At 38.3% G+C, this 57671-nt stretch carries 57 protein-coding genes and 1 riboswitch (1 of these 58 running past the window's edge); of the genes, 16 read left to right on the plus strand and 41 right to left on the minus strand.

The annotated features are described in order from the left end of the window. Positions 1-228: 228 nt before the first annotated feature. Positions 229-1461 carry an ABC transporter permease gene (locus tag FEDK69T_RS12600; RefSeq protein ID WP_023574558.1) on the minus strand — a complete coding sequence of 411 codons (1233 nt, stop codon included), beginning with the start codon at positions 1459-1461 and terminating at the stop codon, positions 229-231. A gap of 5 nt (positions 1462-1466) precedes the next feature. Between FEDK69T_RS12600 and FEDK69T_RS12605 the strand changes: the two genes are divergently transcribed. Beyond that, the gene (locus tag FEDK69T_RS12605) at positions 1467-2696 is read left to right on the plus strand and encodes an exo-beta-N-acetylmuramidase NamZ family protein (protein ID WP_023574559.1); all 1230 of its coding nucleotides are present in this window, start codon (positions 1467-1469) and stop codon (positions 2694-2696) included. A gap of 31 nt (positions 2697-2727) precedes the next feature. Here FEDK69T_RS12605 and FEDK69T_RS12610 read toward each other — a convergent pair whose 3' ends face one another. From FEDK69T_RS12610 to FEDK69T_RS12620, 3 genes are read right to left on the minus strand one after another with little or no spacing between them, the layout of a single operon-like run. Next, positions 2728-3096, minus strand: a complete 369-nt coding sequence (locus FEDK69T_RS12610) for a VOC family protein (protein ID WP_023574560.1) — start codon at positions 3094-3096, stop codon at positions 2728-2730. Positions 3097-3099: 3 nt separating this feature from the next. After that, the gene (locus FEDK69T_RS12615; RefSeq protein WP_035630700.1) at positions 3100-3510 is read right to left on the minus strand and encodes a PH domain-containing protein; all 411 of its coding nucleotides are present in this window, start codon (positions 3508-3510) and stop codon (positions 3100-3102) included. Beyond that, positions 3507-4004, minus strand: a complete 498-nt coding sequence (locus tag FEDK69T_RS12620; RefSeq protein ID WP_023574561.1) for a YkgJ family cysteine cluster protein — start codon at positions 4002-4004, stop codon at positions 3507-3509. Before FEDK69T_RS12620 ends, FEDK69T_RS12615 begins: the two co-directional genes overlap by 4 nt. 68 nt (positions 4005-4072) lie before the next feature. Here FEDK69T_RS12620 and FEDK69T_RS12625 point away from each other — a divergent pair, with 68 nt between their 5' ends. Next, positions 4073-4783: a class I SAM-dependent methyltransferase gene (locus tag FEDK69T_RS12625; protein ID WP_023574562.1), complete on the plus strand. Its 711-nt coding sequence runs from the start codon at positions 4073-4075 to the stop codon at positions 4781-4783. Positions 4784-4847: 64 nt separating this feature from the next. Here FEDK69T_RS12625 and FEDK69T_RS12630 read toward each other — a convergent pair whose 3' ends face one another. The 9 genes from FEDK69T_RS12630 to FEDK69T_RS12670 all read right to left on the minus strand — a co-directional run bounded on the left by FEDK69T_RS12630 (position 4848) and on the right by FEDK69T_RS12670 (position 11973). Then, on the minus strand, positions 4848-5255 hold the full coding sequence (locus FEDK69T_RS12630; protein ID WP_023574563.1) for a DUF2059 domain-containing protein: 408 nt from the start codon (positions 5253-5255) through the stop codon (positions 4848-4850). 24 nt (positions 5256-5279) lie between these two features. Further along, a complete protein-coding gene (locus tag FEDK69T_RS12635) occupies positions 5280-5912 on the minus strand; it encodes a 7-carboxy-7-deazaguanine synthase QueE (RefSeq protein WP_023574564.1) in 633 nt (210 codons plus the stop codon). A 245-nt stretch (positions 5913-6157) separates the two neighbouring features. Continuing rightward, on the minus strand, positions 6158-7828 hold the full coding sequence (locus FEDK69T_RS12640) for a tetratricopeptide repeat protein (RefSeq protein ID WP_023574565.1): 1671 nt from the start codon (positions 7826-7828) through the stop codon (positions 6158-6160). A gap of 32 nt (positions 7829-7860) precedes the next feature. Continuing rightward, a complete protein-coding gene (locus FEDK69T_RS12645; protein ID WP_023574566.1) occupies positions 7861-8775 on the minus strand; it encodes a PstS family phosphate ABC transporter substrate-binding protein in 915 nt (304 codons plus the stop codon). After that, complete coding sequence (locus FEDK69T_RS12650; protein ID WP_023574567.1) at positions 8776-8997, minus strand: hypothetical protein; 222 nt, start codon at positions 8995-8997, stop codon at positions 8776-8778. It lies immediately after the preceding gene. 1 nt (position 8998) lies between these two features. Beyond that, a complete protein-coding gene (locus tag FEDK69T_RS12655; protein WP_023574568.1) occupies positions 8999-9817 on the minus strand; it encodes an energy transducer TonB in 819 nt (272 codons plus the stop codon). A 31-nt stretch (positions 9818-9848) separates the two neighbouring features. Continuing rightward, positions 9849-10412, minus strand: a complete 564-nt coding sequence (locus tag FEDK69T_RS12660) for an ExbD/TolR family protein (protein WP_023574569.1) — start codon at positions 10410-10412, stop codon at positions 9849-9851. 17 nt (positions 10413-10429) lie between these two features. Next, positions 10430-11044, minus strand: a complete 615-nt coding sequence (locus FEDK69T_RS12665; RefSeq protein ID WP_023574570.1) for an ExbD/TolR family protein — start codon at positions 11042-11044, stop codon at positions 10430-10432. 92 nt (positions 11045-11136) lie between these two features. Next, a complete protein-coding gene (locus tag FEDK69T_RS12670; RefSeq protein ID WP_023574571.1) occupies positions 11137-11973 on the minus strand; it encodes a MotA/TolQ/ExbB proton channel family protein in 837 nt (278 codons plus the stop codon). Positions 11974-12315: 342 nt separating this feature from the next. Here FEDK69T_RS12670 and FEDK69T_RS12675 point away from each other — a divergent pair, with 342 nt between their 5' ends. From FEDK69T_RS12675 to FEDK69T_RS12690, 4 genes are read left to right on the plus strand one after another with little or no spacing between them, the layout of a single operon-like run. Then, entirely contained in the window at positions 12316-13833 is a 1518-nt protein-coding gene (locus tag FEDK69T_RS12675; protein WP_023574572.1) for a helicase HerA-like domain-containing protein, read from the plus strand. Further along, on the plus strand, positions 13833-14201 hold the full coding sequence (locus FEDK69T_RS12680) for a DMT family protein (RefSeq protein WP_035630701.1): 369 nt from the start codon (positions 13833-13835) through the stop codon (positions 14199-14201). Before FEDK69T_RS12675 ends, FEDK69T_RS12680 begins: the two co-directional genes overlap by 1 nt. Before the next feature lie 16 nt (positions 14202-14217). Then, positions 14218-14655: a YybH family protein gene (locus FEDK69T_RS12685; protein WP_162147252.1), complete on the plus strand. Its 438-nt coding sequence runs from the start codon at positions 14218-14220 to the stop codon at positions 14653-14655. Positions 14656-14703: 48 nt separating this feature from the next. Next, positions 14704-15066: a cupin domain-containing protein gene (locus tag FEDK69T_RS12690; RefSeq protein ID WP_023574575.1), complete on the plus strand. Its 363-nt coding sequence runs from the start codon at positions 14704-14706 to the stop codon at positions 15064-15066. A 21-nt stretch (positions 15067-15087) separates the two neighbouring features. Here the strand turns inward: FEDK69T_RS12690 and FEDK69T_RS12695 are convergent, their stop codons facing one another. From FEDK69T_RS12695 to queA, 4 genes are all read right to left on the minus strand, one after another. Continuing rightward, complete coding sequence (locus FEDK69T_RS12695; RefSeq protein ID WP_023574576.1) at positions 15088-16431, minus strand: FAD-dependent oxidoreductase; 1344 nt, start codon at positions 16429-16431, stop codon at positions 15088-15090. A gap of 117 nt (positions 16432-16548) precedes the next feature. After that, the gene (locus FEDK69T_RS12700) at positions 16549-17625 is read right to left on the minus strand and encodes an agmatinase family protein (RefSeq protein WP_023574577.1); all 1077 of its coding nucleotides are present in this window, start codon (positions 17623-17625) and stop codon (positions 16549-16551) included. A 13-nt stretch (positions 17626-17638) separates the two neighbouring features. Continuing rightward, positions 17639-18934 carry a kynureninase gene (gene kynU / locus FEDK69T_RS12705; RefSeq protein WP_023574578.1) on the minus strand — a complete coding sequence of 432 codons (1296 nt, stop codon included), beginning with the start codon at positions 18932-18934 and terminating at the stop codon, positions 17639-17641. A 262-nt stretch (positions 18935-19196) separates the two neighbouring features. Continuing rightward, on the minus strand, positions 19197-20246 hold the full coding sequence (gene queA, locus FEDK69T_RS12710; protein ID WP_023574579.1) for a tRNA preQ1(34) S-adenosylmethionine ribosyltransferase-isomerase QueA: 1050 nt from the start codon (positions 20244-20246) through the stop codon (positions 19197-19199). A gap of 606 nt (positions 20247-20852) precedes the next feature. On the opposite strand from queA, the gene FEDK69T_RS15965 reads away from it, so the two are divergent. Further along, positions 20853-23738 carry a sensor histidine kinase gene (locus FEDK69T_RS15965; RefSeq protein WP_081711722.1) on the plus strand — a complete coding sequence of 962 codons (2886 nt, stop codon included), beginning with the start codon at positions 20853-20855 and terminating at the stop codon, positions 23736-23738. Positions 23739-23742: 4 nt separating this feature from the next. Next, a complete protein-coding gene (locus tag FEDK69T_RS12720) occupies positions 23743-24489 on the plus strand; it encodes a LytR/AlgR family response regulator transcription factor (protein ID WP_023574582.1) in 747 nt (248 codons plus the stop codon). A gap of 1 nt (position 24490) precedes the next feature. Here the strand turns inward: FEDK69T_RS12720 and aroA are convergent, their stop codons facing one another. From aroA to FEDK69T_RS12760, 8 genes are all read right to left on the minus strand, one after another. Continuing rightward, positions 24491-25714, minus strand: a complete 1224-nt coding sequence (gene aroA / locus FEDK69T_RS12725) for a 3-phosphoshikimate 1-carboxyvinyltransferase (RefSeq protein ID WP_023574583.1) — start codon at positions 25712-25714, stop codon at positions 24491-24493. Positions 25715-25716: 2 nt separating this feature from the next. Next, positions 25717-26043, minus strand: coding sequence for a nucleotide pyrophosphohydrolase (locus tag FEDK69T_RS12730; RefSeq protein ID WP_035630703.1), 327 nt, complete (start codon positions 26041-26043; stop codon positions 25717-25719). Beyond that, complete coding sequence (gene dtd / locus FEDK69T_RS12735) at positions 26043-26495, minus strand: D-aminoacyl-tRNA deacylase (RefSeq protein ID WP_023574585.1); 453 nt, start codon at positions 26493-26495, stop codon at positions 26043-26045. The genes FEDK69T_RS12730 and dtd overlap by 1 nt, the downstream gene beginning before the upstream one ends. 16 nt (positions 26496-26511) lie before the next feature. Next, positions 26512-27492, minus strand: coding sequence for a ribosome small subunit-dependent GTPase A (gene rsgA, locus FEDK69T_RS12740; protein ID WP_023574586.1), 981 nt, complete (start codon positions 27490-27492; stop codon positions 26512-26514). Between the two features lie 85 nt (positions 27493-27577). After that, complete coding sequence (locus tag FEDK69T_RS12745; protein ID WP_035630704.1) at positions 27578-28657, minus strand: bifunctional 3-deoxy-7-phosphoheptulonate synthase/chorismate mutase type II; 1080 nt, start codon at positions 28655-28657, stop codon at positions 27578-27580. Beyond that, positions 28647-29522 (minus strand): prephenate dehydrogenase, encoded by an 876-nt coding sequence (locus FEDK69T_RS12750; RefSeq protein WP_035630721.1) that lies wholly within the window; start codon positions 29520-29522, stop codon positions 28647-28649. The genes FEDK69T_RS12745 and FEDK69T_RS12750 overlap by 11 nt, the downstream gene beginning before the upstream one ends. Positions 29523-29539: 17 nt before the next feature. Continuing rightward, positions 29540-30685 carry a pyridoxal phosphate-dependent aminotransferase gene (locus FEDK69T_RS12755; RefSeq protein ID WP_035630705.1) on the minus strand — a complete coding sequence of 382 codons (1146 nt, stop codon included), beginning with the start codon at positions 30683-30685 and terminating at the stop codon, positions 29540-29542. Then, complete coding sequence (locus FEDK69T_RS12760) at positions 30682-31509, minus strand: prephenate dehydratase (RefSeq protein ID WP_035630722.1); 828 nt, start codon at positions 31507-31509, stop codon at positions 30682-30684. Before FEDK69T_RS12760 ends, FEDK69T_RS12755 begins: the two co-directional genes overlap by 4 nt. A 286-nt stretch (positions 31510-31795) precedes the next feature. On the opposite strand from FEDK69T_RS12760, the gene gldA reads away from it, so the two are divergent. Continuing rightward, entirely contained in the window at positions 31796-32698 is a 903-nt protein-coding gene (gldA, locus tag FEDK69T_RS12765) for a gliding motility-associated ABC transporter ATP-binding subunit GldA (protein ID WP_023574591.1), read from the plus strand. Between the two features lie 90 nt (positions 32699-32788). On the opposite strand, the gene FEDK69T_RS12770 is transcribed toward gldA, so the two are convergent. The 13 genes from FEDK69T_RS12770 to FEDK69T_RS12820 form a co-directional block, all read right to left on the minus strand. After that, positions 32789-33523: a head GIN domain-containing protein gene (locus FEDK69T_RS12770; RefSeq protein WP_023574592.1), complete on the minus strand. Its 735-nt coding sequence runs from the start codon at positions 33521-33523 to the stop codon at positions 32789-32791. A gap of 2 nt (positions 33524-33525) precedes the next feature. Further along, positions 33526-34554 (minus strand): acyloxyacyl hydrolase, encoded by a 1029-nt coding sequence (locus FEDK69T_RS12775; protein ID WP_240473175.1) that lies wholly within the window; start codon positions 34552-34554, stop codon positions 33526-33528. Between the two features lie 226 nt (positions 34555-34780). After that, positions 34781-35737 carry a methylenetetrahydrofolate reductase [NAD(P)H] gene (metF, locus tag FEDK69T_RS12780; RefSeq protein ID WP_023574594.1) on the minus strand — a complete coding sequence of 319 codons (957 nt, stop codon included), beginning with the start codon at positions 35735-35737 and terminating at the stop codon, positions 34781-34783. A 48-nt stretch (positions 35738-35785) separates the two neighbouring features. After that, positions 35786-38464, minus strand: coding sequence for a methionine synthase (gene metH, locus FEDK69T_RS12785; protein WP_035630706.1), 2679 nt, complete (start codon positions 38462-38464; stop codon positions 35786-35788). Beyond that, positions 38464-39450, minus strand: coding sequence for a homocysteine S-methyltransferase family protein (locus tag FEDK69T_RS15880; protein WP_023574596.1), 987 nt, complete (start codon positions 39448-39450; stop codon positions 38464-38466). The genes metH and FEDK69T_RS15880 overlap by 1 nt, the downstream gene beginning before the upstream one ends. Positions 39451-39727: 277 nt before the next feature. Beyond that, positions 39728-39829, minus strand: a riboswitch (SAM riboswitch). A gap of 137 nt (positions 39830-39966) precedes the next feature. Then, positions 39967-41139, minus strand: coding sequence for a trans-sulfuration enzyme family protein (locus FEDK69T_RS12795; protein ID WP_023574597.1), 1173 nt, complete (start codon positions 41137-41139; stop codon positions 39967-39969). A 23-nt stretch (positions 41140-41162) separates the two neighbouring features. Further along, positions 41163-43580, minus strand: coding sequence for a bifunctional aspartate kinase/homoserine dehydrogenase I (thrA, locus tag FEDK69T_RS12800; protein WP_035630707.1), 2418 nt, complete (start codon positions 43578-43580; stop codon positions 41163-41165). Further along, complete coding sequence (locus FEDK69T_RS12805) at positions 43577-44578, minus strand: alpha/beta fold hydrolase (protein WP_023574599.1); 1002 nt, start codon at positions 44576-44578, stop codon at positions 43577-43579. Before FEDK69T_RS12805 ends, thrA begins: the two co-directional genes overlap by 4 nt. A 449-nt stretch (positions 44579-45027) precedes the next feature. Then, positions 45028-45486: an OsmC family protein gene (locus FEDK69T_RS12810; RefSeq protein ID WP_023574600.1), complete on the minus strand. Its 459-nt coding sequence runs from the start codon at positions 45484-45486 to the stop codon at positions 45028-45030. A gap of 24 nt (positions 45487-45510) precedes the next feature. Next, on the minus strand, positions 45511-45696 hold the full coding sequence (locus tag FEDK69T_RS12815) for a hypothetical protein (protein ID WP_023574601.1): 186 nt from the start codon (positions 45694-45696) through the stop codon (positions 45511-45513). Between the two features lie 29 nt (positions 45697-45725). Continuing rightward, positions 45726-45902, minus strand: a complete 177-nt coding sequence (locus tag FEDK69T_RS15885; protein WP_023574602.1) for a hypothetical protein — start codon at positions 45900-45902, stop codon at positions 45726-45728. 29 nt (positions 45903-45931) lie between these two features. Beyond that, positions 45932-46108 (minus strand): hypothetical protein, encoded by a 177-nt coding sequence (locus FEDK69T_RS15890; RefSeq protein WP_023574603.1) that lies wholly within the window; start codon positions 46106-46108, stop codon positions 45932-45934. A gap of 482 nt (positions 46109-46590) precedes the next feature. After that, the gene (locus FEDK69T_RS12820; protein WP_023574604.1) at positions 46591-47487 is read right to left on the minus strand and encodes a T9SS-dependent choice-of-anchor J family protein; all 897 of its coding nucleotides are present in this window, start codon (positions 47485-47487) and stop codon (positions 46591-46593) included. 310 nt (positions 47488-47797) lie between these two features. Here FEDK69T_RS12820 and metK point away from each other — a divergent pair, with 310 nt between their 5' ends. Then, a complete protein-coding gene (gene metK, locus FEDK69T_RS12830; protein WP_023574606.1) occupies positions 47798-49048 on the plus strand; it encodes a methionine adenosyltransferase in 1251 nt (416 codons plus the stop codon). A 343-nt stretch (positions 49049-49391) separates the two neighbouring features. Here metK and FEDK69T_RS12835 read toward each other — a convergent pair whose 3' ends face one another. Next, positions 49392-52166, minus strand: a complete 2775-nt coding sequence (locus FEDK69T_RS12835; protein WP_023574608.1) for a TonB-dependent receptor — start codon at positions 52164-52166, stop codon at positions 49392-49394. Between the two features lie 44 nt (positions 52167-52210). Continuing rightward, a complete protein-coding gene (locus FEDK69T_RS12840; protein ID WP_023574609.1) occupies positions 52211-53140 on the minus strand; it encodes a GLPGLI family protein in 930 nt (309 codons plus the stop codon). A 186-nt stretch (positions 53141-53326) separates the two neighbouring features. Between FEDK69T_RS12840 and FEDK69T_RS12845 the strand changes: the two genes are divergently transcribed. The 6 genes from FEDK69T_RS12845 to FEDK69T_RS12870 all read left to right on the plus strand — a co-directional run bounded on the left by FEDK69T_RS12845 (position 53327) and on the right by FEDK69T_RS12870 (position 56783). Next, entirely contained in the window at positions 53327-54097 is a 771-nt protein-coding gene (locus FEDK69T_RS12845; protein WP_051385143.1) for a hypothetical protein, read from the plus strand. Beyond that, the gene (locus FEDK69T_RS12850) at positions 54097-54711 is read left to right on the plus strand and encodes a deoxynucleoside kinase (protein WP_023574610.1); all 615 of its coding nucleotides are present in this window, start codon (positions 54097-54099) and stop codon (positions 54709-54711) included. The genes FEDK69T_RS12845 and FEDK69T_RS12850 overlap by 1 nt, the downstream gene beginning before the upstream one ends. Before the next feature lie 102 nt (positions 54712-54813). Beyond that, the gene (locus FEDK69T_RS12855; RefSeq protein ID WP_023574611.1) at positions 54814-55182 is read left to right on the plus strand and encodes a hypothetical protein; all 369 of its coding nucleotides are present in this window, start codon (positions 54814-54816) and stop codon (positions 55180-55182) included. Positions 55183-55332: 150 nt separating this feature from the next. Then, entirely contained in the window at positions 55333-55755 is a 423-nt protein-coding gene (locus FEDK69T_RS12860; RefSeq protein ID WP_023574612.1) for a hypothetical protein, read from the plus strand. A gap of 138 nt (positions 55756-55893) precedes the next feature. Further along, positions 55894-56292 (plus strand): hypothetical protein, encoded by a 399-nt coding sequence (locus FEDK69T_RS12865; protein ID WP_155959280.1) that lies wholly within the window; start codon positions 55894-55896, stop codon positions 56290-56292. 92 nt (positions 56293-56384) lie between these two features. Then, positions 56385-56783, plus strand: coding sequence for a hypothetical protein (locus tag FEDK69T_RS12870; RefSeq protein WP_023574614.1), 399 nt, complete (start codon positions 56385-56387; stop codon positions 56781-56783). A 64-nt stretch (positions 56784-56847) separates the two neighbouring features. Here FEDK69T_RS12870 and FEDK69T_RS12875 read toward each other — a convergent pair whose 3' ends face one another. Next, a protein-coding gene (locus FEDK69T_RS12875) for a beta-mannosidase (protein WP_035630712.1) crosses the window boundary here: on the minus strand, positions 56848-57671 show its 3' portion. The gene runs 1651 nt beyond the window's last position; 824 of the gene's 2475 nt are visible here — the last part of the coding sequence; the start codon falls outside the window, past its right edge; the stop codon is at positions 56848-56850.

Below are 57671 nucleotides of genomic sequence, written 5' to 3' on the forward strand. Positions count from 1 at the left end.
TTCGAAAATCTTAAAGAAGCATAACAGCGGAGTTGCCATGTGTGTTTCTACTATACTATAAATAGGTAGCAGTCCCAAAAAAGTTTACCGGCAAATCCACAAAGTCCATCCCCTAGCCCTGATTGCAGTGGAAATCCCGGCATTGGGAGATTGCCTCGCAAGCTCACAATGACGGATTGCAACGGAAAGCGGGAACATGGAAACCAAAAAAGCCCGAACGTTTCGCTTCTAATCGAATCGGATTGCTTTTACAGGAGAAATTTTAGTAATAATATAGGAAGGAATCAGTAAAACGAACAGACAAACCAAAATTGTACCCACATTTAAAGCTACTATATAAGGTATGGAAATTGAAACCGGAGCTTCAGTCACATAGTAATTTTCGGGATTGAGCTTGATGACACCGAAATACTTTTGAATAAACAACACACCAAGACCGACAAGATTACCCCAAAACAATCCGCGAAGAATCAAATGGCCGGCATTGTACAAAAATATTTTTCGTATTGTCCAGTTGTTAGCTCCAATCGCTTTCAGTATCCCGATCATTTGGGTGCGCTCCAAAATAAGCACCAACAAAGCCACCACCATATTAATAGTAGCCACCACAATCATAATAATAAGAATCACTACTATATTAAAGTCGAACAATTTTAACCATTCAAAAATATTGAAATACTTTTCCTCGATGGTGATACTATTATAGGTAGGCGGAATTTCAGCATAGATTTCTTCTCCTTTTTCTTTTATCATGGAAAAGTCATCCAAAAAAACCTCGAAAGCCCCTACTTCGTCTTTTTGCCATTTATTGATTCGCTGCAAGTGGCGAATATCACCTATTATATAGGTAGCATCAAATTCCTGGAAGCCGGAATTGTAAATCCCGACAATTTTAAAATTACGAAGGTTAGGCAGTTTGCCTTCTTCTTTCATAAAAAAGGTATTGAACTTATCGCCCAGTTTCAACTGAAGACGATTTGCCAGGTATTCCGATATGACAACTTCAGGATTCAAATTGCTATTCAGGTCAGGAATTCTTCCGGCAACTATGTATTCCTGCAAATTTTGCCACTGGTAATCTTTCCCGACTCCTTTAAAAACAATTCCTTCGAAAGCATTTTCGGTTCGGATGATCCCTGCCTTAGTGGCCACTGCCTGAATATGACTGATTCCTTCGACACTTTTGAAGGTCGGATAAAAATCCTGATGTATCGAAATCGGCTCCACACTGACTTCCGACTGATTATCGTCGTAGTTGGAAATAATCACATGGCCGTTAAAGGCCGAAACTTTCTGGCGTATTTTTTGCTGCAGCCCCATACCGGTAGCCACGGAAACTATCATCATAACCATTCCAATAGAAATAGCGGCAATCGCAATTTTTATAATTGGAGCAGAAATACTACTTTTATAATTTTTAGCAGTAACGAGTCTTTTGGCTATAAAATATTCTAATTTCAAGATATATGATTTCAAATTCAGTCCTCAAAAATACAGTTTTATTCTTGGTTTTGTCGATAGTTTCCTGCGGAAATTCTGTTAAGCCACAAGAAGCAAGCCACAAGAAGCAAGAGACTCCGAATACACCAAAGAAAACAGTTGCTTCCGACATCAGGACCGGTGCTCAAAACACAGACGCTTATTTACCTTTATTAAAAGATAAAAAAGTCGGCATTGTAACCAATCAGACCGGAATTCTTTCCGACAAGACCCATTTGGTTGATTTTCTTTTGGAAAAGAAAATCGGTGTACAAAAAATTTATGCTCCCGAGCATGGTTTTAGAGGTACTGCCGATGCCGGCGAATTAATCAAAGACGGAAAAGACACCAAAACAGGCTTACCTATTATTTCACTTTACGGCAATAACAAAAAGCCAAAACCTGAACAACTCGCCGGAATCGACATCATGGTTTTTGATTTACAGGATGTGGGTGCGCGTTTCTATACCTATATTTCTTCATTGCATTATGTAATGGAAGCCTGCGCGGAAAACAATATTCCGCTTATTGTTCTGGACCGACCGAATCCGAACGGAGGCATTATTGACGGCCCCCTTTTGGAAAAAGAATACGCGAGTTTTGTCGGCATGCATCCGATTCCGGTTTTACACGGGATGACAATTGGAGAATATGCTAAAATGATCAACGGTGAAAAATGGCTAAAAAATGGAGTTCATTGTGCGTTAACAGTGATTCCGTGTTTGAACTACAAACACACTATGCCATACAGCCTTCCTATAAAACCATCGCCGAATTTGCCGAATGACCAAGCCATTAACCTGTATGCAAGTTTATGCTTATTTGAAGGAACGAATGTAAGTGTGGGACGAGGAACTGATAAACAGTTTCAAATTTACGGGTCGCCTTTTTTACCTAAAAGCGATTTCAACTTCACTCCGGGTCCCAATTTAGGTGCAAAAGACCCGATGCATAATGGAAAACTTTGCAATGGTGAAGATTTATCAAAAATTAAAAAAGTGAATCGTTTGGAATTGACATGGCTAATCAAAGCCTACCAGACCACTTCGGATAAATCTAATTTCTTTAATGACTTTTTCACCAAGTTGGCAGGAACCAAAAAACTCCAACAGCAAATTGAGACCGGAGTCCCGGAAAATGAAATCCGAAAAGGTTGGGAAAAGGGAATTGCCGATTTTAAGCTGATTCGAAAATCCTACCTTATATATAGCGAATAAAAAAAGACTGTCCTTTGAGACAGCCTTTTTTTTATATGGTAACTTCTTGTCCGAATTGCAGTAAATAGCCGTTGTTGTCGTAAACAGCAAACTCGCGCATGCCCCATTCGAAAGTTTCAATCTCGTAACATAAGCTGCATTTGTCTTTCAGTTGCTCCCAAATTTCTTCCACATTGTCCACATTAATATAAAATGAACCTGTAAAAGTCGGTTTATCAAACGGAGTATGTTCATTGGGTTTTGCCAACATAATTTCGGCATTGTCCTTATACAAGGAAGCCCATCCCCACTCTTCGTTATATTCTCCACAAGTAAATCCGAGGATATTAACGTAGAATGCAATTGTTTCTTTTAATTCATTCGTCCACATCATTGGACGGATTGGTTGGAATTTTGCCATAAGTTAGACGTTTACTACAATATTGGGATTCAGCTTAAGTAATTCTTTTATAAAATCTTCTCTCCCTTTTGGAGAAATGACAATAGTATCGGACTGATTATACACTATTTCGATACGATCTGTAAGGGAAGCTGCAGGAGCATTCCAAATACTGTCAGTCTTTTCAATTGATTTAATCGCCTCTATGGAAATATTTTTATTGACTAAAAAGCCAGAACGCACTTTAAGGTTTTTCCCTGTAATCGTGTAATCGGTAGTAAGAAAAAGATAGGCTGAAAAAACTAATGTAGAAATCAGTATTCCTAAAAACACCCAATCTTGTTCCCTTAGTGACAACACAAAACCAGGTATCATTCCTGAAAGAATCAAAATAGGCAAAGCGATATCAATCTTTGATTTGAATATCTTTTTCATAATGGCAATTTCTTTTTCATCTCTTCCACAATATTGTAAGCTGCTGGGCAAATAGCTACATTTTTAAGTGTAAGATTTGAAATCTGTTGGAATTTCTTTCTGTCGGTATGCGGAAATTCACGGCAGGCTTTCGGACGTACATCATAAATCATACAATAATTTTCGGCATCCAGAAAAGTACATGGTACACTTTGCAGTACATAATCGTTGTCTTCATCGATGCGAAGGTATTGATCTATGAACTGCTGCGGTTTCTGTTTAAGATGTTTTGAAATGCGCTCAATATCGGCCGATGTAAAAAGCGGGCCTGTCGTTTTACAGCAATTGGCGCATTCTAAACAGTCGGTTCTTTTAAATTCGGCGTCATGCAGATCCTGCATAACGTAATCCAAATTCTTGGGCGTTTTCTTTTTCAGCTTATCGAAATACTTTTTGTTTTCGTTATGCTTATCTTTGGCTAACTTTGGAAGCTCCGATAAAGTTGGTTTTAACATGTCAAAACATTTATTATGCAAAAGTACCAACTTTCAGGTTTAGACTTTCAAAATTTAAACTTAAAAAAATGAAAGACCTTTTTGGAAAAGCCATACTCGATTATCAGACCAACAATTCCCCGGTAGACTTAATCACAGAAACTTCGATATCAGAAGCGGATGAAATGAGTGTCGCTTATTTGTTTCGCAATTACAAAGAAATGCCAAAAATAGAGCGAAAGGCACTGGATTTGGCCAAAGGAAAAATTCTGGATGTAGGTTGTGGCGCCGGAAGTCACGCCTTATATCTGCAGAACGAAAAAAATCTGGATGTAACTGCTATTGACATTTCTGCCAATGGAATTAAAGCCTGCGAATTGCGCGGAATAAAAAAGGCGCGGGTTCAAAATGTAATGGAGCTGGAAAATGAAACCTTCGACACTATTTTGCTGATGATGAACGGAGCAGGCATGTGTGGAAAACTTAAAAAAATTGCCGGCTTTCTTCAAAAATTAAAATCCCTGTTGAATGAAAACGGTCAGATTTTATTAGACAGTTCGGACATCATTTATATGTTTGATGAGGATGAAGACGGAGGAAAATGGATCCCGAGTAACACCGATTACTACGGGGAAGTTATTTTTAATGTTTCGTATAAAGGTGAAAAAGAAGAACCATTTGACTGGATGTACATCGATTACAATACCTTGCAGAATGCCGCTTATGCCAATGGATTACAATGCGAATTGATTTTGGAAGGCGAACATTATGATTATCTGGCAAGACTGACGCATCTCTAAATCTTATATAAATAAAAAATCCCAAACTCTTACAGCTTGGGATTTTTTATTCTTTTAAGATCGATTATTGCATGTATTTCATCATCATACCCTGTAAGCCCATTGCCCATTCCTGACCTAACGTCATGCTTTTCTCGGCAATAACCCCAGATTTCTGAGACATTTTCTTTCCGATTGGACTTTCATAAAATTTCAAGATGGCTTTAACGTCTTCTTGAGTGTATTCCTGCATAAACAACTCAGCCATTTTATCATATAATGCCGGAAGGGTCGCATCGAATTCCACCAAAAAGGCAGCTTGTTTTTCTTTTGGGACCATTTTCAGAATTTGATCTTTCGCAACTTTCATCTGGTTTGCAGAACCTGTAACTTCAATCATTTTCATCACGTCTTTTTTAAAGGTATCATTAGCTTGAGCCATACCCATATTTGCTACTAAAACAAGTGCAAACGTTAAAATTAATTTTCTCATTGTTTTTGGTGTTAGTTATAAAAATTAAGGAATATTCAGATATTTATGAGTCTGTAAAGATACACGCCATTTTGGATTATTCATAACATAATCCACGATTAAAGGTGTCATTTCCTCTTTTTTACTCCACTCGGGCTGCAAAAACAGGATTGCGTTTTCATTTACTTTAGCTGCTTGTTCTTCTGCAAAGATAAAATCGTGCTTATTGTGAATAATTACCTTTAATTCGTGTGCGATCTCATAGGCATCATCCACCGGAAGTTTAGTCTTTTTTGGAGAAAGGCAGAACCAATCCCAAGTTCCCGTAACCGGATAAGCGCCTGAGCTTTCAATATGTACGCGTAAATTTTGCTCTTTTAATTTTGAAGTCAGAGCAGTCATGTCCCAGGTTAGAGGCTCTCCACCAGTAACCACAACAGTTTCCGCATATTTTTTAGCATTGGCCACAATGACTTCTGTGGTCGTTGGCGGGTGCAATTCAGCGTTCCAGCTTTCTTTTACGTCGCACCAATGACAACCAACGTCGCAACCGCCGATTCGGATAAAATAAGCAGCCGTACCGGTATGATACCCTTCACCCTGAATTGTATAAAACTCCTCCATTAAAGGCAACATTTCGCCTTTTTCCACCGCAATTTGTATTTCTTTCTTAAGCATTTTATATAAAAATAGTCTGCAAAGGTAAGCAATTTGAAAATTAGATTGTTAGCTTTTTAACTTACCCTTTGCAAGTAGGCAAAAACTTCTCTTTCTAGCCCTGATGGGAGTGGCATCCCGTCTCGTTTTTTCAACGAGGCGGATAAAGCGGACAGCAGGAACAGGGTTTACAAAAAATCTCTGACCATTCGCTCCAAAAAAAAACCGACAACTTAAGTCATCGGCTTTTTATTTATTTTAAGCTTTTACGCTTTAAGTGCTTTTAACGTTTTGGTAGCGTAAGCATTAGTTGGATCGATTGCCAATAATTTTTCAAGGTTTTCGATTGCTTTTGCTTTATCAGCGCTGTTAGCATAATGAGCACCCACAAAAGTATAGGCTTCGATTAGGTTTTTCTTAACCGCCGGTTTTGCTTTTTCAGCATCTCCTTTGGCGTTTACCAATTTCACATATTCCTCATAACCCGCCAATGCAACTTTTGCTGATTCTGGTGTTCCCATTGCTTCATTTGCTCTTGCTTTGAACAGGTGCGCATCCTGAGTTGCCGCGTTCAATTCGATAACTTTAGAGAAGGCCGCATCCGCCTTAACCAACTGGTCTTTTGGAGAGGTTTTCGGATCGTAATCGAAATACAAAGCATATCCTAAATAGAAATTATCCGCAAAGTAATTTTTCGATTTTGGGTTTTTTACAGCCACTTCGAATAATTTAGTAGCGTTTTTGTATAATTTCTCTTTGAACATTTTTTGTCCAAGCGGATTTAATTCAGCTGCAATTACCGGATCTTTTTCTACTGCTTTGTTCAATTCAACAACACCTTCGTTGAAGATTTTCTCGTCGTAAGTACCATCTGCTTTTTTAGCTTCGGCCATTTTTGTCAAACCTAGGTACAAATAATCTCTTGCAATGATTCTTTTTGGCTCAACTTTAGCAAAAAACTCGCTCATTGCTTTTGAACTTTCAGCATAGTTACCGTTTTCGTAGGCAGCATAACCCAAATAACGTAGAATACGCGGATTTACTTTATCCAGTTTTTTCATTTCATTAGCCTCGATTTCCAATGCTTTGTAATCTTTATTCACGATTAAGAAATCAGCGTGACGCATACGAGATTCAACCGAATAACCCGTTAAACTCATGTATTTTTCATAATACTGCAATGCTTTTTTAACATACTCATCGTATTTTGCCGGTTCATTGCTCCCCCATAAATAATACGTTTCTGCCAATTCGCGGTATGCCGGACCAAAGTTCGCATCTTTAGCTATAACTTCGTTCAGCAATTTAGCAGCGTCGGTAAAATTTTTAGCTCCTTTTTGGATTGCAGCATATTTTACACGGGCAATCAATAATGATTTATCATATTCATAGGCCGATTCATAGGCACGGAAAGCTTCACCTGCATTTTTATTGCCATATTGTGCATCTCCCATCGCTAGATAGGCACCAGGATTTTTATCATCAATCAACATCGCTTTGTTGATGATTTCGATTGCTTTTTTATAGTCTGGGTTTTCAGAATTGATGTAGGCCTTGGCGATTAACAACATTTCTTCAACATCCTTTTTCTTGATATTGGCAGAAGCTTTATCAAAATTAGCCTGAGCCGATTTATTATTATCCAGTTCGATTTGCCCTAAACCGATATAATTTAACGTCCCTTTGTCTTTAGCGGCCAATCCTTTGTTAAAAATCATAGACGCAGAATCAACCTTTGCTTCTCTTAGGTACACATCACCTAAATAGAAGAAATTCTTTCCGTTGTCTGGACTGGACTTTACTAATCCTTTTAATATTTTTTTTGCTTTGTCGTATTGTTCAGCATCAATAGCTTTTTTTGCCTGTTCCAAATCCTGAGCAAAAACTGCTGTTGAAAGTACAGACAACATTAAACTTAAAACTTTAGCATTTTTCATTTCTAAATACTTTTTTTATGGTTATTTCTTTACTATTCAACCTTATCCCTTACCGCTATCTGACGGGTTGGAAAATGTGTAGGAACTAATCCGGATTTTAAAATAATCCGCTGTCCCTGTTGACCTGCAAGATACGAAGCAAATCCCATGCCCAATCCTGTTGTCCCCTGAAAATTTAACATATACAACTTACGGGTAACAGGATAACTGCCATCAGCAATATTACTCTGATTCGGTTTAACAAACTTGTCCTTTGCGTTAACTTTAACATTCTCAACTGCCAACACTTTAACTTGACTTGTATAAGCCTCCAAATCAGGAGTCGGCTGTAACAACCAGTTTATTCCTAATATCCCTATGGCACCTTCATTCTCACTAACGTACTTTACCACTTCTTTATTTGAATTCAAGGCAAATATATTTTGTTTTGGTAAATCGTTAATCCCTGCTAACGATTTTAGTGTCCTAACAGTACTGGAATTAGGGTTATCAAAAACCAATGATTTTATTTTTGAATTGGCATTTCCTTTCAAAAAACGCATTACATCATTTAACACCAAAGTAGAATCGGATCTTTTTTTGTTGCCGATAAAAGCTATGGCATCCACTCCGAACTCGGTAATTTTAGGATATACCTTTTTAGTCTTATTAAAATAACTGATTTCTGAAGAATCAAGACTCTTGGCCATTATAGCAATTTGACCCTTTTTATTGTTGATCATATTCAGTATCTCTGTTTCAGATTTACTGACTAAATTGATTTTCGTTCTTGTGTACTGGTCTTCAAAAAGAATGGCGACATCCTCGATTATAGGGAAGATAGTCTCATCGACCAATATAGTTGCCGACCCGGCAACTGCTGTTTCTTTTACTGTTGCTTTATCTTTGTTTTTTTGACAAGCTGAAAAAAGTAATATAAGCAGAACGATTGAAATATATTTTTTCATTTACTCTTGAGATTGTTGCAGACGGACAAAACGGATTGCTGCATAAACAATTAATATCACCCCTAAAATCACTCTTCGTGAATAGGAAATCTCTACTGGCACACTTTTCCAGACAAACAAAGTTACGCCTAAAAACACATACAATCCTAAAAAGACCAGGCCTAAAACAAACAGAAATCGCTGTTGTGGCGATTTCTGTTTAAAATTTTGAAATATTTTCATATTACTGTGCAACCTGAATAGTAATAGGTAATGTAAATTGTGATCTTACCGGACGACCATTTTGAATAGCCGGTTTCCAGTTAGGCATACTTTTCAATACGCGGATCGCTTCTTTTCCAGCACCGTAACCAGGATCTCTCAATACTTTCACATCTGTAAAACTTCCGTCTTTCTCGACAACGAAGCTTAACATTACACGAATTTGAGAAACTCCTTCGTCAACTTCCGGAGCACTAAAAGAACTTGCGAATTTTTTGTAGAAACCAGGCATACCTCCATTAGGTCCCGCTTGCACTTCTACCGCAACATATACCTTGTTATCATCTTCGACAACCGCTGCAGCTTTATCTCCTTCACCAGTAGGTTGGTCAATAACGATTTCAGCATTTTTGTCTCCTTTAACATCCTTTTGGCCAGGATCTGCTTCTTTCAAATCTTCCACTGTAGGTGGATCCTCATCACGCACCAATTCCTTTTTCACCACTTCAGGCGGCGGGAATTTCACCTGATCGTTCACCGATTTAGGTGGTTCTGGCGGTGGAGGCGGTGGTAAATCTTCTTTTGGTGGAGGCGGTGGCAGTAATGCTGTTTCAATTACCTTGTCCATATTCTCCTTTTCACCTTTAGCTAATCGTTGACTGATAATATTCTCAATTACCGGAGCAGCAATAGCCGAAGCGAACAACAAAGCACCAATAACAAGGGCTTTTGATGTAGTTTTAGGACTCTCTGAACGCAATTTATAAGCACCATACGCCTTATTACGACCTTCAAAGATTATATCAATCCACTCTGTCTTAAATAAGTTTAATTTTGACATGACTTTTTCTTTTTAAATGTTTGAAAAAAAATTACTCCGAAAGGATTTCCTCTTTCTTCAACATTGCGTTTTCTTCTGGTGTTATATCCACAATCGCATAGATTTTAACATCTGCGATAGCCATCTCGTCCAGAACATCTACTAAGTTTCTGTACGTAGACTTTTTACTGGCTTTAATCAAAACAATCAAATCCTGTTTCTTCGGCTCTGCCGCATATTTAGATTTAACCGTTTGTTTTTTCTCCAGTATCTCTTTACGAATACCATTTTTTCCGTATCCTGTTTTCTCAGGCCCTTCAATTGGAGCAGTCGGTAAACCGTAGTACCATACTAATTGGTTTTTCTCACCCAACAGCAACGTTAAGGTACGGTCTTCAGAAACATCCAATGTTTGGGGTTTCTCCTGTGTTTCGTCTTTATCCGGCATTGCCAAATTCATGGACTGAGGCTTAGACAATGACGTAGTAAGCATAAAGAAAGTAATCAAAAGGAATGCCAAATCCACCATCGCTGTCAAATCGACACCCGCATTTTGTTTCTTACTTCTAATATGACCTTTCTTGCCACCGCCGTCGCCGGTATTTAATTCTGCCATTTTACAGTATTTTTTAATTAAAAATCATCAGTTCGTAAACCAGTGACTAAGAAAAACTTATTAACTTTTTGTTTCTGAAGAATATCAATTACTTTCTTAACTGTAGGATACTCCTCTTTTCCATCTGCTTTGATAGCAACTTTCAACTCCGTATTATGCAATTCTTTTGTAGCATAACGCGCTGCCAAAACCCACTCTCTTAACTGATTGTCAACTGAATCGTAAGGAATACCAGGTTGCAACCCCTCTTTATTACGCTCTTCACCAGTCAAACTGATCAATTTATTCAAATTTCCAACCGGAACTCCAAATCCATCAATCAAAGAAAAACGTTTAGTTTCCTCTTCGGTGAACTGAATCTTATATTTTTCAGCTATCTTACCCAAAGCATCTCTTCGAATATCCTGGCCAATCATACCAAAGAACACCTTCTCTTTACCAACGGTAATGGTCACTAAATCTGCATCCGGCAATTTAGTTTGCACTGTGGACGCAGGTGTATCAACCGGAAGTGGCTCGGGTACTTTAGCTGTAGATGTCATTACGAAGAAAGATAACAATAAGAACGCTACGTCACACATAGCCGTCATATCAATCTTCGTGCTTTTTTTTGACATTTTTACTTTTGCCATTTTCTTTTGATTTTAGTCACAAGGGAACAAGGCAAAACCTCTTTTTACCTGCAACAAATTAATAATTAACTCTCTAAAACGGTATGCAGTAATTAAGCTGCATGACCACCTTTCAAACGTCTGTAAGCCTGCGTGATAGCAAAACCAGCCTCGTCGATAGAGTAAGTTAATTTATCAATTTTAGATGTAAACACGTTATACATGATGATTGACAACGTAGAAGTACCAATACCAGTAGCTGTATTAATAAGAGCCTCAGAGATACCTGTCGCTAACGCAGCCTGGTCAGGAGCACCAGCAGCAGCTAATCCAGAGAACGCTTTAATCATACCTGATACTGTTCCTAATAATCCCATTAACGTACCAATTGATACCAAAGTAGCAATGATAGTCATATTTTTCTCTAACATTGGCATTTCTAATGAAGTAGCTTCGTCAATTTCTTTTTGAATTGTTTCAGTTGCTTTTTCACTATCAAAACCTTCTCTTCTTACTTCTTGATATTTAGTCAAACCAGCTCTAACCACGTTAGCTACTGAACCTTGTTGAGCATCACACTCAGCGATAGCCTCATCGATTTTACCTTGACCGATTAAAACCTGTACATTTTTAACGAATTTCTCAACATTGTTTTTACCAGCTGCTTTACTGATAACGAAGAATCTCTCAAAAGAGAAAACAACTGCCATTAAGAACAATCCCATTAACGCAGGTACGATAAATCCTCCTTTATAAACCATTCCTAAATAGTTTCCTGGTAGCGGGTGACCTGTATTGTCTCCGTTTTCAAAGTTTGATGGGTGTCCCATAACGAATTTCCAGATTAGGAATCCAATCAATAAACAGATTACAATTGCAAAGGCAGCAAACATGCTTGTCCCTTTTGAGCTAGCTCCTTTTTCAACAGTTTCGTTAGATACTTTTGTCATTTTTTTAAATTTTAGTTTTTCAATTTTGTTATAACTATTGCCCCATAAGCCAAAATCTGTTTATGAGAGTCGCAAATTTATGTTTTTAGTGTAATAAAAAAAATAAAATCGTTTTTTTTTCAGGTCACATGACGAATTATTTAACATTGAGGACATGATTAGTTTGATTTTACTGTTCAATCGTTAAGCTAATGTAAGGATAATAACTTTTTATTACCAATATTATTCTTACTCTTTTGTTTTTTTTCGATCTTTATCTAACAAATACTATTATTTTTTTTAGTTTTACTACTCTTTGAATTTAGTTTAAATTCGTTCAATTCTTACAAATTTACGAAAAATATGTCCGCAGAAAAGTTTATAGAAGAAATCAACAACGGTTATAACTGTAAAGGAGAATCCATTGCATTGGGCGGTGCCATTTTAAATGGAGAAGCAATCCCAAACACCCAGATAAAAATTCCCTTAAAAACAATTAACCGCCACGGATTAATTGCCGGAGCTACCGGAACAGGTAAAACAAAAACAATACAGGTTTTATCCGAACAGCTGTCTTCAAACGGAATTCCGGTCCTGATGATGGACATCAAGGGCGATTTTTCAGGAATAGCAGCAGCCGGGGAAGAAAAACCATTCATAACCGAACGTCACGCCAAGATTGGTATCCCTTACCAACCCAAAGCCTGTCCTGTAGAATTAATGACCATATCCGAACAGAACGGAGTCCGGTTGCGGGCTACTGTTTCGGAATTCGGCCCCGTGTTATTTTCCCGAATCCTCGATCTGAACGACACCCAAGGCGGAGTTGTTTCTGTAATTTTCAAATATTGTGACGACAACAAGATTCCCCTTTTGGATCTGAAGGACTTTAAAAAAACGCTTCAGTTTGCAACCGAAGAAGGCAAAGACGAGTTTGAAGCAAATTATGGCCGAATCTCAACAGCCTCAACGGGTTCCATCCTTAGAAAAGTCATCGAGCTCGAACAACAGGGCGCTGATTTGTTCTTTGGCGAGCTTTCTTTTGATATTGACGATCTGATGCGCATTGACGAAAACGGAAACGGCTATGTGAACATCATCCGCCTGACGGACATTCAGGACAAACCTAAATTATTCTCAACATTCATGCTGAGTTTATTAGCAGAGGTTTATCAGCAAATGCCCGAAATCGGGGATGCCGAAAGACCTGAATTGGTTATTTTTATTGACGAAGCCCACCTGATTTTCGATGAAGCCAGTGAAGCCTTGCTTGATCAAATCGAAACCATCATAAAACTAATCCGTTCTAAAGGTATCGGGGTTTATTTCATTACACAAAATCCAACCGATGTTCCTGCTGGTGTATTGGCGCAATTGGGACTAAAAATCCAACATGCCCTGAGAGCTTTTACCGCAAACGACAGGAAAGCGATAAAAATGACGGCCGAAAACTATCCTTTATCCGACTATTACAAAACTGAAGATGTAATTACGCAACTGGGCATAGGGGAAGCTTTTGTTACAGCATTAAACGAAAAAGGAATTCCTACCCCGCTTGTAGCCTGCATGATGCGTGCTCCAATGAGCAGAATGGACATTTTATCCGATAATGAAATCAGCAACATCATCAACAATTCGAAGTTGGCAAAAAAATACAATCAGGTAATTGACAACGAAAGTGCCTACGAAATCCTGACAGCCAAAATAGATAAAGCAACACAACAGGCACAAGCAGAACAAACAGCCAAAGTCGAAGAAAAACAAAGAAAAAGCGAACCCAGCACTACCGAAGCTATTGGAAAATCAGTTGTTAAAGTGATTACCAGCGCTACGTTCATACGCGGTGCTTTCGGAATTTTAATGAAAATGTTCAAAAAATAATGAGGGCTTTTTTTACTATTGGTTTATTAATACTCTCTAACGTCTTCATGACTTTAGCCTGGTACGGCCATTTGAAGTTTAAAGAACTGAAATGGTTTGAAAATGCCGGACTGATAGCTATCATCCTAATCAGCTGGGGACTGGCCTTATTTGAATATTGCTTTCAGGTACCAGCCAATAAGATAGGCTTTAATGGAAATGGTGGCCCTTTTTCACTACTGCAGTTAAAAGTCATACAGGAAGTTATCACCTTAATTGTTTTTGTGATTTTCTCCTTATTGTTTTTCAAAGAAGAAGAATTCCGGTGGAACCATGTTATCGGCTTTTGTTTTTTAGTATTGGCCGTCTATTTCATGTTTAAAAAATAAACACCCCATGAAAATAATGCTCCTATTTTTTTCAGCCATTTCAATGTTGACGGGCTGCACCGTAAAAACTGAAATCAAACGTCTGGAAGAATACAAAAGTGAAATCGCAAAAGCCGAAAAAGAATTTGAGAAAATGGTTGCCAAAAAAGGTATTGCTGAAGGTTTTTATTACTTTGCTGATGGCAGTGCGACAATCAAAAGAGAGAATGACACCTTAATCTTCGGAAAAGAAAACATTCGAAACTATTATTCAAATCCGAAGTACAAAAAAGCCACCGTAACCTGGTCGCCTGATTTTATCAGCATATCCAATTCTGGAGATTTGGCCTATACTTACGGAAAATACAATTGGTCAGTTAAAGATTCCCTCGGAAACACAAAAACAGCATCAGGCGTTTTTCATACCGTTTGGAAAAGACAATCAGACGGAAACTGGAAATATGTCTGGGATTAGATCAATAAATTAACATTTAACAAGGTTGTATACCTCGCAAAAAACGACATGAAAAAATATTTTATTCAAAAAGCACCTTTTGTGGTTCCTACTTCCGATGGCAAAGTCATTGAAGAACACCACGGGCTGGCAACCACCAACAATAAAGAAATATCCATTGCTCACATGATAGCACCTCCGGGCTGGAGCGAACCGTTTCAATCACCCGAGTTCGACGAATACACCTATATAATAAAAGGAAAAAAGCAGTTCATTATTGATAATGAAACAGTAGTACTGCAAGCTGGCCAATCTATTAAAATTGAAAGAAACGTTAGGGTTCAGTACTCCAATCCTTTTGAAGAACCGTGCGAATACCTGGCGGTATGCACACCCGCCTTTAGCATGGATTCAGTACATCGTGAAGAATAAAAAAAGAGGCTCATGCCTCTTTTATTTTTTTAACAATTCCAGTATTCTGTTCTCTACAAGTTCGGTTTCCCAAATTTGCTCTATGTTTTCCATACTGAGAATCTCTTCCATAATTCTATTTTGCTTATCTCCTTCCGCCAAGGCTTCCGAGTAGGGATGATGACTGAAAGTTACACGGCTGTATAACGGAATCCATTTATCCGGATGCTTATCGGAGAACCATTTTTCTATTTTCTTCTGCAAATGAAATTTCGCATCGGCAGTCTTAGTACTCATTTCCATGAAATTGCGGAACGAAAGTTCAGCTATTGCATCTGTATTCGGTTTACGTGATTGCTGATATTCTTTAAAGATCGTCAACCAATCGTCTCCGTGTTTTTCCATCAACTGATTTAAAATCGTAATATCTTCAAAACCGGCATTCATTCCGTGACCGTAAAAAGGAACTATTGCATGGGCCGCATCTCCAATCAAAGCCACCTTATCTTCATAAGTCCAAGGATAACATTTCATGGTTACCAGATAACTAGTTGGATTTTTAAAGAAATCTTCCACTAAATCCGGAATCACTTCTTTCGTATCAGGAAAATACTTGGCGAAAAAGGCCTCCAATGTTTCTTTGTCTGTCAGCTTTTCAAATGAATTTTCCCCTTCATGTGGCATGAAAAGCGTACAGGTAAACGAACCATCCGGGTTAGCCAGTCCCATTAACATGAATTCTCCTCTTGGCCAGATATGTAACGAATTTTTATCTATTTTATGAGTCCCGTCCGCATTGGCAGGAATATGAAGTTCTTTATAACCTACTCGGATAAAGTCTTGTGAATAATTGAACATGCTCTGACGCTGCATACGGTGACGTACTCTTGAAAAGGCACCATCAGCCCCGAAAACAATATCATAATCCAACTCTTCCCACTCACCTCTTTCGGTTTCTCCTTCGTGCAAAGTCGCTGTTGCCAACGTTACATCCCAAACCTTTTTATCAAAGAAAAATTCCACACCGGCAGTTTCGGCTAAATCAACCATCTTGCGGTTCAGCACCCCGCGGGACAATGAAAAAATCGCCTCGCCGTCTTTACCGTAATACTGATAATTCAACTCGCTTCCTAGCATGTGAATGGCACGCTTGTCCACAGGAATACCGATTTTTTTTATTTCCTCATCCAATCCAATTTCCTGAAGCGTTCGCCATCCCCTGTCTGACATTACCAAATTAATGGAACGCCCGGAAAAATCAATTTTTCTGATATCCGGACTTCTGTCGTAAACATGAACGGTATGACCTGCTTTTTTAAGGTAAATTGCCAATAGTGTCCCAACCAATCCGGAACCCACTACAGCTATCTTCTTGGGAGTCTGCATCGAAATTTTCTTGAATAGAGCGTAAATTTACTCAATATTTATTTATGAAACTGATATTTATCGGAAAAGCATTTTTCTTAAAAAAAGAAAATCCTCGCTAAGGAGGATTCTCTGTTATTATCTATTGAATTGTATTTTCTTTCCAACAGCCATTTTTTGTGATTTAGCCAAAACACCACACATATGGAACAACATTCTTGCTCCGACATTTCCGTCCCAATCATCATCACCAGGTGCTACTTCCACTAAATCAAATCCGATAATTTCCTTATTGGTTTCTGCCAAACGGCTTAACAAATAAGCAGCCTGCTCAAATGAAAATCCGCCCGGAACCGGAGTACCTGTATTTGGACAATACCATGGATACATTCCGTCAATATCGAATGAAATCAACACTTTCTCAGGCAATGAGGCGATAATATGATCACATTGCTGCTGCCATGTCTTTCCTTCGAACGTTTCCTGTTTTAAATCCATGTCGGTATGAACCAAAACACGGTCTTTCAACGCCACTTCCACTTCCTGTTCGCAGAAATCGCGGATTCCTACCTGAACAATCTTTGAAATTTGCGGAATCTGCAACGCATTATACATGATAGAGGCGTGAGAATAGGTAAAGCCTTCATAAGCGATTCTCAAATCCATGTGGGCATCTAAATGAAGAATCCCGAAAGAATCATGTTTTGTCGCCATTGCCTGATAGTAACCAAGCGGCGTACTGTGATCTCCTCCTAAAAGAACCGCTTTTTTTCCTTGATTCAACCAATGAAGCGTGCGATTCTTCACTTCTTCATTCATGTCCTTGCATGCCTTGTTGATTTTATCAAGATCTGCTTGTAAGACCGGGAATGTCGAAACATCTTCACCCGCCTCCAAAGCTTCAATGATTGGTTGTGCCAACCCTTTATATTTTTCAGAATTTTTTGCCCAATGACCTGGCGCTTCGTCCATATAAATCCCTAATTTCCAAAGTTCCGGAAACTCTTGGTGATTTAAATCAACCTGAAAAGAAGCATCCATAATGGCTGCAGGTCCTTCAGAAGCTCCTGCCCCGTAACTTACAGTCACCTCCCATGGCACCGGGATTACAACAATCTCGCTTTGCTTTGCCGAAAAAGGGAGTCCAAAAACTGTCGCATCAGCTAAGCCTGGTTGAGACGGGTCAAAATTTTTTAATATTTGTTCCTTTGTCATTTTATAGAATCAATTAAACCAAAGATTTATCCTTTACTAAAATTCCTTTCTTAAGCACCTGTCCGAATTCATACATATCTTCAAACGAGCAATAGAATGGCGCAGGAGCCAAACGAATCACATTAGGTTCACGCCAGTCGGTGATTACTCCGTTTTTCATTAAGTATTCAAACAATGTTCTTCCTTGGCCATGAAGGAAAACAGAAAGCTGGCAAGCTCTCTCGTCTTGATTCGAAGGGGTAATAATCTCAAATTCTGCTCCTTCAATTTCTTTATCAACTTCATGAAGTATAAATTCCAGATAAGACGTAAGCAGGTTACGTTTTTCTATCAGCTTATCCATCCCTACTTCGGAAAACATTTCCACAGAAGCCAAATAAGGCGCTAATGACAATACTGGCAAATTACTGATTTGCCATCCATCTGCTCCGTTAACCGGATCAAATTGCGGTTCCATTTTGAATCGACGCACCTTATTATGACCGTACCATCCTGCGAACCTTGGCAAATCACTGTTTTGATGATGTTTTTCATGAACAAAGCAACCCGAAGCATTTCCTGGTCCTGAATTCATATATTTATAACTACACCATGCTGCGAAATCTACACCCCAATCGTGAAGTTCCAATTTTATATTTCCTGCGGCATGAGCTAAATCCCAACCCACAAAAGCTCCAGCTTTATGACCTGCAGCGGTAATGGTTTTCATATCAAAAACCTGTCCTGTGTAGTAATTTACTCCTCCGATTAAAACCAATGCCAACTCATCACCAACCTCTTCAATCTTGGCTAAAACGTCTTCCAGTCGGATATTGTGCTCTCCCTCGCGACGCTTGATTTCCACAATGGCATCCTTAGGATCATACCCATGAAACTTAACCTGGCTTTGAAACATATACTGATCACTTGGGAATGCTTTTTCTTCACAAATGATTTTATATCTCTTTGATGTAGGCTGATAGAAAGTAACCATCATCAAATGCAGGTTAACTGTTAACGTATTCATAACCGTTATCTCACTAGGCAATCCACCAACGATTTTACTTAGCGGCGCCGCGAAACGCTCATGATAATCCCACCATGGCTTTTCGGCATAAAAATGACCTTCAACGGCAAGATTTGCCCAATCATTCATGACTTCATCGACATACGTTTTTGTTCTCTTCGGTTGCAACCCAAGAGAATTACCGACAAAGTAAATCACCTGTTTCCCGTCAACTTTCGGGAAGATAAATTCATCTCTATAGCTTCTTAGCGCGTCCTTCGCGTCTAATCCTCGTGCAAATTCACGTGTATTTTCGAAATCCATCGACATTTGTTTTTTTAATAGGGGGGTAAAAATAAGAAAAAAAATATACTCACATCCATAAATTTCTATTGATATTCAACACTTATCAAACAAAAAATACAAAAAATACTATGAATGCATACAAAATGATCGTTCAACCATAGAACTAAGGGAGTCAGACGGTTTTATTTAACATAAACAAATACCCCTGTGAAAAAAAACTAAATGACAAAAAAATCCGACCTGTTAAGGCCGGATTCACATATTATTTATTCCTAGGATTTTATAAAATCAACATAGCATCTCCATAAGAGTAGAATTTATATTTCTCCTTAACTGCTTCATCATATGCTTTACGCATTAAATCATGACCGCAAAATGCAGAAATCATCATCAACAACGTTGATTTCGGCGTATGGAAATTGGTAATCATACAATCGGCAACGCTAAAATCATATGGAGGGAAGATGAATTTATTAGTCCACCCCTCATATGGGTTCAATGTTTTTGAAGAAGAAACCGAGCTTTCCATCGCACGCATTGTTGTAGTACCAACAGCACATACTCTTTTTTTTGCCAATTTCGCTTTATTGACAATATCACAGGCTTCCTGCGTTATTTTCAATTCTTCCGAATCCATTTTATGTTTTGACAAATCTTCAACTTCCACCGGATTGAAAGTTCCCAATCCAACGTGAAGCGTTATTTCAGCAAATTCAACTCCTTTAATTTCAAGGCGTTTCATCAGGTGCTTCGAGAAATGCAAACCTGCAGTAGGAGCCGCAACCGCACCTTCTTCCTTAGCATAAATCGTTTGATAACGCTCTGCATCTTCCGGAGTTACTTCACGGTTAATGTATTTAGGGATTGGTGTTTCGCCAAGTTCAAGCAATTTTGCACGGAATTCTTCATAAGAACCGTCATATAAAAAGCGTAAAGTTCTTCCTCGGGAAGTTGTATTATCAATAACCTCTGCTACCAATGAATCGTCATCGCCAAAATATAATTTATTACCGATACGGATTTTTCTGGCCGGATCAACCAAAACATCCCACAAACGCTGTTCAGCATTCAATTCACGCAATAAAAAAACCTCGATTCTGGCACCTGTTTTTTCCTTATTCCCGTAAAGACGGGCCGGAAAAACTTTTGTATTGTTCAAAACCATCACATCACCTTCCCCAAAATAGTCCAAAACATCTTTAAACAATTTGTGTTCGATGGTTTGTGTTTTTCTGTTTACGACCATAAGGCGTGCCTCGTCTCTGTTTTCTGCAGGGAATTCGGCCAAAAGTTCTGCCGGAAGGTTAAAATTAAAATTTGATAACTTCATGTTTTTTTTGTAAATTTTAAATTAGAAGTTAGAATTCAGAATTGTACCTGAATAATAAATAGGTTGCAAATATACTATCGTGAAAGAGGCCTTGTCAAGTGTTTTAGCTTTTATTTTTATAATCGTCCATCAGAAAGCCTTGCACAGCACTTCAAAACCTAAACACTTCATTACTAATTACACAAATTTTCGTGAAAGCAATTAATCAAATAAACTAAAAGGGAGCGGAATCGCAAAATACAGACTAAACAGTTGCTTTCAAAAAGAAGAAGATTAAAGTAAACATTCCTGTTTTGCCCCGGGGTTTTATTAATCGAAAACCTGAAACACTGATTCCCGCAATGGAAATCAATGCTTCATTGTTTTCATTTCCCCAAAAAAACTAACCCTACAATCCTAACGGAATTGCATTCTTAGAATCAGTATCAAATATACTCACTGTATTTATTCAAAACTAACTCAGTTTACCAAACAGCGTTTTCAGTTTATGAAATTCCTACATTTTTTCTCACAGATACAACTTTCATTGTTTAAGATGCGGATTTCACCACCACACAACTCAATTAAGTCTTGCAATTTCTTATATTTGTTTGAAATCAATAGCATTTGAAGCACTTTTTTTACATACTCTTTTTTTTAATTTCGGGATTAGCTGTAAGTCAAAATCCGTACTATCACAGCATCGACAAATCATCTGGCCTTCCCTCGAACAGTGTATATGATATTTTTCAGGACAGCAAAGGCTTTATGTGGTTTGCCACCGGAAACGGACTATGCCGCTATGACGGAAACACATTTAAAACTTTTTCAGCCGATTTTCAAACGTCTAAATCAGGATCCTGCATCAAAGAAGATTTGTACGGCAGAATATGGTATGAAAATTTTGACGGATATTTGTATTATGTTGAAAAAGGAAAACTAAAAACCCTGACACAAACCGCTTCTGCGGGCTACTTTCCTTATGGCATTATCAACAACAAACTGTTTGCAATAAAATCCGGCAATCTTTACATATACAATTTGAAAACCCTAAAGGCAGAGAAAAAGATCTCCTTAGAATACAGTGAACTAGGGACAACTTTTTGTGATGGGACTACATTTTTTATTTTAGGCAAAACACTTAATGAATTTAATGAACAAGGTCGGAAAACAACCACTTCTCTTCCTCAAAACACAAAAAATTTCGAAGCTCCTGTGTTACAAGGCTCTGCTGAAGGCCTGATTATAGCCTCCAAATACTCCAACATCTACCACCTGTATAAAAACGGAGTCTTTACTAAAAAAAAGCTACCGTTTTCGGCTAATTTTATTCAAAATATTGCCTCGATAGAAAACAAGCACTGGCTCTGCACTACTAAAGGAGTTTTTCGTTTAAATACCAAAACCAACGAGTACAAAGCTTTTTTTAAAAGAGACAACATATCATATGTGTTCATGGATAACCAAAAAAACTATTGGGTTTCCACTATAACCGAAGGCCTTTTTTTCATTGAAAATTTCGACACAAAACTTTACGAGTTAACACCTAGGCCAATAGTGTTTGCCGCATCCGGATCCAATTTATTTATAGGCTCCGAAAAAGATGAACTTTGGAAAATGGATTTATATACTGATGCAATCTCTCCTATTTATAAAGGAAACAGCAACCACAGCATCAACCAGCTAACATACGATTCCAAAAACAATCAGTTTTTCTTCACTTCTTCAAAGTTTAAAAATCTGAAAGGAAATTTACGTTACGAGCTTAAAGTTTCCATTAAGGATATTTCCCGTATTGATTCAAAATATTGCTCTTATGCCGCAACCGGAATCTCTGGCATTTTTGGAGTAAACAACAATGAGAAAAGCGAATGGGATGCTGTTTTCAACAAAAACAAAGCCCTTACGAAACCTAACTTCAATCAGGCGTACCTCCTAAAGAACCACAATGGCAAATCAACGGCTTACAACCCCGCAAACAAAACCATTTATTATGCGACCAATAACGGCTTAATAGCCTATTCCCTTAAAGGAAGCAAGGAAATAAAATACAACAACAAATCCATCTACCTCACTAAACTGAAATATTTCAATTCATTGCTGTATGCAGTGTCCAGCAATGAAAAAGTATATACGATTGATCGGTTTAACAACGTAAAACCATATGTCTTCCCAAAATCTATTCTGATACCTAAGATGCTTCAAAACGAAAAATTCGGAAGAATAGACCTGGAAAACAACTCTTTGTTTTTATTTAGCGATCAAGCCATTTATGAAGTAAACCTGGTCACAAACCGATTCCGAAAAATAATCAATCTAACGCAAGACATCGAAATAACCGACCTTGCCTTAATTAACAACATCATCTATCTTGCTTCTGCCAAGGGAATAATTGTAAAAGAAGTCAACCGTTATAAAGCACCAATACAACCTCAACTAAGCATTAACGGACTTCTGGCAGGTGAAAAAAGTTTCAGCCCTGACAGTATTCCGACGTTAAGTTACAACCAGAATGACATCAAGATAAATTTCTCGCTCTTGTCGTTTATACCAAACGAAAAATATGACGTTTATTACAAAATAAACGACTCAAAATGGAATCCGTTGGACCCAGACAACCGCAGCCTGATTTTATCATCTTTGTCTCCGGGCAAATATACTGTCTCCCTAAAAATAGGTCCTGAAAACAAAAAACTAACTGTTCAGGAAATCGAATTTATCATAAAAAAACCTTTTTGGTTAAACCCTATAGTTGTCATTTTAGCGTCTGCTCTATTTATTTTCCTGCTCTTTTCGTATTATAAAAAACAAATACAGAAAATTGAGAAAAGAAACCAGATGCAACTTGACAAAATTAATTTGGAAAAGAATCTGAACCAGTCAAAACTTAAGGCAGTAAAATCGCAAATGAACCCGCATTTCTTTTACAATGCCTTAAACACCATTCAGTCCTACATCCTGTCAAATGACAAGAAGCAGGCTGTAAATTACTTGTCCAAATTTTCGAATCTGACCCGAACAATTTTAGAGATGACGGAAAAAGAAGCTATAACTGTTTCAGAGGAAGTAAAAACTTTACGTTTGTATCTGGATATTGAAAAAGCGCGTTTTGAAGATGATTTCGAGTATGAAATAACCGTAAAAGACAATGTTGATTCCGAAAACATCAAAATACCGTCAATGCTTTTACAGCCCTATGTGGAAAATGCCGTAAAACATGGCTTACTACATAAAGAAGGCAAAAAGCTGCTCCAAATCTCATTTGAAAAAATAAATGATGACTTGAAAATCAGCATCGACGATAACGGTATCGGAAGAAAAAAAAGTGCCGAACTGAATGCGGTCAAGAATAAAAATCATCGTTCGTTTGCCACAAACGCCATTCAGAACAGAGTTGATTTATTGAACCAGTTTACACAAAAGAACATAACTTTTTCGTACATTGACAAAATATCAGCGGACGATCAACCTGAGGGAACAACGGTAATTTTCACCATTCCTATAACGCAATAAACCTATGAAAGCAATAATTATAGACGACGAAAAAAGAGCAAGAGTTAACCTCTCATTACTTCTGGCGGAATACTGTCCGACCATAGAGGTAATTGCTGAATGTGAAAATCTTTCATCGGGAGTAAAATCGATTAGAAAACTTCAGCCGGATCTGGTCTTCCTTGACATTGAAATGCCCGGACACAGCGGTCTTGAATTATTGGATTTTTTTGATGAAGAAGAAGTGAATTTCGGCATTATCTTCACCACAGCCTATAATGAGTATGCGATTCAGGCGTTTAAATTCTCAGCCATCGATTATTTGCTAAAACCTATAGCCCCGGAAGAATTAACCGAAGCAGTTAAACGCGCACAAAAACAAAAACAAAAAATTGAAAGCTTCAAAGTTTTAAAAGAAAACCTGCAACAGGAAACTTTAACTAAAATAGCTGTCCCTTCAGCCAACAGCCTGATATTCCTGGACAGCAATAAAATTCAGTATATAAAAGGCGAAGGCGCTTACTCAGAGGTATTCTTCACAGACAGCCCAAAGCGTTTGGTGAGCCGTAATTTAAAGAATTTCGAAGATATTTTATGCCCGGATAACCGTTTCATAAGAGTCCACAAATCGTATATTGTGAATTTTGACCATGTGATTGCCTTTAACAAATCAGAAGGCGGCTTTCTGGAAATGGGAAACAACATCCAAATTCCCGTTTCACCGGACAAAACACAAACAATCTTAGACAGGATTCAAATAGTAAAAAGGTAATTTATATAGGATTCACAATAATACCAATGCTTTTAAGATCCTCCCAAAAATTAGTGTAGGATTTGGAAACAACTTCAGCATCTTCAATCACGACAGGTACTTTTAGCGCTAACGGAGCAAAAGCCATTGCCATGCGATGATCCTGATACGTTTTAATGTGTGCGTTTTTATTAATTTCCGATGAAGGCGCTAAGGTTAGGCTATCGTTGGTCACGGAAACGCTTGCCCCCAATTTACCCAATTCATTTTTCAGAGCTTCCAGTCGATCGGTTTCTTTAATTTTCAGCGTATGCAATCCGGTCAAATGACATCCAACTCCCAACCCGAAACAAGTTACGGCTATAGTTTGCGCGATATCGGGTGACGCATTGAGATTGCGGTTTATCTCTTTTTTAGAAACGTTTTCTTTTTTAATAATAACGGAATCATCAACAAAGGTTGTAGACACTCCCAATTCCTCATAAATTTCAGCCAAAATACTGTCACCCTGCAAACTGCTTTGTTTATAGCTCGACAATTTAATTTCAGTTCCAATAGCCGACAAAGCTACAACCGAATAAAAATAAGAAGCCGAAGACCAATCGGATTCCACCGTAATAACTCTTGAGGCAATCTTTTCCGCATGAGAAACCTTAATAACATTCCCTTCAAAAGAAGCTCTTACCCCAATTTCATTGAGTAATTGTAATGTCATCTTAATGTAAGGAACCGAAGTGATGCTTCCTTCCAACGTCAGTTCCAGTCCGTTTTCCAGTTTTGGAGCAATTAAAAGCAATGCAGAAATGTACTGACTGCTTACATCTGCTTTTAGACTAACTTTATTCTTGATTATTTTTTTTCCGGTGATTCGCAACGGTGGATAACCTTCTTTTTCTTCGTACTCAACTAGAGCACCCAACTGTCGTAAGGCATCCACCAGAATTTGTATCGGACGTTCTTTCATACGGGAAGAACCCGTCAAAATCACTTCTTTCCCTTCCTGAACAGTACAAAAGGCCGTTAAGAAACGCATTGCGGTTCCGGCATGATGAATATCTTTCAATACCTCATCACTTTGCAATGCTTTGATCATTACTTTAGAATCATCAGAATCGGAACTATTTTCCAAAACGATGTTTGGATACAGCGCCTGTAACAACAATAAACGATTCGTCTCTGATTTTGAACCAGAGATACGGATAACGTTTTGCAAATTACAGACCGATGACTCTAAAAGTAAATCCACTATTATTTCAATTTCTCGTTATTATGATGACGGTCGTGGTCGCGTTTGGTTTTCAGATCCAGTTTTTTATCGAAAGCCGCCTGTAAATCCACTCCCGTTTGGTTGGCCAAACATAAAACCACAAAAACCACATCGGCTAATTCCTCGCCAAGATCTTTGTTTTTGTCGCTTTCTTTTTCTGATTGTTCGCCGTAGCGACGCGCAATGATTCGGGCTACTTCACCTACTTCTTCGGTAAGTTGCGCCATATTGGTCAATTCATTAAAATAGCGGACACCATGGTTTTTAATCCAGTTGTCAACTTCTAATTGAGCATTTTTTATATCCATTATTCTTTATTCTTAGTATCAATTATTATCGTAACTGGCCCATCATTAATCAGCGCCACTTTCATATCGGCACCAAATTCTCCGGTTTGTACTTTTTTACCTAAATCGCTCTCCATTTGAGCAACAAATTTTTCATAAACAGGAACAGCATAATCTGGTTTTGAAGCTTTGATGTATGATGGACGGTTTCCTTTTTTAGTAGAAGCATGCAGAGTAAATTGACTGACTACAATAACGTCACCATCCACATCTTTAACGGAAAGATTCATCACTCCATTGTCATCACCAAAAACACGCAGGTTGATAATCTTAGAGGATAGCCAAACTATATCTTCCTGATTGGAAGTGTCTTCCACCCCAACTAAAACTAACAATCCCTTTCCGATTTCCGCGACTTTTTTTCCTTCAATGGTAACCGAAGCTTCGGAAACCCTTTGTATTACAGCTTTCATTAAAATTCAGGATAACTTAAGATTGTCTTGTTCTGTCACTCGCCTCACGGTCATCTCCATAAATATCAGAACGGTAATTCTCATCATCCCCCTCCAGAATCTGAAGATAGCTTTTATAACGCGACCAGGCAATTTCATCTTTTTCAAGAGCTTCCTTGACAGCGCAATGCGGCTCATCTTTGTGCAGGCAATTGTTGAACTTACATTTATCTTTCAATGCAAAAAACTCCGGGAAGTAATCTCCTATCTCCTGTTTTTCCATATCAACAATTCCGAATCCGCGAATTCCCGGTGTATCTATAATTTGGGCACCGAAAGACAAATCGAACATTTCCGCAAAAGTCGTCGTATGTTGCCCTTGCTGATGTTGTTCCGAAATCTTTTTTGTTTTCAGATTTAGGGAAGGTTCCAGCGCATTAACTAAAGTAGATTTTCCAACGCCAGAATGCCCGGAGAACATGGAAACTTTCCCCTTCATCATCTCTTTCAGTTCCTCAGTCCCTTTACCTTCGGTGGAAGAAACCCTCAGGCATTTATAACCTATATTGGAATAAATATATTGCAGGTACAACTGTTCATCAAGCATGGCTTCGTCAAAAGTGTCAATTTTATTGAATACCAGAACCGCTTCGATCCCATAAGCTTCCGCAGTAACCAAAAAACGGTCAATAAAACTCGTCGTTGTAGGCGGATTATTTATCGTAACCAACAAAAAAACCAAATCGATATTAGATGCAATGATATGTGTCTGCTTCGATAAATTTACCGATTTACGAACGATGTAGTTTTTCCTGTCATGAATTTTTGTAATCAATCCGGTAGTTACGTCTGCAGTTTCTTCAAGATCGTAATCAACAACATCCCCCACGGCAATCGGATTGGTACTTTTTATTCCTTTCATTCGGAATTTACCTTTAATACGGCATTCTAAAAACGAATTGTTTTCTGTTTTTATGGTATACCAACTTCCTGTAGATTTATAAACGGTTCCTGTCATATTTAATTACGAATTATGAATTCCAAATTACGCATGGCAAAATTACAACTATTATAGCTGATAATTCGTAATTTGAAATTCGTAATTATCTCATCACTTTCTCTTGGTGCGAAATACTTTCCTGATGGATTGCCTTGAACAGTTTCAGCACAAACTCTTCGCTCAGTCCTTTTTCTTCCCCTTCCAAAACCATTTTGCCTAAAATTTCATGCCAACGGCTGCTTTGTAAAATCGCCACATTTTTCTCTTTTTTCAGCGTACCGATTTTCTCTGCGATTTTCATTCGCTTGCCTAAAATTTCCAACAGCTTCGCATCCAAATCGTCAATTTGAGTACGTAATTTATTCATTCGATTATTGAAATCATCCGCTTCATCTGTTTCCTTTCTCACGCGCAAATCCTTAAAAATCTGCTTCAAAGTATCCGGAGTAACCTGCTGTGCGGCATCGCTCCACGCATGATCCGGATCGATATGAGTTTCAATAATCAGTCCGTCAAAATTCAAATCCAACGCCTGTTGAGAAATCTCCTGAATCATATCTCGTTTTCCGGCAATATGAGAAGGGTCACAAATGATCGGTATGTCCGGGAAACGATTCTGCAAATCGATAGCAATCTGCCATTCGGGATTATTCCTGTATTTTGATTTTTCGTAGGTTGAAAATCCTCTGTGAATTACCCCCAATTTCTTTATTCCGGCATTGTACAGACGTTCCAATCCACCCAACCATAACGACAGATCAGGATTTACCGGATTTTTCAACAGCACAATTTTGTCAGTATCTTTCAAAGCATCTGCTATTTCCTGAATCGCAAACGGGTTCACGGCTGTTCGCGCGCCAATCCACAATACATCGATATCATGTTCCAACGCCATTTTAACGTGAGACACATTAGCTACCTCGACCGCCATTAAAAGCCCTGTTTCTGCCTTGGCTTTCTGTAGCCATTTCAACCCTGTTTCACCAATACCTTCAAACCCTCCCGGACGTGTTCTAGGTTTCCAGATTCCGGCACGGAAGATACTTACGTCTGAATTTTTTAATTCGTTTGCAATGGCCAAAACCTGATCTTCGGTTTCAGCGCTGCACGGACCTGCTATTACCAACGGATGTGACAATTTGAAATCATCCAGCCAGGCGCGCATATTTTTATTATTTTCCATTACTTCTTTCTTTTTTAAGGTTTATACCTTCTAATATTTCTTTTATTCTGTTGGTTTGCTCCATCTCCGCATATATTGCCTCAAAATCATCGTTTTCCAGCAATTCCTTAAACCGATTCAAATTATCGATATACTCGGATAATGGCTTTAACAACTCTTCCTTGTTTTGTTTGAAAATAGGCGTCCACATCGAAGGTGAACTTTTCGCCAAACGAACCGTACTCTCAAAACCACTTCCTGCCATGTCAAAAATATCTCGTTCGTTTTTCTCTTTTTCAATCACGGTTTTCCCCAACATAAAAGAACTAATATGCGACAAATGCGAGACATATGCAATATGTTTGTCATGAGATTTCGGATCCATATAACGAATGTGCATCCCGATGTCATTAAAAAACCGCAACGCTTTTTGCTGCAGACTGGAAGCTGTTTTTTCCACTTCGCAAATAATGTTTGTTTTTCCTATAAACAAACCTCTTTGTGCCGCCGAAGGTCCAGAAAATTCAGTTCCCGCGATTGGATGTGCCGCCATGAAATTTCGTCGTTTCGGATGATTTTCAACCGATTTGCAAATTTGTTCTTTCGTTGAACCTACATCTAAAACTATCGCTTCGTCTTTGATTCCGTTTAAAATCTGCGGCAAAACTTCCGTCATTTTATCGACAGGGATGGCTAAAATCACCCAATCGGCTTGAGACAAATCTTCAAAAGCCGCTTTCTCGTCTATTAGCCCCAATTCTAAAGCTTTTTCCAGATGTAGGTCATTTGTGTCGATACCAAAAATTGTGGCCCGACTGTTTATTGCCTTCAAATCCAAAGCCAGAGAACCACCTATCAATCCCAAACCGATAACAAATACGTTTATCTTCTCATTACTTTCCATCAGAATCGTTTTAATGCTTCTTTAATTAATGTTTCATCCACACACAATGAAAATCGGATGTATCCTTCTCCATTACTGCCAAAAATAGTTCCCGGAGCGAGAAACAGATTTTTATCATACAGCAGTTCATCCACATACTCGTTAGCCGAAGCAACCCCTTCCGGCAACTTGGCCCAAACAAACATACCTACCGCTTTTTCATCAAAGGAACATCCTAATCGTTTCGCCAGTTCAAAAACCAAGAGCCTTCTTTTACTATAAATATCGTTCTGATCCTTAAACCAATCGGCTCCCAATTGCAAAGCTTCGACCGCACCTTTCTGAATACCGTAGAACATTCCGCTGTCCATATTGCTTTTCACTTTCAATACGGCTTCAATCAGTTTTGAATCGCCCAATACCATCCCTACACGCCAACCGGAAAGATTAAACGTTTTGCTCAATGAATTCAGCTCCAACGCCACTTCTTTGGCTCCCTCTACCTGTAAAATAGAAATGGGATTATCGTTCAGGACAAAACTATAAGGGTTATCATTAACCAATACAATAGCATGCTTTTTGGCAAAAGCCACCAACTTCTCAAATAACTGCAAGCTTCCGGAAGCACCTGTTGGCATATTAGGGTAATTCACCCACATGATTTTCACATTGGACAAATCCTGTTTTTCCAGTGCCTCAAAATCAGGTTCCCAATTGTTTTCAGCTTTCAGATCGTAAAAAACCGATTGAGCTCCTACTAATTCCGTCACGGAAGCATACGTTGGATAACCCGGATTAGGAATCAAAACCGCATCGCCTTCATTCAGAAAAGCCAATGAAATATGCATGATCCCTTCTTTAGAACCCATCAGCGGCAATATTTCCGAATTGAAATCGACAGTAACATTAAAATTTTTGGCGTAAAAATCGGCCATCGCTTTTCGTAGTTCCGGCAATCCCTGATAGCTTTGATACTGGTGCGCTTTAGAATCACCCATCGATTTTTGAATCGCTTCGATGACTCTTGGTGCCGGTCTCAAATCAGGGCTTCCGATTCCCATATTGAGAATAGGTTTGCCTTCCGAAAGTAACTTTCCTACTTCACGCAGTTTTTGCGAAAAGTAGTACTCCTGTACTTGTTCCAATCGTTTTGCTGCTACTATCATATTCTTGCGTTTTTATATTCTCCCAAAACTTTAAAATGTGTTGTCATTAATTCCAATATCTTTTTTGCCTCTTCATAATGCTCATACTTTTCAAAAACCACATCCACGAAAAACGAATATTGGAACGGGGTTTCAATTACAGGCATCGACTGGATTTTGGTTAGGTTCAGCTTACAGTTATTCATCACATTTAACACAGTGGATAAATTTCCAGCCTTATCCTCTAACTCAAATTTTATGGACGCTTTATTTATTTCCTCTTTAGAAAGTTCATCTTTGCTGGTTTTCACAATTGCAAATCGGGTTTTGTTAGGTTTTACCGTGTGAATTCCCGAAGCGATTATTTCCAAATCATACATTTTTGCCGCTATCGGACCTGCGACCGCGCCAATCCCCAATAGATTCCCTTCTTTAATACGCTTGGCCGTTTCTGCAGTGTCTACACTTTCCACTAATCTGATGTGCGGATACTTTTTAAAGAAAACAGCGCATTGCAATAAGGCAATCGGATGTGAATGAACTTCTTTTATATCCTCAATTTTCTGCCCTTTAATAGCCATCAGATTCATGTGGATATCGAGATAATGTTCACCAACAATATGCAGATCGTTATTGTCAATCAGGGCATAATTCGGAATTATCGAACCGGCAATAGAATTCTCCAGCGCCATGACACCCTGCTGTGCTTTGTTTTCTATCAAACTGGTTACCAAGCTCTCAAACGACATGCACTCATCGAGAAAAGTATCTTCGTTAAAAAATTCTTTCGCTACCTGATGATGAAATGAGCCTCTGATTCCCTGAATTGCAATTCGTTTTTCCATGATTTTGTCCAAAAAAAAATCCCGATGAAGCATCGGGATTGTATTATGATAATTGTATTTACTTTTTCAGTTAAATAACCATACGACAATCCCTTTCCATTTTCCAATAGAAATAAAAGAAATTGTTGCTAAAAAATGTGTTATTTAAGTTCATTGCTTTTTTTGAGCGATTTTGAATTACAAACTTAGTAAAAATTTGTTTTGAATCTATATTTTTTGAAAATTTTAAGTTTTTTGCAAATCGTATACCTGCTTTTCTTCTTATTTTTGCTCCAAATCACGAGTTATGTCTATTGAAGTTCAGAATATTTCCAAGAATTACGGCGAACAAAAAGCGCTGGATAACGTTTCATTTTCGGTAAAAAAAGGTGAAATCGTTGGTTTTTTAGGTCCGAATGGTGCCGGAAAATCGACATTAATGAAAATTCTGACTACCTATCTTACTTCAGATGGAGGCAATGCTGCTGTTAACGGACATAACGTAGCTGTTGCTCCCAAAGAAGTCCAAAAATCCGTTGGTTACTTACCGGAACACAATCCGCTGTACCTGGATTTGTATGTTCGCGAATACCTTGCTTTTAATGCCGATGTCTATAAAGTTGCCAAATCACGCATTGATGATGTGATTGCTTTAACCGGACTTACACCGGAAAGTCACAAGAAAATTGGTGAACTGTCCAAAGGATACCGTCAGCGTGTGGGATTGGCTACTGCCTTACTTCATAATCCTGATGTTTTGATTTTGGATGAGCCAACAACAGGATTAGATCCGAACCAATTAGTAGAAATCCGTGATTTGATCCGCAACATCGGAAAAGACAAAACCGTTTTTCTTTCAACGCACATCATGCAGGAAGTGGAAGCCATCTGTGACCGCGTGATCATTATCAATAACGGAAAAATTGTTACCGACAAAAAGTTGGACAACTTAGTTTCGGATGTTACTGAACAGATTATTGAAGTGGAATTCGACAAAGAAATCTCATCTGAGTTACTGGCTACGATTCCGAATCTAAAATCTTCCAAGAACATTCAGGGCACAACGTGGGAGCTTACTTTTGAAACCAATGATGATATGCGCCCTAAAGTCTTCGATTTTGCACACAACAATGGTTACCGTACATTACAGCTTACATTAAAAAGCAAAAACCTGGAGCAGATATTCCGCGAAAAAACAAAGAAAAAATAATTTATTAAACGGAAAATTGGTGTACGCATTTTGGATTTTAATTTTGAAAACAATCTGCTAAAAAATCAACTTAATTGCGTCAATTTTATTTTATTGGTAGACAATATGCCCGGTATAATGCTGAACAACATTTACCACCGAAGGCCTGCTCAACAAGATAATATTTCCGTTACTATAGATGTCTCCCTCAATTTTATTGGCGGGTTTTAAAATCATGTCATTCGAACTGCGCTGGAAAACATACACGTCCTGAACCGCTAAATCAGCTCCTTCAAAACGGGAAACGCCGGAATAAAATACCACATTAAGTGAATTCGTTGTGCCTTTGATCCTGAAAATCGTCGTATTGTTATTTTCAACAACCAGATTCTGGCAATTCACATTCAGATCAAAAATATTGGAAGCGGTTTCCCCGAACAAACCCTGTTGCAGGTTGAGATACGGAAAATTCAAAACGCCTTCCGACTCCACACTATATTGCGACGATGAGTAAATTTTGGTAATATCAGGTGCGGTCACGGTAACTCGTGCAGGAATCGTTGTTCCTAAATCGCATTCCAGTTTGTTTTTCACATATAAAATTCCGTTTGTTACTTTGGTGGTAACTTCTGCAATTATATTTTCTCCGGTTTCAATTTTCACCTCAGCAACATCTCCTTGCTTTACCACCAGATTGATTCCTCCCGCAATATTAATCTCATGGAACGCTTCAACGTCATCAAAACGCGAAATGGTCTTGCCCGGCTCCCTGTAACATCCTGGAACAACCTCGGAACTACAAGAAATCAGCAGAAAAACAACCGCTAGAAATGATACTATTTTCATCCTCATAATCTGATTCCTAAATTAAACTCCATTGCTTCCGCTCTTGAAATATGAGTTTTCAAACTCACCCCTGCCGAAACATTTTTGGTAATATAATATTTCATCCCTAAGCGTTGATACAACGGTCCGAATTTATCAGAAGGATCATATATATAGTATCCGAATTGGGTATCAATTGCTAATTTATTAATAAATAGTTCATGACCAACAAAAACACCTATTCTTCGGTAATCAGCATCCCCGTTATAATTGCTTTCAAAATAAGCGATCGATTGATAACGGATAAATTCTTCTAAATACAGCATCCAGAAAAAATCAGCTCCCGCCTGAATGGCACTTTTATGATTGATTCGTTTATCTGCATATAAAGAAGCCACATAAAAAGGATATTGGCCACTGTCTACAACATCACTTTCGTTAACGCCACTCCTGAAAACAGCGTTATAGCGAATCGGTTCCGTAAATTTCTCTTTCGGATGCTTTATATAAGCGATTGAATCTTTTGTAGGAATGGTGTAGTTCAATCCAACATTGAAAGCTATTGTATTTGTACTCGTGTTAGGCGCTTCAATATTTGCATTGGAATGATGCACAAAATTTACGCCCGTTTGAAAACCCAAACCTCTCCAAATATCAGGCTTGTGATAATTCAACATAAAGTAAGTTGAAGGCATATACCTGGCACCATACGCGAGATTTCGATAATTGGTTTCCCGGTCATACGGATTGGTGCAATACGCTACCCCCTGACCGACCCTAAATTGCAGGTTCCTCTTGAAAAAGTAAAAATTGAAATGAGCATACAAACCGTATAAATCACCCAATTCGGAATTTTTATTATCCTGATACTGAAATGAAAGTCCATAATCCGGATAATTGTACCAGGCTTCCCATTTTTGCGACCCGAAGGTTTTTCGGTTAAAACTGATAACGGTTCCATCCGGATGCCCTTTTATCAAATGAAGGATATTGGTGTCATGCGGCAAAATACTTCCGTAAAAGTAATTCGCCTCAACAGTATATTGTTTCATTTCTTTTTCCTGTGCAAAAAGGGGAATCGAAAGAAAAAATAAAATATAGGTTAGTAATCGCATTTCGGATTTTGAAAATCAGACAAATATAGCAGAATATTTAATTGAAGAGAATAAGGAGTTTTTTTTGGAAGCCTTTTTGTTTTCTTTGAATAAAAAAACCTGCAAGATTTAATAAATCCTGCAGGCCGTACCTGTTTTTGTGTTGTATTTAGGTATGCTTATTTTAAAAAACTTCGCTGGCAATCTGTCGGATATTGTCCGATTTACCCATCGAATAGTAATGCAGCACCGGAATCCCGGCTTTTGCCAACTCCTTACTCTGTGCTGTACACCACTCAATCCCGATTTGGGAAACAGCCTCATTATCTTTTGCTTTCACCACCTCCATAATCAAATCATCAGGTAAATCCACTTTAAAGCGATGCGGAATCAGATTCAGCTGTTTTTTGGTCGAAATCGGCTTCAGTCCCGGAATAATTGGAACCGTAATTCCTGCAGCACGGCATTTATCCACAAAATCAAAAAACTTTTGATTATCGAAGAACATCTGTGTAATGATGTAATCTGCTCCGTTTTTGATTTTCTGTTTCAGGAAATAAATGTCGCTGTCCAGACTTGGGGCTTCCATGTGTTTTTCCGGATAACCGGCCACACCAATACAGAAATCCGTTTTGTTGGTATTCTGTAAATCCGAATCCAAATAAATTCCGTTGTTCAGGTTGCTGATTTGGGTCACCAATTCCGAAGCATAAGTATTCCCCTCTTTTTCCGGTTTGAAATAAATTTCGCTTTTTACGGCATCACCACGCAAAGCAACAACATTGTCAATACCAAGGAAATCCATATCAATCAGGAAGTTTTCGGTATCTTCCTTGGTAAAACCACCGCACAAAATATGCGGGATGGCATCGACCTGATACTTGTTCTGAATTGCTGAACAGATTCCCACCGTTCCCGGACGTTTCTTCACAACTTTCTTTTCCAGTAAACCATTCGGAAGTTCCTTGTATTCGTATTCCTCACGATGATAAGTTACGTCAATAAAAGGCGGCTTAAACTCCATCAAAGGTTCAATATTATCAAAAATGCATTGAATGTTCTGTCCTTTCAACGGAGGAAGGATTTCGAAAGAAAACAAAGGCTTTCCGTTAGCTTTCTCTATATGTTGTGTTACTTTCATTTCTGGTTATGAGTTATAAATTATGAGTTATGATTGTTTCCGAAATCCCTAATCGGCGATGTTCGGATTCAGCCATTTCTCTGCATATTCGTATGTACAATTTCTTCGTTTGGCGTAATCGCGAACCTGATCTTCTTTTATCTTTCCGAGCCCGAAATACTTACTTTCCGGATGTGCAAAATAATATCCCGAAACGGAAGACGCTGGCCACATGGCCATACTCTCCGTTAATGTTACCCCGATGTTTTCTTCCACATTTAAGAGTTTCCAGATTGTCGGCTTTTCCAAATGATCAGGACAGGCTGGATATCCGGGAGCCGGACGTATTCCTTTATATTCTTCTTTAATCAAATCTTCGTTGGTAAGTTTCTCTTCCGAAGCATACCCCCAGATTTCCTTACGTATTTTCTCGTGTAGGAATTCTGCAAAAGCTTCTGCAAAACGATCGCCCAAAGCCTTTACCATAATGGAACTGTAATCGTCGTTGTTTTCTTCGAATGCTTTTGCTTTTTCATCCACACCAAATCCTGTTGTGACACAAAAGGCGCCCATGTAATCTTCTTTTCCAAGTTCTTTTGGGGAAATGAAATCAGACAAAGCGATGTTGGGCGCGCCTTTGGTCTTTTGAGATTGTTGACGTAAGGTTAGGAAAGTCTCCAAATGCTTCCCGCTTTTGTCATATAATTCTATATCGTCATCATTCACCTGATTCGCAGGGAAGATTCCGTAGATTCCTTTTGCCGTTAACCAGTTTTCCTCCAATAATTGATTTAACATTTTTTGCGCGTCATTGAACAGTATCGTTGCCTGTTCGCCCACAACATTATCCGTCAATATCGCCGGGTATTTTCCGAATAATTGCCACGAACCGAAAAACGGCGTCCAATCGATGTACGGAACCAATTCTTCCAATTTCACTTCGATGGTTTTTGTTCCAATGAAATTAGGTTTCACAGGTTGGTAGTTTTCCCAATCCAACTGTAATTTATTGGCTCTTGCCTGCTCTATTTTCAGATAGCTTTTATCACGCTGGCGGTTTAAAAATGTTTCACGAAACGCTTCGTATTCCGCCCGGATCGTACTCGCGTATATTTTTTTATCCTTATTCAGCAAATTTCCTGCTACGGTTACCGCACGGGATGCGTCGTTTACGTGAACCACGGTTTCCCTGTATTCGGGAGCAATCTTAACGGCTGTGTGTGCACGTGAAGTGGTTGCCCCACCAATCATAATCGGAATTTTGATATTTCGCTTATCCATCTCTTTGGCCAAATACACCATTTCATCCAGCGAAGGCGTAATCAATCCGCTCAAACCGATGATATCCACATTCTCGTTAATCGCAGTTTCAATAATTTTTTCCGGCGGTACCATCACTCCCAAATCGATAATTTCGAAATTGTTACAGGCTAAAACCACCGAAACGATATTTTTACCGATATCGTGAACATCGCCTTTTACGGTTGCCATCAATACTTTTCCGGCTGATGATGTAGCTCCGTCTTTTTCAGCTTCTATATAAGGAAGAAGATAAGCTACTGCTTTTTTCATCACACGGGCCGATTTTACCACCTGAGGCAAAAACATTTTTCCGCTTCCGAACAAATCCCCCACGACGTTCATACCAGCCATCAGATTGATTTCGATAACTTCGATAGGCCTTGTAACCGATTGTCGGGCTTCTTCCACATCGATTTCGATAAATTCATCGATTCCTTTTACCAATGCGTGTGTGATTCGATCCTGCAAGGAACCGTTGCGCCATTCCTGCACTGCTTTTTCATGAGATTTCACATCACCTTTGTAACTTTCGGCTAATTCCAAAAGCCTTTCGGTAGCATCATCGCGACGGTCTAAGAGTACATCCTCAACATATTCCAATAAAATTGGGTCGATTTCATCATACACCTCCAACATTTCAGGATTCACAATCCCCATCGTCATTCCGTGTTTGATGGCATGATACAAAAACGCAGAATGCATTGCTTCACGTACTTTATCATTCCCACGGAAGGAGAATGACACGTTACTCACTCCTCCGCTAATATTGGCGTATGGAAGGTTTTCGCGTATCCATTTGGTAGCAAGAAAGAAATCCAATGCATTGCGACGGTGTTCTTCCATTCCGGTTGCTACCGGGAAAATATTCGGGTCGAAAATAATGTCTTCGGCAGGGAAGTTGATTTCGTTGACCAATATATCGTAGGAACGTTTACAGATTTCGATACGACGTTCATAAGTATCGGCCTGACCAACCTCATCAAACGCCATTACAATTACTGCAGCCCCATATCGTTTTACCAGTTTCGCATGATGAAGAAACGCTTCTTTTCCTTCTTTCAAACTGATGGAATTCACCACACATTTTCCTTGTGCTACTTTCAGTCCGGCCTCGATAATTTCCCATTTGGAACTGTCAACCATCACGGGAACTCTTGAAATATCAGGTTCGGAAGCTATCAGATTCAGGAATTTTGTCATCGCATAGACGCCGTCCAGCATCCCTTCGTCCATGTTGATATCGATAATCTGCGCACCACCTTCCACTTGCGCACGGGCAATATCAAGTGCTTCTTCGTATTTTTCTTCTTTGATTAAACGCAGGAATTTTCGCGAACCGGTTACGTTAGTACGTTCCCCTACGTTCACGAAATTAGTTTCGGGAGTAACGATTAAAGGTTCTAATCCCGATAGTTTTAAATATTTATGGCTTGCTCTTTCGCTCATTATGCTTCCTCCAGTATTCTTGGTTTGTACTCTTTTGCTACTTCGGCAATTAAATTTATATGTTCCGGCGTTGTACCGCAGCATCCGCCTATAATATTGATCAGATTATCTTCTAAATACTCCCTGATTAACGCCTGCATTTCTTCCGGAGTTTGATCGTACTGACCGAAAGCATTTGGCAATCCGGCATTGGGATGTGCAGAAACATTAAACGAAGTATTGTGTGCCAAACGTTTTAAATACGGCTTTAACTGATCCGCTCCTAAAGCGCAGTTAAAACCAACGCTCAACAACGGTATATGCGAAATGGAAATCAGAAACGCTTCCACCGTCTGCCCCGATAACGTCCTGCCCGAAGCATCCGTAATCGTTCCCGAAACCATGATTGGAATATCGATGTTGCGTTCTTCTTTTACTTCTTCGATAGCGAAAAGTGCCGCTTTGGCGTTTAATGTGTCAAAGATAGTTTCCACCAACAACACGTCGCAACCACCGTCAATCAAGGCTTCTACCTGTTCTTTGTAGGCAATGCGCAATTCGTCGAAAGTCACGGCGCGGAACCCCGGATCGTTTACATCCGGGCTCATGCTAGCCGTTCGGTTGGTTGGTCCGATGGAACCCGCTACAAAACGAGGTCGGTCGGTAAATTCGTCTGCTACTTCTCTTGCGATTTTTGCCGATTGGTAGTTTAACTCATACACCAAATCTTCCATGTGATAATCCGCCATTCCAATCGTGGTTCCGGAAAAAGTATTGGTTTCCACGATGTCGGCTCCGGCAACAAAATAAGCGCGGTGTACTTCTTTAACCGCTTCGGGCTGTGTAAGCGACAGTAAGTCGTTATTCCCTTTTAGCGGATGCGGAAAATCCTTGAAACGCTCACCTCGAAAATCTTCTTCTTCGAATTTATAGCGTTGCAGCATTGTACCCATCGCTCCGTCGAGGATGAGGATTCGGTTTTGTATGGCTTCCTGTATTTTTGACATATTTTTTTAAGCTTTTAGCCACTAGCTTTTAGCCAATAGCGATTCCAAAAAATCAATTTGTTTCTTATTTAGCCCCGATTACTTCACTGATTTAATATTTACAGAGGTGTTATGTGAACACTTCGTGTTTGCAGCAACTACCTTGTAGTGAGTATAGCGGGAACAGGGACAGCAAAAAAGCCCAAGCCTTTGCTTCGCCAATTCGCTATCGCTCGGGTTGCTTCCAATTCTAAACTATTTTGTTATCGTGAAATCAGAGAGATACCGAAAAAGTATCTTGTTATCTGTCCACAATCAGTGGTAGAATGTAGCACCTTCTACGAGAGTAGGGTTGCCAAGGCTTCATTGGGTCTAGTCCCTCTGCCTTTCGTGATAACGTCAGTCTGTATAAGAACGCTGCAAAGCTAACAACAAAAAATTGAATTCGGAAATTTTTTCTGCTTTTAGCTTAATTTTCACAATTAAACAGATTTTTTTTCTTCAAAAATCTACGAAAATAATTTTTTAAACAGCCAGCTAGCTCAAAGCCTGTTGTAAATCATTGATAACATCCTGAACCGTTTCCAATCCAACTGAAACACGAACCAGACCATCGGTGATGCTTACCGCCAAACGTTCATCTTCGGTTAATTTGCTGTGTGTGGTGGAAGCAGGATGCGTTACAATTGTTCGCGTATCGCCTAAATTGGCTGAAAGCGAGCACAGTTGAATTCTGTCTAAAAACTTACGGCCCGCTTCGATTCCGCCCTTAATTTCAAAAGCAACAATGTTTCCGCCCAAACGCATTTGTTTTTTAGCAATTTCATACTGCGGATGCGATTTCAGGAACGGGTATTTCACCTGTTTTACATTCGGATGGTTTTCCAAAAATTCAGCAACTTTTAATGCATTTTCACAATGTTTTTCCACACGGATTGGCAACGTTTCCAAACTTTTTGACAACACCCAAGCATTAAATGGCGACAAAGCCGGCCCCGTATTTCTTGAAAATAAGTAAATTTCACGAATCAAATCAGCACGGCCAACGGTTATTCCACCCAGAACACGCCCTTGACCATCGATTAACTTGGTTGCGGAATGCACCACCAAATCAGCTCCGAATTGAATTGGGTTCTGGATGTACGGCGTGGCGAAACAGTTATCAATAATCAGAATCAGGTTGTGTTTTTTTGCAATTTGGCCTAATAATTCCAGATCGATAATATCAACAGCCGGATTAGTAGGCGATTCTGCAAAAAGGATTTTAGTATTGGGTTGTATAAAATCCTCAATAGTTTCCGGCTTGTTGATATCAAAATAACTGGTAGTGATGTTCCATTTCGGGAAATACTTTGTAAACAACGTGTGCGTTGAACCAAAAACACTGCCCACCGAAACGATGTGATCACCTGATTCCAACAGCGCTGCGAAAGTGGAATAAACAGCCGCCATCCCGGTTGCAAAAGCATAACCCGCTTCGGCTCCTTCCATCTGGCAGATTTTTTCTACAAACTCGCTTGTATTCGGGTTTGTGAATCGGCTGTAAATATTTCGTTCTTTTTCCTCCGTGAAGGAAGCACGCATGTCTTCGGCATCTTCAAAGACGAAACTTGAGGTTAAGTATAACGGAACGGAATGTTCCAAATATTGCGAACGTTCTAATTGGGTACGTATGGCTTGGGTTTCGAAACCGAATTCTGAATTACTCATTATATTGTTGCTGTTTATTTTAATTATTTAATTTTTTCGGCTAATCGTAAAATATCACCAAAAACACCTCTAGCGGTTACGGCTGCTCCGGCTCCGGCACCTTGGATTACGATTGGATGCTCGCCATAGGATTCGGTGTAGATTTCAAAAATGGAATCCGAACCTTTGAGTTGTCCTAATGAACTTTCCTGCGGAACGGACACCAAACTTACTTCCAGATTGGCCCCGTTTTCCACCGACAAATCACCTGACAAATCACCTACATAGCGCAACACGTGATTTTCGGTTTGGTTTGATTTCTTGTTTTGATAAATCGGATTCAACTCTTCCAATTGCGAAAGGAAACTATCCACACTGCCTTCGCGGAGGCTTTCCGGGATAAGGTTTTGGATTTTCACTTCGGAGAATTCATTGATTAGATCCAGTTCTCTGGCAAGGATTAATAATTTTCGACCAACGTCATTTCCGTTCAGATCTTCGCGCGGATCCGGTTCGGTGAATCCTTTTTCAATAGCTTCCTTCAACACATCGCTGAATTTTTTATCCGAAGCAGAAAACGTATTGAACAGGTAGCTCAGTGTTCCTGAGAAAACACCTCTGATTCGGGTAATATTTTCACCGGAATGGTGTAGCAGGCGAATTGTATCGATTAACGGCAATCCGGCGCCCACATTGGTTTCGTATAAATAATTCTTCTGATAGAAATGAAGATTTTCACGCAGGTTTTTATAAAAACTGTATTCTTTCGTATTGGCAATTTTATTGGCTGAAACCAAATCGAAACCGTTTTTGATCAGTTCCACATAATTGGAAACAAAATCTTTGCTTGCAGTTGTGTCAATCGCGATTAAATTTCCTAAATGCTGTTCTTTCACTGCATTTAGAATGGCTTCTACAGATGATTTTTGAGTAGTATTTTGCAATTCCGACTCCCAATCATTAGAAATACCTTTCGAATCAAAAATGAACTGACGGGAATTTGCGATTGCGACGATATTCAATTCAAGTCCCTTGCGCTGAATAATGTTTTCACGGCTTTCTAACAATTGATTGATCAATGTTTTCCCAACTGTTCCGTGTCCGAAAATCACCAGATTTACTTTTTTAGTAATACCAAAAATCTCACTGTGGATGACATTCAACGCTTTTTTAAGTTGTTTTCGCTCTACCACCAAACTCACATTTTTTCCGGTAACAGTATTGTTGAACAAAATCGGAACTATCTGGTTGCGGATTAAAGCGTCGTAAGGTTTGTTGAAAGTGGCCAACTCCTGTCCGATGATGGAAATAACCGAAACATTTTCAGTTAGGTAAACGCAGCTCACATCTTGTGTATAGAAATCCAATTCAAATTCTGCCTCGATTGCATCTTTGGCTTTTTGTGCGTCTTTCGCATCCACCACCAAACCAATACCACGCTCGGATGAACCTTGTGAAATAATGCTCACACTGATGTTATTTTGAGCCAAAGCCCTGAAGATTCTGGCATCAATTCCCGGTTTCCCCAGCAAACCGCGTCCTTCCAGATTTACCAACACAACATTCTCCAAAACCGAAAGCGATTTGATTCCCTTTCTTGAATTTTCGGCATTGATCAATGTTCCGTTATGCGTATGGTTGAATGTGTTTAAAATTCGTAACGGAATTTTCTTTTCTATCAACGGAATTATAGTTTTTGCATGCAGGATCGTAGCTCCGAAAGTAGCAATCTCATTGGCTTCCTCAAAAGAAAGCTGATCAATTTTTTTGGCGTCCGGCACTAAATCCGGATTGGCAGTAAAAATTCCGTCTACGTGAGTGAAGCTTTGCAATTCTTCGGCTTCAAGATAATTAGCCAATAACGAAGCAGTAAAATTACTTCCGTTTCTTCCTAAAGTAGTGGTTTCGTCATCCGTACTTGAAGCGATAAAACCAGTCACAATGTTTACTGTAGTACCGCTGTTATTTTTGAAATGCGCCTGCACATTTTTACGGGAAATAGTGTCTACCGGCTGGGCGTCTCCAAATTTGGCATCGGTTTTAATTAACTGGCGTGTATCTGCTAAATTAGCGTTCACTCCTTTTTCCTTCAAAGCTTGAGTTATCACTTTACCGGAAATCACTTCGCCTTGGGCCAACACATTGTCTTTTATCTTTTTGCTGTAATCCCCCAAAAGTGCCACACCTTCGAACAATTTTTCCAATAGTGTGAATTCTGGCGTCAAATCAACCGAAGAATTGCTTTTCTGGTAGTTCTTGAAATTCTCCAATTGCTCGCGGTAGACTTCATTCTTCTTGGCTTTTTCAAGAATTTCTTCCAATTCATCCGTAGCATTACCGATAGCGGAAACAACCACTGCGATTTTCTCCTGCTTGTTGACTTTATCTAAAATGATGCTTATTGCTTTATCGAAACCTTCGCCATAGGCTAAAGACTTTCCTCCGAATTTTAATATTTTCATGCCAGTACTGTTGCTTTTAGTTTAGTTGTTGTAAAAATGTTTTTCAAAATGTTTCCTAACTGCTCAAATTCAATTAAAAAAGCGTCGTGTCCGTGAATGGATTGTATTTCCTGATAAGATACCTGACTTGTTACTTTCCTAAGCATTTTGTAGGTTTCCCTATTTTCTTCAGCAGTAAAGAAATAATCGGAATTCACTCCCACCAAATGAATCTTAGCTGAAGTTTCTTCTGCGAAAGCCAGTAGTTGTTCACTATCCATGTCTTCCCCAATGGTTTTCAACAGATGATTCATCAATTTGTAGGCCGCCAATTCAAAACGGCTTTCCAGTTTTTTTCCGTGATGCTGAAGCCAACTCTCGATCTGATACAATTCCTGCCCATCGTTTTTAGCACGGTTGAATTTCGCTTTCAGTGATTCCGGTGTTCGGTACAATAACATAGCGTGCATTCGGGCATCGTGGATTGGATTTTTGGAGTTGTTGAGAATCTGATCCTGCACCAAGACATTCGCAATCAACCAATCCGAAGATTTCCAGTCGGAAGCTATCGGAATGAGATGCTTAATACTGTTGGGTCTCAGAAAAGCCATTTCCCAGGCAATACCACCGCCAATACTTCCGCCAATCACTGCAAAAAGGTTTCTAATATTTAACGAATGAAGTCCTTTCCAGAAAAGTTTAGCAATGTATCTCGTTCCAAAATCTTTATAATTTCCGATTAGATTTTCCGGGTTCCCGTCAAAACCATTTCCCGGAATATTAAAAGAGATTACGGTATAAACATTCGTGTCGATAGTTTTATTTTCACCGATTAACTCATTCCACCAGCCTTTTTCCCCTATTACCTGTGAATTTCCGGTCAACGCATGATTCACTAAAACCACGGGTGCGGTTCCGATTGCCTGTCCAAATACCTGAAAGTACAATGGTACCCATCTTTTATTTACTCCATTTTCAAGAGTGAAATCGAAAACATCTGTTCTTTGTAGTCCGTTCATTTTTTATCCACTTTTTAAGACAACCAGCTTTTGCAACACAGAAATATCTTTTTTCAGCCAGTTATTATTTACCTTTTCTCCTTTTGATTTAAAAAAATCTGTTTTTCGTATTCAACAAAAAAACCCCTGCGGAGTGCAGAGGTTTTAGCTGTGAATTTTATACTGATTAAATTAAGCATACAGCATCCTCTGCGGATAGTTCCCCAACATCATATGCATCATCATTCGCTCAATTCTTTTCATTTCTATTTTTTATTACGGTGCAAATTTAGACGTTTTTTCTAATTAAAAAAATAAAACAGTTATTTTTTCTAAAAAATTTCCTTTAGAAGTGTTTTTGTAGATGTTTTTTCTGTTAGCTGAAAATCAATATTTATGAGTAAAAAACAAAACTGCCTCCCTCAAAAACATATCGGGAGGCAGTTTAAAAACAAACAAACAATCTTTAACTAAGCAGCATTGTGCTGATTGTATTCTTTTAATAAAGTCAGCATGACCGGTGTGGAATTCATTAGATTATCACGCAGCGGGCATCTTTCTTTTACGGTATCTATCCATTCCTTCAATAGTGTCAGCGGCGCTTCGGAAACAGGCTTCACAACAACCTCTATTTTTCTGAAACCGGCCCTGGAACGGGTTTGCATCCCTTTTATTTTTTTAGTTTCAAGTTCACCTACAATTTCCACTTCCAGCGATTGCAATTCAATACCCAATTCTTTCGCCACAATCAAACCTACCGCATTGATACTTCCGGCAAAACCCGCAAGCAGATAATCGGTTGGACTTGGCCCTTCACTGAACTCCCCGGATACCGAATTACTGATCACCACATTGAAATCGTTGGTTTTTACCAAGAACTGGTTATCGGCCCCTGAAACACCGTTTACCGTTACTATTCTATTACTCATACCTTCTGGATATTATTTTAAACATTAGACGAACAAGAATTCGATATCCTCGGCGTTGATTTGCAGAATTAACAATTCTGAATCAGCAATTAATCCTTCACTTACTGCAGCAACTGTAGTAAATAGGCTTCCTAACAAATAACTTTGTGCGTTTTCTATTGACGATACTATCGATTTAATTCTTTTTATTTTATTTTCTAAAACTGTCATGATATTATTTTTTTATTGATTGAACTTAATTAGATGAACAGGAATTCATTTTCCTCACCGTTGATTTGAACGATTAACAATTCCGAATCAGCGACCAATTCTTCACTTATTGCCGGTAATTGATTTACTAATAAATCGTTTTGCGCATTTTCTATTGATGACACTATCGATTTAATTCTTTTTATTTTATTTTTTAAAGCTGTCATGATATTATTTTTTTATTGATTGAACTTAATTAGATGAATAGGATTTCGTTATCCTCCGCATTGATTTGAATTATCAACGATTCCGAATCAGCCACCAACTCTTCAATCTCTTCAGTGAATTGACTTCCTAACAAAGTATTTTGTGCATTTTCTATTGACGATACTATAGATTTAATTCTTCTTATTTTATTTTTTAAAGCTGTCATGATTTATATTTTTTTATCGATTGAATTTAATTTGAAATAAAAAAGTCCTTTCGGATTTGTTACCAAAAGGACTTTTACAGTTTGAACTATAACTTGAGATTAACTCATCCGATATTGGCAACAACAATAATACAAGCAGTAGTGCTTACAAGCCCACTTCATGCGTTTAATAAATTTATTATTAATGATTGTCGTTTTCATTTTTTTAATTTTTGCTGTATTATTTATGCTGTAATCATTTCAAAAAAAAAGCCTCTGCAGTTTAGCAGAGGCTTAATTCTATATTTAAATTTTACTTTCAATTTAAACAATAGCGTCCTCTGCGGAAATATTCCACTTGCAAGTATGCATATAACGTTTAATTGAGTTCATCTTTTCTTCGTATTTGATGGGGCAAAATTGGAAACTAATTTTGAATTAACCAAACAAAAAAATAAATTTTAACATTTACCCTTGTTGATTACACATCTTAATACAAGTATTTATTTTTTAACAAATTTAGACGTAGCCTTACCTTGATCTGAGGCAATATCAACAAAATACACCCCCGCATTCAAGTCAGACACATTAATCTGAGCTTCTGAAACAGCACTAAAGTTATTGCTTTTCACAATGCGTCCGTTCAAATCCAAAATCTGAATATTATTTATTTGGGCACTGTTTTTAACAGAAAAATTCAAAACATTCGAAGCTGGATTAGGATAAACAGAGAAGTTCTCAGCAAAAAACTCACTGGTACCCAACGTCCTGCTCACTGAAAAAGAATCGATTCCAATGTAATCAGAATTAACACCGGTTGGCCCTCCATTCTCAACAAAATATCTAAATGCTATTTTACAATTTGTTGCCGAAGCCATACCACTTACGGTATAAGAATACTGCGTCCAAGCACCAGGATAATTAGAGGCAACCAGGGTTGGATTAATATCCAACGCTAACGTGGTATAATCCCCCACTCCGGTTGGCCCAGAAGGATTTGCCGAAGAAGCCCCATTGGCACTTATTCTCAACTGCAATCTGTCCGCATAAGCCTGAGGACTAATCGTTCTAGTATAAAAAGTTATAACATCTCCATTAACAAGACTAATTACAGGCGTAATTAACCAATTACTAATAGTCCCTGCACCAGTTACACTATTGAAATTACAAGCCGCATAAGAGTTTGCGTTTCCTGCATAAGAATTAAAAGGACCCGCAGCTGCCAAAGGAGTACCTTGAAACCAATTTGGAACCGTCCCCACAGTTGAACTTTGATTTATTGAAGACCAACCTAAACCGGGAAGGGCAGTCATATCATCGAAATTTTGCACAAGTAAATTTTGCCCATGAATTGACAAAGCAGTCATCAATAAGCCACTGAATAGTATTTTTTTTATCATACCTTATGTTTTTATAATTACACTCAAATATAGCTATATAATCCATAACAATTTTACTAAAAATGTGATTTAGTTGCAGAGTAGCCATCTTTTTAACATTTTATCCTCATTTAATTTATTTTTAATAGAAAAAGAAAAAAAACAAAATTCGTTTGCAGTTTCAATTTCTTTCATACATTTGCATCCGAAACCAGAGGAAAAATTTGAACTGATTGCAACCTCAATAAAAAATGCTAAAGCAGTACCCACTACTCCTTTAGGCAATCCCTGCAATTATTTTTCCTCACTAAAATTTAAAAATAATTAAATTATGGCTTATTTATTTACGTCAGAATCAGTGAGCGAAGGACATCCGGACAAAGTTGCGGACCAGATTTCAGATGCTTTAATCGATAATTTCTTGGCCTTTGACGCCGATTCTAAAGTAGCTTGCGAAACGCTAGTTACTACAGGACAGGTTATTCTTGCAGGAGAAGTAAAATCCAAAACTTATTTGGATGTTCAGCAAATTGCACGTGATGTAATCCGTAAAATCGGATATACAAAAAGCGAATACATGTTTGAAGCCAATTCATGTGGTGTTTTATCTGCCATTCATGAGCAATCGCAGGATATCAACCAGGGAGTTGACCGTGCCAGCAAAGAAGAGCAAGGCGCCGGTGACCAAGGAATGATGTTTGGTTATGCAACCAACGAAACTTCTGATTACATGCCATTGGCTCTGGATTTATCCCATAAGTTATTACAGGAGCTTGCGGCTTTACGAAGAGAAAATTCAGCAATCACTTATTTACGCCCTGATGCAAAATCTCAGGTAACGTTAGAATACGACAACAATAACAAACCGGTTCGTATTGATGCTATCGTAATCTCTACACAACACGACGATTTCGCTGCAGAAGCTGAAATGTTAGCTAAAATCAAGAAAGATATCATCGAAATTTTGATTCCGAGGATTATTGCAAAATATCCTCAATATGCACATTTATTCAACGATAAAATTCAGTACCACATTAACCCTACCGGAAAATTCGTTATTGGCGGACCTCACGGAGATACAGGGTTAACAGGAAGAAAAATTATCGTAGACACTTACGGTGGAAAAGGAGCTCACGGAGGAGGCGCTTTCTCTGGAAAAGACCCTTCTAAAGTAGACCGTTCTGCAGCATACGCTACGCGTCACATCGCTAAAAACCTTGTAGCTGCTGGAATCGCTGATGAGATTTTAGTTCAGGTTTCTTATGCAATCGGTGTAGCAAAACCAATGGGAATCTATATCAATACTTACGGAACTTCTAAAGTAAGTTTAACCGATGGGGAAATCGCTAAAAAAGTAGAAGCTATTTTCGATATGCGTCCTTACTTCATCGAACAGCGTTTAAAATTAAGAAACCCAATCTACAGCGAAACAGCCGCTTACGGACACATGGGACGTAAACCGGAAACTGTTACGAAAACTTTCAAATCACCAGGCGGGGAAGAGAAAAAAGTTACCGTAGAATTATTTACTTGGGAAAAACTGGATTATGTTGATCAGGTAAAAGCAGCTTTCGGATTGTAATTCCAAAAGTTTAAACATAAAAAAACCATCTGTTGTTGCAGATGGTTTTTTGTTTTATTCAAAGGTGGCAAAAAGAATAAAAATCACTACTGACAATATCAGAAATACTATCATCGGCTGGTACTTTTTCAAGTCAAATATCCCATTCTTTATCTCGTAATTCCATCGATACAAAACAGAAAGAGCAGATACTATTACCAAGCCAATAACAGCGATGGCACTTTCATCCGAATAGTTCTCCTTTATCAAAATACCTTACTGCCAACATCAACCCAAGACTAAATAGGGTTATTCTTTTCGTGACATTTACCATTTTTTCGTGTTTGCTTTCCATAGCCATAATCTATAAAGCATATTTCAGGCTCAGGATCAAATAACGCGGCTGAACAACATAGGTTGAAAAACTGCTTATTCCTCCCAACTGCTTAAAACTGCTCTCATTAATCGATTTAGTATCCAATAAATTCGTTCCTGACAATTTCCATTCCCATTTGCTGCCCTTCTTTTGATACATCAACGCTGCCGATAAGAAATCGTATTCGGTATCCGACGTTCCTTTTTTATTTCGGTTGTGATAGAAGGAATACTCCGAAGTAAATGAAAATGCATCAAGGAAATAATACTCTAATGTTACCGATGGGCTGTCAACATAAAATATATCGTTGGAAAAATCGTTAACCGTATAATTGTATGCAAACTCAATGTTCGGAATCTTTTTAAAATTGGTTGAGAATTTCAGGTTATAATTTTGCGTAAAGGATTCGGTAGTCTGTACTTCATTTAGATTATCCTCGAAATCTGAATCGTCGCCAACACTAATGTTATTAAACTTACTCCAATTCAGGCTGGCACCAAAAGAAGCCTTGTAATAACGAAGGAAAGAACGCCCATAGGTACCGCTACCTGAAATAGTCTCGTCGGCAAAATTCGAATTCATGTTAACCGATGACGAAACCTGATTATTTCCCACGAACAACACTTTACTCTTTATCGCATCGATTTGTTTAGTATAGGTAAGATTCGCAAAAATATTTTCAAAATTAAACATGTTGTATTTAAAATAACGCAGGGAATGCACCTGAGACAATGAGTTCTCTAACATTCGATTCCCTTTAAAGAAGCTATTGTAATTTGAAAACACGTAACCCTCGGCCAATTTATTAATATCTGTAAAATTATTGGCCATGGTGTAATTATATGTCAATGTTTCCGATTTTTTCAACTGCCATAGCGCATAGAAATCAGGCAGGAATCTGCCGAAAGAATTTTTGTTTGATGTCCCAAGTTGCTCATCATTAGTCTGATAATAATGTACGCTGAATCCCGGATTAAATGTAAATTTTCCGGTCATGAACTTATAATGCAGCGCTGCAAAAACATCATTAAAAGCATAATTCACATCATTGTTATTGGTCTGATCATTCAGGTCATTCTGCGAACCACTATCCAAAATCTGAAAAATATGGGAGTTAAAGTTCTGATACGAGTAGGTATTCCCGAAAGTAAAATTGATATTGCTCTTTGGTGTTACCATGTAATAATAGTCCAGCTTAGCGTCTACCTTATTGGTTTTCACAAAACGATTTTGGGTGATGTCATTTCGATTTTCATCCGTATCATAACCTGGCAGTAAACTAGGCTGGCCGGGTACATCTACAAATGGCAAGAAAGCCAAATTTGCATTATAGAACGGGTCTTCGTCCTGATACAAATGCTGCATTTCGAAAGCAAAAACCTGCTTATCGTTTAGTGTATAATAGTAGTTCAGATTTTGATTGAAAGAGAATGGGTTTTGTTTCTTTTGCGAATAAACGTCATTGTATTGCGGAACCGAAATTCCGTTAAGAGTCGTTACCGAATTAGATATCAACGACGTATTTTCATCCTGTTTAGAACTTTTAACCAAAGCATCGTAGTCGAAATGCACTTTTTCCGAAGGCACATAACTCGAACTCAATTTTAAAAAGCCTAATTCACTGTCTTGTTTGGTAGACGAAGTTTCGTCATTGAATGTGGTTGTATTTAAACTTTCGTTGATACGCGTCGATTTTACATTGGTCAGCAAATCGGTCTTACTTCCCATCAACACACCGAAACCACTTATTGTCCATGCTTTCGAAGGATTATAACTGAAATTGGCCGCTCCGAATTTGGTATCGATTTCCTTTGCCTGATTGTTTCGCAAACCCATAATACCCAAATCGTTGGAAGCCACATTAAAACTTGTTCCTCCTCTTCGCATCATGTTTTTGAATCCGCCGGTAAACTTGAAATAATCCTGCATTGTGAGCGGCAATTCACCTATATTATTAAAGTTCCCGATGACATTCACACTGTATTTCGGATTGTAGTAAAACAGCTTCGGATTGATAATGTGCCGGTCTTCTTCATGACCTACACCAATACCCGCGGTCATGTCACCAAACCAGAAGTTCTTTTTCCCTTCTTTCAGCTTGATGTTAAGCGCCACATTTTCCTCATTGTTTTCGAGCCCTTTCAGATTGCTGACCTCATTATAATTTCTCAGTACCTGAATTTTGTCCAAGGCATCGGCCGGGATGTTTTTAGTTGCAATTTTGGTATCGCCATCGAAGAAATCTTTGCCCTCAACCATAATTTTCTGCACTTTCTTTCCTTCCACCTGGATTTCACCGTCCTTGTTCACTTCCACACCGGGCAGCTTCTTCAGAACGTCTTCCAGTTTTCGTTCCGTACCGTTTCTGAAGGAATCTGAATTATAAATAATGGTATCACCGCTAATAGAAACAGGCATTTCCTTAACGATTTCAATCTCCTTAAGCATAGTACCTTCCTTCAGAACAATGTTTCTAACGATGTTTTCTGTTCCGGTTTTTATAGTGGTTTCATAAGGTTGAAACCCTACATAACTTACTTTTATGTCGTAGACAGCATTAGGATGCAATGAAATCTGAAAGCGTCCTTTTTCATTGGTAATGGAATAGCCGTCCATAGCTTTTGTAGCCTGATTCACAGCCATAATATTGGCCATTTCCAAGGCTACGCCGGTCGTATCTTTGATAACTCCTTCAAATTTCACATCCTGCGCGAAAGTGATTGTTGTTACAAGGAGCATAACAACAAAATATATGTTTTTCATAAATTGTATTAGAAATAAAAGATTAAAAGGTTTAGACTATCAAATTAATGCCCCATTCTAATCATATTTCTATTTCCTCCACCTTGTGTTTGCCATTGCTCGCGCATTTCTTCCATTTTCTTAGTTACGATTTCATCGTATTCTTTTTGCTTAACAACCTTTCCATTTTTAGACGGTTTGATTTCCACCTTATCTTTAGAATTCATCACCAGTTTTGAACACATGATTACGGTTTTGCCATCGTTGACTTCCAAAATCAGTCCCGGTAATCCCCAGTACCCTTCAGGTCCTTGATTGATTGGGATTTCAGGAGTATACCATGCCGTAATTTCAATTTCCTTCGGCATATCAAATTCAGACATCATGAAACCTCCTCGTTTTTCCTTGGAAGCCTCTTCTTTCTTGACTTCCTCACCTTTTTTAGCTTCTCCTTCTTTTTTAGCCTCTCCCTCTTTTTTAAGACGGGCATTTCTAAAATCAGAAGCATCTACCGATTTGATTGCCGTAGCTTTAAAACAATTATAATCACCAATTTTTTTGGTTTCGCCAGTCATTTTCCATTTCAGTTTAGGCAAGGAATCAACGATCAAAAATTCTTTTCCCATGAATTCCTTATCAACGGTATAGGTTTTCTCTTTTACGTTTTTATAGTACGTCCCGCCGCCGCCCATCATGGAACTCATCATTCTCATTCGTCCCGCATTTTGACCCGGAGCCTCTAATTTTTCTTCTTCTTTATAAATCGAACTGGTTTTATCAAAGTTAAGAATGAACGTTTTTTCGAACATTTTTTTCATACGCTCTTCCATCATTTTTCTCATTTCCGGAGTAATATCTTTGTTTCCGTCCATTCGGGCTTTAAATTCGGCTGTGCTCGTTTTGGATTCATACACGGCCATCCCTTGGAATTCCTGAGCAAAAGAAGCCACAGAAGAGCAAAATATCGCAATTAATGTCAACGAAAATTTTTTCATAATTTCTAAAGTTAATTAAGACTTATAAGACGTTTGAAACACTGTTTTGTTACAAAACTCCCTATTAGACTACAATTATTGCAAAAGGTTTAAAACAAAAAAATATTCTAAAAACAAGCTCCTACAATTATAGTTTTCCTCGTTATTTTTGTAATTTGTCATGCTATGCTTAATCTTTTAAAAATAATGCTCCTCCTATTTTTCTCTTTCGGCTTCAGCCAGGAGAAAAACATCAGCCTTGCATTTATCTCTTCGGAGAAAACCGATGCCGATTCATTTGCCGGCCGGGATGCCTTTGGTTTTAATTACTACGTAAAAGACAATGTTTTAAAAAAAGAAAGCAGCCAGAAAAAACAAGAATACAAGAACCTGGCTTTAGGAAAAATCGAAAAAGTCGACCTACAAAATCCGCTGCAACTGGTTTTGTTTTACAAAGAAATGAATGCGGTGGTTTTATTGGACAACCAGCTGAATGAAACGGTAAAAATCAATTTTTCGGAAGCCAATCCCGAGTTGCAGCCGCTGTGGGTATGCATGGCTTCTCAAAATCAACTCTGGCTATTTGATTTCGCTACACAGAAACTAGGGCTATACAATTATCTCAAAAGAACATTCAACCCCATTACCGTAGTTTTTGAATCACCCATTGTTAAAACCCAATCCGACTACAATTATTTTTACTGGATAAACAAAGAGAATCAGTTGTTTGCCTCAAACATTTTCGGCAAGATAAATTTCCTCGGCAATGTTCCGGAATATGAAAGCATGCAGATTGTATCTTCTAAACAATTATTGTTAAAAAAAGGCACAGTTTTAAGTATTTACGACTTAGGAAAAGAAACTTCACAAATCCTTCCACTACAAGAAAAAAGCATTGAAAGTTTCTATTACAGAGAACAAATTTTATCTATTTTTACCGACAACGAAATCAGGAATTATAAACTAATATTACCATAATGCATATAGCTGTAGCAGGAAACATTGGTGCCGGAAAAACGACTTTAACCCGACTTTTATCAAAACATTACAAATGGGAACCGCATTATGAAGATGTGGTTGACAATCCGTATCTGGATGATTTTTATCATTCGATGGATCGTTGGTCTTTTAATTTACAGATTTACTTCCTGAACAGCCGTTTTCGCCAGGTATTGCAAATCCGTGAAACCGGGAAAAAATTCATTCAGGACAGAACAATTTATGAGGATGCTCACATTTTCGCTCCCAATCTGCACACTATGGGACTGATGAGCAATCGCGATTTCGAAAATTATTCCACCCTGTTTGAAATGATGGAGAATCTCGTAGGAGCCCCTGATTTATTAATTTACCTAAGAAGCTCCATTCCAAATCTTGTAGGACAGATTCACAAAAGAGGACGTGAATATGAAAACACTATTTCAATAGATTACCTGAGCCGATTGAACGAACGATACGAAGCATGGGCCCAAACCTACAACAAAGGAAAATTATTGATCATTGATGTAGACACTACTGATTTTGTCAATAACCCGGAACATTTAGGAAACGTAATTAACCGAATTGATGCCGAAATAAACGGATTATTTTAAAACAGAAAGCCTCGGATTTTGAGGCTTTTTTTTGTACCTTTATGTACCTGTCTACCAAAGAATTCAAAAGTTTATTGAAGGTTAATTTAAAGTCATTGGGTTATGAAAGTACTTTACAAAAAAGCCCCAATCGTAAGTATCTTTCTCTCCATGCCTTTACTTTTACAATGCTGTAGTACATACGACAAAGTTCCTATAAGTTTGGATAATGCTGTTGCGGCAAACACAAAAGTGAAAGTCACTACTGCCAGCAACAAAAAATACAAATTCCGAAAAATACAGAGAACTGACGGTGTATATTACGGCCTTGCTGAAGTCAGGGATCAAATTGTAAGAGTTCCTATAGAGAAAGATGAAATTCAAAACATTCGTGCCGCCAGCGTGCCGGCCTCAGCGAATACATCCACAGGGACAGCCAATATTGCCATCATGGTTCTATATGTAATAGGGTTAACCACACCAGGGCATTAGACCAGACGAGACAAGGTCAGTCTTTATATAACAACGCACATTTTAAACAGAAAAGCCTCTCGAATTATGAGGCTTTTTTTTGTAACTTTATATACCTCACTACGAAACTGTTGATACCCAAACGGATTATTAATTATAAATCGTTGCATCATGAAAGTATTTAACAAAAAGACACGAATTATAAGTTTACTATTAGCTTTCATTTTCCTATTTCAAAGTTGTCATGTTTATCATAAAGTTCCGATAAGTTTGGATGAAGCTGTCGCTGCTAATAAAATAATGAAAGTAGTTACTATAGACAGCAAAAAATACAAATTCCAAAAAATTCAAAAATCGGACAGCACGTATTACGGCCTTCTTAAAACCAGAGGCCAAGATGTAAAAGTCCCTTTGGTGACAGCTAAAATTCAGAGTATTCACCCAGTCAATAAAGCAGCCTCTACTGCTTTATCAGTCGGAGCTGTAATAATACCAGTCGGTTTTGTTATACTCCTCATTGGAGCAACTTCAGTTGCTGATGATACTATAATTTACCCCAACTCTGTCCCTTTTCCAAACATGGAACCTTTTTAATCCAACATAAACCATTATTTAAATCAAAAAAAAAAAAACTCTGAGAGGTGCAATCAACACTACAAAAACTACTGATGTCCTACCCGATTATTAAACATATATCATTGAGTCATGAAAATATTTTACAAAAAGGCCCGAATGCTAAGTATACTATTAGCCTTCATATTTCTTTTGCAAAGCTGCGTGGTCTATCATAAAACAGCAATGAGTTTTGACCAAGCTGTTGCGGCTAATAAAAGAATGAAAGTCACTACTACCGACAACAAGAAATACAAATTCAAAAGAATCCTGAAATCGGACAGCACATACTACGGGCTCACCTTAACAAGAAATCAAATGGTAAAAGTTCCGCTGCACACGGATAAAATTCAAAGTATCCATCCCGTTAATAAAGAAGCTTCTATCTTTTTAACAATCGGAGTTACCCTGCTATCAACATTCGGATTATTTGCCCTTGCTTGGTCCACCGGCGACGATAAGTGGGGATCTCCGCGTAACCCTGTCCAATCTAACCCATACCAAACTAATCAATACTAATTTTCTAAAGCAAACAGAAATTATGAAAAGAAAAATTTGATCCTCAAAAACCTATTGAGGGTCACGGATTATTAACTATAAATCGTTGCATCATGAAAGTACTTTACAAAAAGACCCAAATGCTAAGTATACTATTAGCCTTCATTTTCCTTTTACAAAGTTGTCATGTTTATAAAAGGACCCCGATAAGTTTGGATGAAGCTGTCGCTGCCAATAGAAGAATGAAAGTCATTACCAGAGACGACAAAAAACACAAATTCAGAAAAATAGAAAAAATAGGCAGTGTATATTATGGCAGCATTAAAATAAACGGTGAAATAACAAAAATTCCTCTACAGCAAAACGAAATTAAAAGCCTTCGCCAAGTCGACAAAACAACTTCTACAATTCTAACAGTTGGAACTATTTTAGTTTCGGCCGGCGCTATAGTAATTGTCATAGGTATCATTACATTTGACTATAACCCCGATTCCAACGATCCAATCTTGTAAGTCTGTAATTCTCATCAAAAAAAAAACACTAAACAGAATCTATTTTAATTCTTACCCCTTTTCGCTATTTCAAAGTATCAAACAGCGACTTTATTTCAATACCCTTATTTAATCCCGTCATTTTGATGACTTTTCTTTCGTGTGGCAGCAAATCAAAGTAATTATCACTAAAGTTTCCTTTGTCAGATGACAGAAAAACGTTTTTAGCCAAAACATCGGTGGTCACTTCCATGGTATTTTCATCTGTATAAACGATTTTAATCTTTGGCTGTTGCAGTTCCAAATCTTTTGGTTTCTCAAAATAGAACAATACCGATTTCACATCCGTATCAGGTAAAACAAGCTTCGCAGAAAGAACTGATTGTTTCGGATTGAACATGGAAAACTCATTTTTAGCAATTGCATAATACACTTTGCTTGTATTTTCTTCCACCTGAATTTCCGAAGACGATTTCCACAAAACCGTACCTTTAAAATCAACCAGCTCCAATTGTAGCTTTCCCTTTTTAGGAGTCAGTTCATCATTAATCACGTAGAGTTTATACTGATTATCTTCCTCAGTAACTGAAATCAAAATCTGTTCAAAACTTCGCTTGGACTGATAATGAAAGGCTTTCCCGTTCCCGAAATAATCCACCGAACTCCACGAAGTCACCGGCCAGCAGTCATTCAGCTGCCAATACAAACTTCCCATGCAATACGGTTTTGCCCTGCGATGTGTCTCAATAGCGGTTTTCATGCCTTCTGCCTGCAAAAGCTGAGAAACATAAACATAGTCTTCGAATTTTTTAGGAACCTTATAATCGCGCTCCATATACGTTTGAATCGTTTGGTAACCTGTTGGATGCTTCTGATGGTTTTTTACGGCTTGGGAAGCAAGATTTAGAT

The sequence above is a fragment of the Flavobacterium enshiense DK69 genome (assembly GCF_000498495.1).
GTDB lineage: Bacteria > Bacteroidota > Bacteroidia > Flavobacteriales > Flavobacteriaceae > Flavobacterium > Flavobacterium enshiense.

What these genes read in the sequence shown, in the direction of transcription:
- thrA (WP_035630707.1), bottom strand. Translation starts at nt 43,580, where the DNA reads ATGAAAATATTAAAATTCGGAGGAAAGTCTTTAGCCTATGGCGAAGGT.
- metF (WP_023574594.1), bottom strand. Translation starts at nt 35,737, where the DNA reads ATGAAAGTAACACAACATATAGAGAAAGCTAACGGAAAGCCTTTGTTT.
- FEDK69T_RS12805 (WP_023574599.1), bottom strand. Translation starts at nt 44,578, where the DNA reads ATGAACGGACTACAAAGAACAGATGTTTTCGATTTCACTCTTGAAAAT.
- FEDK69T_RS12625 (WP_023574562.1), top strand. Translation starts at nt 4,073, where the DNA reads ATGAAAGACCTTTTTGGAAAAGCCATACTCGATTATCAGACCAACAAT.
- FEDK69T_RS12820 (WP_023574604.1), bottom strand. Translation starts at nt 47,487, where the DNA reads ATGATAAAAAAAATACTATTCAGTGGCTTATTGATGACTGCTTTGTCA.
- FEDK69T_RS12630 (WP_023574563.1), bottom strand. Translation starts at nt 5,255, where the DNA reads ATGAGAAAATTAATTTTAACGTTTGCACTTGTTTTAGTAGCAAATATG.
- FEDK69T_RS12700 (WP_023574577.1), bottom strand. Translation starts at nt 17,625, where the DNA reads ATGACAAAGGAACAAATATTAAAAAATTTTGACCCGTCTCAACCAGGC.
- FEDK69T_RS12845 (WP_051385143.1), top strand. Translation starts at nt 53,327, where the DNA reads ATGCTCCTCCTATTTTTCTCTTTCGGCTTCAGCCAGGAGAAAAACATC.
- metH (WP_035630706.1), bottom strand. Translation starts at nt 38,464, where the DNA reads ATGAGCGAAAGAGCAAGCCATAAATATTTAAAACTATCGGGATTAGAA.
- FEDK69T_RS12680 (WP_035630701.1), top strand. Translation starts at nt 13,833, where the DNA reads ATGAGGGCTTTTTTTACTATTGGTTTATTAATACTCTCTAACGTCTTC.
- FEDK69T_RS12650 (WP_023574567.1), bottom strand. Translation starts at nt 8,997, where the DNA reads ATGAAAATATTTCAAAATTTTAAACAGAAATCGCCACAACAGCGATTT.
- FEDK69T_RS12865 (WP_155959280.1), top strand. Translation starts at nt 55,894, where the DNA reads ATGCTAAGTATACTATTAGCCTTCATATTTCTTTTGCAAAGCTGCGTG.
- kynU (WP_023574578.1), bottom strand. Translation starts at nt 18,934, where the DNA reads ATGGATTTCGAAAATACACGTGAATTTGCACGAGGATTAGACGCGAAG.
- dtd (WP_023574585.1), bottom strand. Translation starts at nt 26,495, where the DNA reads ATGAAAGCTGTAATACAAAGGGTTTCCGAAGCTTCGGTTACCATTGAA.
- FEDK69T_RS12620 (WP_023574561.1), bottom strand. Translation starts at nt 4,004, where the DNA reads ATGTTAAAACCAACTTTATCGGAGCTTCCAAAGTTAGCCAAAGATAAG.
- FEDK69T_RS12720 (WP_023574582.1), top strand. Translation starts at nt 23,743, where the DNA reads ATGAAAGCAATAATTATAGACGACGAAAAAAGAGCAAGAGTTAACCTC.
- FEDK69T_RS15880 (WP_023574596.1), bottom strand. Translation starts at nt 39,450, where the DNA reads ATGTCAAAAATACAGGAAGCCATACAAAACCGAATCCTCATCCTCGAC.
- FEDK69T_RS12815 (WP_023574601.1), bottom strand. Translation starts at nt 45,696, where the DNA reads ATGACAGTTTTAGAAAATAAAATAAAAAGAATTAAATCGATAGTATCG.
- FEDK69T_RS12665 (WP_023574570.1), bottom strand. Translation starts at nt 11,044, where the DNA reads ATGGCAAAAGTAAAAATGTCAAAAAAAAGCACGAAGATTGATATGACG.
- queA (WP_023574579.1), bottom strand. Translation starts at nt 20,246, where the DNA reads ATGAAGTTATCAAATTTTAATTTTAACCTTCCGGCAGAACTTTTGGCC.
- FEDK69T_RS12870 (WP_023574614.1), top strand. Translation starts at nt 56,385, where the DNA reads ATGAAAGTACTTTACAAAAAGACCCAAATGCTAAGTATACTATTAGCC.
- FEDK69T_RS12640 (WP_023574565.1), bottom strand. Translation starts at nt 7,828, where the DNA reads ATGAAAAATGCTAAAGTTTTAAGTTTAATGTTGTCTGTACTTTCAACA.
- FEDK69T_RS12745 (WP_035630704.1), bottom strand. Translation starts at nt 28,657, where the DNA reads ATGGAAAATAATAAAAATATGCGCGCCTGGCTGGATGATTTCAAATTG.
- FEDK69T_RS12730 (WP_035630703.1), bottom strand. Translation starts at nt 26,043, where the DNA reads ATGGATATAAAAAATGCTCAATTAGAAGTTGACAACTGGATTAAAAAC.
- FEDK69T_RS12810 (WP_023574600.1), bottom strand. Translation starts at nt 45,486, where the DNA reads ATGAGTAATAGAATAGTAACGGTAAACGGTGTTTCAGGGGCCGATAAC.
- FEDK69T_RS12795 (WP_023574597.1), bottom strand. Translation starts at nt 41,139, where the DNA reads ATGAGTAATTCAGAATTCGGTTTCGAAACCCAAGCCATACGTACCCAA.
- FEDK69T_RS12840 (WP_023574609.1), bottom strand. Translation starts at nt 53,140, where the DNA reads ATGAAAAAATTTTCGTTGACATTAATTGCGATATTTTGCTCTTCTGTG.
- FEDK69T_RS12670 (WP_023574571.1), bottom strand. Translation starts at nt 11,973, where the DNA reads ATGACAAAAGTATCTAACGAAACTGTTGAAAAAGGAGCTAGCTCAAAA.
- FEDK69T_RS12860 (WP_023574612.1), top strand. Translation starts at nt 55,333, where the DNA reads ATGAAAGTATTTAACAAAAAGACACGAATTATAAGTTTACTATTAGCT.
- metK (WP_023574606.1), top strand. Translation starts at nt 47,798, where the DNA reads ATGGCTTATTTATTTACGTCAGAATCAGTGAGCGAAGGACATCCGGAC.
- FEDK69T_RS12695 (WP_023574576.1), bottom strand. Translation starts at nt 16,431, where the DNA reads ATGCAGACTCCCAAGAAGATAGCTGTAGTGGGTTCCGGATTGGTTGGG.
- FEDK69T_RS12770 (WP_023574592.1), bottom strand. Translation starts at nt 33,523, where the DNA reads ATGAAAATAGTATCATTTCTAGCGGTTGTTTTTCTGCTGATTTCTTGT.
- FEDK69T_RS12655 (WP_023574568.1), bottom strand. Translation starts at nt 9,817, where the DNA reads ATGTCAAAATTAAACTTATTTAAGACAGAGTGGATTGATATAATCTTT.
- FEDK69T_RS12855 (WP_023574611.1), top strand. Translation starts at nt 54,814, where the DNA reads ATGAAAGTACTTTACAAAAAAGCCCCAATCGTAAGTATCTTTCTCTCC.
- FEDK69T_RS12615 (WP_035630700.1), bottom strand. Translation starts at nt 3,510, where the DNA reads ATGAAAAAGATATTCAAATCAAAGATTGATATCGCTTTGCCTATTTTG.
- rsgA (WP_023574586.1), bottom strand. Translation starts at nt 27,492, where the DNA reads ATGACAGGAACCGTTTATAAATCTACAGGAAGTTGGTATACCATAAAA.
- FEDK69T_RS12685 (WP_162147252.1), top strand. Translation starts at nt 14,218, where the DNA reads ATGCTCCTATTTTTTTCAGCCATTTCAATGTTGACGGGCTGCACCGTA.
- FEDK69T_RS12610 (WP_023574560.1), bottom strand. Translation starts at nt 3,096, where the DNA reads ATGGCAAAATTCCAACCAATCCGTCCAATGATGTGGACGAATGAATTA.
- FEDK69T_RS12850 (WP_023574610.1), top strand. Translation starts at nt 54,097, where the DNA reads ATGCATATAGCTGTAGCAGGAAACATTGGTGCCGGAAAAACGACTTTA.
- FEDK69T_RS12645 (WP_023574566.1), bottom strand. Translation starts at nt 8,775, where the DNA reads ATGAAAAAATATATTTCAATCGTTCTGCTTATATTACTTTTTTCAGCT.
- FEDK69T_RS15885 (WP_023574602.1), bottom strand. Translation starts at nt 45,902, where the DNA reads ATGACAGCTTTAAAAAATAAAATAAAAAGAATTAAATCGATAGTGTCA.
- FEDK69T_RS12660 (WP_023574569.1), bottom strand. Translation starts at nt 10,412, where the DNA reads ATGGCAGAATTAAATACCGGCGACGGCGGTGGCAAGAAAGGTCATATT.
- FEDK69T_RS12835 (WP_023574608.1), bottom strand. Translation starts at nt 52,166, where the DNA reads ATGAAAAACATATATTTTGTTGTTATGCTCCTTGTAACAACAATCACT.
- FEDK69T_RS12775 (WP_240473175.1), bottom strand. Translation starts at nt 34,554, where the DNA reads ATGAAACAATATACTGTTGAGGCGAATTACTTTTACGGAAGTATTTTG.
- FEDK69T_RS15890 (WP_023574603.1), bottom strand. Translation starts at nt 46,108, where the DNA reads ATGACAGCTTTAAAAAATAAAATAAGAAGAATTAAATCTATAGTATCG.
- FEDK69T_RS12635 (WP_023574564.1), bottom strand. Translation starts at nt 5,912, where the DNA reads ATGCTTAAGAAAGAAATACAAATTGCGGTGGAAAAAGGCGAAATGTTG.
- FEDK69T_RS12690 (WP_023574575.1), top strand. Translation starts at nt 14,704, where the DNA reads ATGAAAAAATATTTTATTCAAAAAGCACCTTTTGTGGTTCCTACTTCC.
- FEDK69T_RS12760 (WP_035630722.1), bottom strand. Translation starts at nt 31,509, where the DNA reads ATGGAAAAACGAATTGCAATTCAGGGAATCAGAGGCTCATTTCATCAT.
- FEDK69T_RS12605 (WP_023574559.1), top strand. Translation starts at nt 1,467, where the DNA reads ATGATTTCAAATTCAGTCCTCAAAAATACAGTTTTATTCTTGGTTTTG.
- FEDK69T_RS12675 (WP_023574572.1), top strand. Translation starts at nt 12,316, where the DNA reads ATGTCCGCAGAAAAGTTTATAGAAGAAATCAACAACGGTTATAACTGT.
- FEDK69T_RS12755 (WP_035630705.1), bottom strand. Translation starts at nt 30,685, where the DNA reads ATGATAGTAGCAGCAAAACGATTGGAACAAGTACAGGAGTACTACTTT.
- gldA (WP_023574591.1), top strand. Translation starts at nt 31,796, where the DNA reads ATGTCTATTGAAGTTCAGAATATTTCCAAGAATTACGGCGAACAAAAA.